The sequence below is a fragment of the Kocuria rosea subsp. polaris genome, assembly GCF_001483755.1.
Lineage (GTDB): Bacteria > Actinomycetota > Actinomycetes > Actinomycetales > Micrococcaceae > Kocuria > Kocuria cellulosilytica.
The window spans coordinates 57,268-114,389 of sequence record NZ_LQBK01000039.1; the positions used below are offsets into that span (position 1 = coordinate 57,268).

The window sequence follows — 57,122 nt, forward strand, 5'->3', positions numbered from 1 at the left end:
CCACGTCCCTGCCGCGCACGCTCGCGCGGGTGCTGCTCGGGCTCGTCCTGCTCGGCGCCGGGATCAGCCACCTCACGGTGGCCCGCCAGGAGTTCACCGCCCAGGTCCCCGAGTGGATGCCCGTGCCCGACGACGCCGTGGTGCTCGGCTCGGGGGTGGTCGAGATCGTCCTCGGCGCCGCGCTGGTGGCCCTGCCCCGCCGGCGGGTGCTGCTCGGGTGGCTCGCGGCGGCGTTCTTCGTGGCCGTGTTCCCGGGCAATGTCTCGCAGTACCTCACGCGCACCGACGCCTTCGGCCTGGACACCGACCGCGCCCGGGCCGTGCGGCTGCTGTTCCAGCCGCTGCTCGTGCTGTGGGCCCTGTGGTCGACCGGGGCGTGGCGGGCGTGGCGCCGCTCCCGCCGGGATCAGTCCCGGCGGTCGGCGTAGCGGTCGGCGTAGCGCTCCCGCACGCGCCGGTAGACGGTGAACGTGCCGAGATAGGCGAGGGCCGCGAGCACCACGACGGGCAGCCACTCCTGGGCGTCCACCGTGGTGAGCAGCGCTCCGGCGGACGTCACCACCAGGGCCAGGACGAGCAGGCTCGCGACGATCGACTTCACGGGCGTCCTTCCGGGGCGCGGGGGCGTTCGGGACAGCTCCAGCGTAGCGGCCCGGCGGAGGGCGTTCGCCGGCGCCACCGCGACAACGGCGCCGCGGTGGCGAGGGCCCCGTGGCAGTGGTCCGGCGGGCGCGGCCCGGGAACTCAGCAGGCCTCGGCGAACGCCCGGTCGGTCGCCTCCGCCGAGGGCTCCGCGGGGACGTCGCCCAGGTGCAGCAGGTCCACCACGTCCGCCTCCTCGAGGCCGGTCTCGCGGGCCAGGAGGGTGATCGGCACGCCGTGGCGCACGGCCAGGCGCAGCTCGTCGCGCAGCGTCTCCACAGCCTGGTCGAGCCGCCACCGCTCCGCCTCGAGGCCGGACTCGAACGCGCAGAGGCGCTGCGCCTGCTCCTCGGCGTCGCCGGCGGCGAGGGGTCCGGCGTCCGCCAGGGCCTGGTCGAAGGCCCACTCGGCGGTCTCGACCCGCCCGGCCGCGGCGAGGACCCGCCGCGTGAAGAACGGGCGGAACAGCATCGCCTCGCCGTCGGGGACGATCGAGGGCACCGTGCCCTCGGGCGCCGGGGTCTCCTGCAGGAAGCCGCAGGCGCAGGCGTGCATCCACCGGCCGTCGACCGCCGCCTGGGCCACGGCGTGGTTGACGCGGTCCTCCACCTCGGCGAACTCGAGGGTGCGCACCGGCATGGGCCGCCCGCAGTGCACGGGGGCGGCGGGATCCGCCCCGGGGTCGTTCCGGACCGCCCGGAGGGAGGAGGACTCTGCCGTCTCGACGGTGGACCGGTGGTGCAGCTGCTGCTTCATCTGGCGACCTTCCTCACGTGTCCTGCTTCGTTCCACTGCGACTCCGTGCGCCTCGTCACGCCGTCGCACGGTTCCCATCGAACAGCAGTATTACTAGATTGTCTATTTACCAGTTCTGCTGATTTGTAGATCGCCTACACTGGAGCCATGAGCGCACACCCCCAGACCTCGTCCGGCTACTGGTACGCCGCCGAGGGCGACCGCCCGCCGGCGGTGCAGGTGCTCGAGGCGCTCCGGGCCTACCGGGCGGCCGAGTCCGCCATGCGGCTGCGGACCCGCGACTCCATGGGCATGGGGGAGAAGGACGTGCTGGCCCTGCGCTACCTGCTCGAGGCGGGCCGCGCCGGCACCCCGATGGGCCCGCGGGACCTGGCGCGCAAGCTGGGCATCTCCTCGGCCTCCACCACCACGCTGCTGGACCGGCTGTCCCGCAGCGGCCACGTGGCGCGGCGTCCCCACCCCACGGACCGGCGGGCGCTGGTGATCGTGGCCACCGAGGAGGCCGACTGCGAGGTCCGCTCCACGCTCGGGGCCATGCACGAGCGCATGCTGAGCGCCGCGCGGGAGCTGACCGCCGAGGAGGCCGCGACCGTGACCGCCTTCCTGCAGAAGATGGCGGCGGCGGTCGAGGCCGTCGACGAGGCCCGGCTCCAGGAGCGCGTCGAGGACTGCCGGCACCCCGCCCCGGGCCACGGGGGCGCCTGAGCCGCGCGCCCGGTGCACCGGGGCCGCAGCGGAAGGCCGCTCCCGGCGGCAGCCCGCGGCAGGCGGATCCCGGCAGACAGACCCCCGGCAGAGGATGCCGGGGCACGGGAGGAGATCCCGATGGGACTCGACGACAAGATCCGCAACGCGGCCGACAAGGCGGTCGGCTCGGCCAAGGAGGCGGTCGGTGACGCCACCGACAACCGCGACCTCCGGGCCGAGGGCAGGGTGCAGAAGACGGCCGGGAGCACGCGGCAGGCCGGCGAGCACCTCAAGGACGCCGCCCGCGACGTCGGCGACGGCCTGAAGAGCTGAGCAGGCGGGTGCGCCCCCGCCCGGGAGCGGGCGGGGGCGCACCCGGGCACCGCTCCGCACGGTGCGGAGTGCACGGTGTACTGCGCACCGTGCGGAGCGGACCCGTCAGTGGGTCGGGAAGCCCAGGTTGATCTGGGACTCCGAGGGCTCGGGCCAGCGGGTGGTGACGAGCTTGCGGCGGGTGTAGAAGTTGAAGGACTCCGGGCCGTACATGTGGGTGTCCCCGAACAGGGAGTTCTTCCAGCCGCCGAAGGAGAACGCCCCGATCGGCACCGGGATCGGGACGTTGACCCCGACCATGCCGACCTCGATCTCGAACTCGAACTGCCGCGCCGTCTTGCCGTCGCGGGTGAACACCGCCACCCCGTTGGCGAACTGGTTGGTGTTGATCAGCCGCACGGCCTCCTCGTAGGTGTCCACCCGCACCACGGACAGCACGGGGCCGAAGATCTCCTCGTCGTAGACCTTCATCCCGGGCTTGACGTGGTCGAGCAGCGAGACGCCGGTGAAGAACCCCTCGCCCTCGAACTGCTGGGTCGTGCCGTCGACGACGACGCTCGCGCCCTCGGCGGAGGCTCCCGTCACGTAGCCGTTGACCCGTTCCAGGGCCTGGGGCGTGATCAGCGGGCCCATCTCCGAGGCCGGGTCGGTGCCGTCGCCGATGGTCAGGCCCGCGATCCGCTCCTTGAGCCGGTCGATCAGCGGATCGGCCACGTCCCCGACGGTGACCAGCACCGAGACGGCCATGCAGCGCTCCCCGGCGGAGCCGTAGGCGGCCGAGATCGCCGCGTCCGCGGCCCCGTCCAGGTCCGCGTCCGGCATGACCACCATGTGGTTCTTCGCCCCGCCCAGGGCCTGGACGCGCTTGCCGTTGGCGGCGGAGGTCTCGTAGATGTACTTGGCGATCGGGGTGGAGCCCACGAAGGACACGGCCTTGACCAGCGGGTTGGTCAGCAGCTCGTCCACGGCCACCTTGTCCCCGTGCACCACGTTGAGCACCCCCGGCGGCAGGCCGGCCTCGGCGAAGGCCTCCGCGATCCACACCGCCGCCGAGGGGTCCCGCTCGGAGGGCTTGAGGATCACGGTGTTGCCGGCGGCGATCGCGGTGGTGATCATCCACAGCGGGACCATGGCGGGGAAGTTGAACGGGGTGATGCACGCGACCACGCCCACCGGCTGGCGGGTCTGGTGGACGTCCACCCCGGTGGCGGCCTGCTCCAGGAACTCGCCCTTCATGTGGTGCATCAGCCCCGCGCAGAACTGCACGTTCTCCAGCCCGCGGGCGACCTCCCCGGCCGCGTCCGAGAGGACCTTGCCGTGCTCGGCGGTGATGATCGCGGCCAGCTCCGGGGTGCGCTCCCGGATGATGTTCTCGACCTTGAACATGATCGCCGAGCGCTTCGACATCCCGGTGGCCCGCCAGGCCGGCAGGGCGAGCTCGGCGGCCTCCACGGCGGTGGCGACCTCCTCGGCGGAGGCCAGCAGCACCTGCTTGGCCACTTGCCCGGTCGCGGGGTTGTAGACGTCCGCGGTGCGCTCGGAGCCGCCGCGGCGGGCCCCGTCGATGAAGTGCTCGATGACCTCGCCGGAGCCCCGGGGGTCCTGGGCGCCCCGCTCGGCGTCCTGCTGCGCGCGGGTCTCGGCGTCCTGCTTGGTGTTCTGCATGGTGTCCTCCTCGGTCGTGGTGGTCTCGGCGCCGCTCAGGCCCGGTCCGGGTCCCAGCCCGGGATCTTCCCGTCCGGCGCGGCGTACTTGGTGATGAGGGAGCAGTCCTTGTCCCCGAGGCCCTCGTCGATGAGCTGCTGCAGCCTCTCGGCCACGAGCTCCGCCGCGGGCAGCCGCACGCCGGTCTGCTCGCCCGCCATGAGCGCCAGCCCGGCGTCCTTGGCGGCGAGGACGGCGCTGAAGGTGGCCTCGAAGTTCTTGTTGGCCGCCGCGGAGTCCACGATCCCGGGCACGGGGTACCAGGTCTGCAGCGCCCAGGAGTTGCCGGAGGACACCGAGGCGATGTCCCAGAACACCTGGGGGTCCAGGCCCAGCCGGTCGGCGAGCACGGAGCCCTCCGCGCAGGCCTCGAGGCAGATGAACAGCATCATGTTGTTGACGATCTTGGCGGCCTGGCCCGTGCCGGCGTGGCCCGTGGCCACGATCTTGCGGGCCATGGGCTCGATGAACGTCCGGGCCTGCTCGACGACGTCGGGCTTCCCGCCGACCATGAAGGTCAGGGTGGCCGCCGCCGCGCCGCTGATCCCGCCGGAGACCGGCGCGTCCACGAAGCGGAAGCCGGCCTCCTCGGCCGCCCCGTGCAGGTGCTCCGCGGTCTCCACGTCGATCGTGGAGCTGTCGATGAGCAGCGCGTCCTTCGGCGCGAGCGCGATGACGCCGCTGTCGCCGAGGTAGACGGCACGGGCGTGCTCGCCCTTGGGGAGCATCGTGAACACCACCTCGGCGCCCTGCAGCGCCTCCTCCAGGGTGTCGAAGGTCTGCACCCCGTGGTCGCGGGCGGCCGCCATGGCGGCGGCGCTGACGTCGTGGCCGCGGACGTCGTGGCCCGCCTTGACGAGGTTGCCGGACATCGGGTTGCCCATGTGGCCGAGGCCGATCCAGGTGATGGTGGTCATCGGGGAGTCCCTTCTGCGGGGTCGAGAACTGCGGGGTGTCGAGCGGTGAGGTCCCGGGCGGCGGGGTGCCGGACGGCGGGGGTCGTGCGCAGCGCGCCCAGCGGCGGACCGGGGGGCCGGTCCGCCGCTGGGCGCGCTCGGGTGCTGGTGCCGGTGCGGATCAGGAGGTCCGGTCCCGGGCGGCCTTCTCCTCGGAGAGCCGGCGCCGGTCCTCGGCGTCGACGTCCTGGAGGGAGATGCCCTTGGTCTCGCGCAGCGTCCACACCGCGAACAGGGTGATGAGGCAGGCGATGGCGATGTAGATCGCGATCGGCACCCAGGAGTTGAACTCGCGCAGCAGGGCGGTCGCGATGATCGGGGCCAGGGATCCGGCCACGATGGAGGTCACCTGGTAGCCCAGGGAGACGCCCGAGTAGCGCATCCGGGTGGGGAACATCTCGGCCATGATCGCCGGCTGCCCGGCGTACATGAGCGCGTGGATCATCAGGCCGAGGGTGATGGCCGCCAGGATGATGAAGCTGTTGTCGGTGTCGAACATCGGGAAGGCGATGAACGCCCAGAAGATGCCCAGCGCGGCGCCCGCGGCGTACATCGGGCGGCGGCCCACCCGGTCGGTGGCCCGGCCGACCAGCGGCACGCAGATCGCGTGGATGACGTGGGCGATCAGCAGCAGGAGCAGGATCCGGCTGGTGTCCACGTCCCGCTGGGTGGACAGGTAGGTGATCGAGAAGGTCACCACCACGTAGTAGAGAATGTTCTCCGCGAAGCGCAGGCCCATGGCGCCGAAGACGCCGCGGGGGTACCGGCGGAAGACCTCGCCCACGCCGTAGGCCGCGGACTTCTCCTCGCGGACCTCCTGCTGGGCCTCCTTGAAGATCGCGGCGTCCGTGACGTGGGTGCGGATGTAGTAGCCGATGGCCACGATGACGATCGAGAGCCAGAAGCCCACGCGCCAGCCCCAGGCGAGGAAGGCCTCCTCGGAGAGGGTGAAGGACAGGGTGAGCAGCACGACGGTGGCCAACAGGTTGCCCAGCGGCACGGCCGCCTGCGGCCAGCTGGACCAGAAGCCGCGCTCCTTGTTGGGGGAGTGCTCGGCCACGAGCAGCACGGCGCCGCCCCACTCGCCGCCCACCGCGAAGCCCTGCACGAAGCGCAGCACCACCAGCATGGCGGGGGCCCAGTAGCCGACCTGCTCGAAGCCGGGCAGGCAGCCCATGAGGAAGGTGGCCGCGCCGACCATGACGATCGAGATCTGCAGCAGGTGCTTGCGCCCGTACTTGTCGCCGAAGTGGCCGAAGACGATGCCGCCCAGCGGGCGGGCGATGAAGCCGACCGCGTAGATCAGGAACGCCTTGAGGATGCCGTCCAGCGGGTTGCCGGTGTCCACGAAGAAGAGCTGGCCGAAGACCAGGGTGGACGCGGTGGCGAACAGGAAGAACTCGTACCACTCCACGACCGTGCCGGCCATCGAGGCCGCGACGACCTTCTTCAGCCCGCCCCGGTTCTCGGGGGAGTCGTTCGGGTCCGCCGAGGCGGCGACCCTGTCCTCAGTGCTCATGGGGTTCTCCTCTTGCTGGGGAAACGGTGACGGTGGTCACAATGTTTGCCTACAGTGTGCGGATCTGTGGCCCCCTTCACAATGACCATGCGCTCGCCGTGCCTGTGCAAAAATGCACATACCGTCCGGTCGTGTGCACTGTCCGGTGCGGGTCCCGCCATCCGGAGGAGTTGCCCCTTGTCGCACGGTGCCGACGACCTCCTGCTCCTGCTTGCCGTGGTCCGCCACGGCTCCTACGCGGGCGCCGCCGCCGACCTCGGGCTCAGCCACACGACCGTGTCGCGGCGCATGGCGGCCCTCGAGCGGACCGTGGGCGCCCGGCTGCTCGTGCGCTCGGGGGACATGTGGGAGCCCAGCGAGCTGGGCCGGAAGTTCGTGTCCGCCGGCGAGGAGATCGAGTCCGCGATGGGCTCGCTGCCGCTGGGCCCGGGCGGACGCGGCAACTCGGTCAGCGGCGTGGTGCGGGCGCTCGCCCCGGACGGCTTCGGCGGCGTGGTCATGGGCGCGGCCATGCGGCGGCTGATCGAGGAGCACCCCGGGGTGCGGCTGGAGATGATCAACGCGGCCCGGCGGGCGCAGACCAACCCGGTGGGCATCGACCTCGAGGTGGTCGTGGGGCGCCCGGAGGTCTCCCGCAAGGAGGCCTTCCACCTGGCCGACTACTCCCTGGGGGTCTACGCCTCGCGGGGCTACCTCGCCGCCCACCCGCCCCTGCGCACGCCCGAGCAGGTGCAGGAGCACCCGCTCATCTACTTCGTGGAGTCGATGCAGGACGTCGCCGAGCTGGACATCCCGCGCCGGCGGTTCCCGCGGATGCGCCAGGGCGTGGGGGCCACGTCCTCCGTGGTGCACGTGGAGCTCACCCGCGCCGGCGCGGGCATCGGCCTGCTGCCCTGCTACCTCGCCGAGCGGGCCGGGGACCTGGTGCGGCTCTTCCCCGAGGAGCTCTGGTTCCCCGTGGAGTACTGGGTGGTCTCGCGCGCCGACCTGCTCCGCCGGCCCGCCGTGCAGGCCGTCATGACCGCGATCCGCGCGGCGGTGGCCGACATGAAGGACGAGCTGGTCGCCGCTCCGCCGTCGGGCTGACGGGCCGGGCCTACCGGGAGCGCAGGACGTCGAAGACCGAGGAGTCGTCGTGCCGGCCGTGGCCCTCGCGGCGGCCGCGCACGTAGAGCTGCTCGGCCGCCGAGGCCAGCGGCACCGGCTGGGCGACCGCCCGGGCGGCGTCGGTGACCAGGCCCATGTCCTTGACGAAGATGTCCAGGGCGGAACGGACCTCCGCCTCCTCGCCCTGCAGCATCCGCGGCCCGCGGTCCTCGAACATGAAGGACGTGGCGGCCCCCGTGGAGAGGACCTCCAGGCACTGCGCCGCGTCCAGGCCCATGGAGTCGGCCAGGGCCAGGGCCTCGCCCGCCACGGCGATGTGCACCCCGCACAGCAGCTGGTTGACCACCTTGAAGCGCTGCCCGTCGCCCACCCGGGGCCCCACGAGCGGCGCGTTGGCGGCCATCGCGTCCAGCAGCGGCCGGACCGCGGCGACGTCCTCCTCGGCGCCGCCGACCATCACGAGCAGGTCCCCGGTGGCCGCGCGCGCCGTCCCGCCGGACACCGGCGCGTCCACGATCCGCACGCCGCGGGACTCGAGGCCCTGCGCGCAGGACTCCACGGCCTGGGGCCCGACGGTCGCCATCACGAGCAGCACCGTGTCCGGGCCGAGGGCCTCGGCGACGCCGCGCTCGCCGAACAGCACGTCGTGCAGCTGCGCCCCGGTCGCGACCATGACGACGACGACGTCCGCGCCGGCCGCCGCCTCGCGGGGGTCGGCCAGCAACTCGAGGGCGTCGCCCACCTGCTCCTGGGCGCGGGGCGAGACGTCGAAGCCGCGGACGGGGAAGCCGGCGCGGGCCAGGGTGAGGGCCATGGGGGCGCCCATGGCGCCGAGGCCGAGGAAGCCGACGGACAGGGGTGAGCTCATGAGGGGTCCTCCTGGGAAGCGGGTGTGCTGGACGGGGTGCCCCGGCCGGCCGAGCGGGCGCGCTCGGCGGCCCCGTCGAGGACCTCCACCACGTCGGCGAGGGCGCTCTCCCCGCCCACGTTGCCGGGGAAGACCACATAGGGTCCGCCCTGGGTGGTCTCCGGGGCGTCGGTGGGCTGGAACAGGGAGATCTGGCCGGGGAAGAACTGTCCGGTGACGGTGGCCCGGCGGATCCCGAGGCCCCGGTGGGCCACCTCGTGGGAGGTGATCCCGCCCTTGGCCACGACCCACGCCGGGCGGGACTGCGCCACGCCGTGCACGACCGCCACGAGCGCGTCCGAGACCGAGCGCGCGATGGCCAGCGACTCGTCGGGGTCCTCCGTGCGCACGAGCTCCCGGCTGGTCCACACCACCGCGTCGCGGCCCGCCAGCGCGTCGGTGATCCGCGCGACGGCGTCGGCCACGTAGCCGGGGCGGGAGGCGTCGTCGAGCAGGGTGGGCACGTCCAGCTCCACCTCGTACAGGTCGCGGCGGGTGCGCAGCTCGGCGAGCTGGCGGTTGGTGAGCCCCACGTGGGAGCCCACGGCCACGAGCCCGTGCGGCAGGCGGTCCGGGCCCACCGTGATGTCCTCGGGGCCCAGTTCCCGCGAGTCCGTGAGCCCGGCCAGCGGGCGCACGAAGGACGGCCCGCACCGGGTGACGAAGGTCCGCCCCTCGGACTCGAGCACCGCGAGCGCCTCCGCCACGGTGTCGAGGTCCGCGTACTCCGTGGCGTTGACCACCACCCAGGCCCGGTCCCGGGCCCGGCGCAGGATCTCCGCGACGGCCGGCACGCCCCCCGAGCGGATCTCGTCGAGGCCGATCGACAGGATCGAGTCCCGGTCCAGTGCCCCGCCGGAGCGCTCCACGAGGAAGTCCTTGAGGTCGGAGGCGGAGTAGCCGAAGGTCGCGTCCGCGGCGAAGTCGGTCTCGCCCACGGGCATCGGCTTCCCCTGCATGACCGCATAGTGGACGTCGCCCTCGGTGTACCGGCCGGCCTCGAGCATGGCCGGGGCGAAGAGGAACCCGTCCACGGCCGTCCCGTGCTGGGCGAGCACGTCCGCCAGGGCGGTGGGCTCGGCGATGACGTGCCCGCGCAGGGTCGAGTCGCTGCGGGAGACCAGGTGGGGCAGCGGCAGGCCCTCGGCGGCGAGACTCTGCAGGACCGACGAGACGAGGTCCGTGTTGAGCGCCACGGCCTCCGCCTCGGGCCGGGCCCGGCTGTTGGTGAGCACGAAGCACGTGCGCCCGGGGTGGCGGACGACGTCCAGGACCGGACCGGGATCGAGTTCGAGGACGACGTCGACGTCGTGGACGCACTGGGACCCGGTGGGGTCGTCGTCGAGCACGAGCAGGGTGCGCGCGGTGGTCATGCGGGGACTTCCTTTCGGGAAGAGGCCAGGGCGGGCGGCAGATCCTCGTCGATCTCCGGGCCGACGCTCCACCTGTAAGATGTCAGACATTCTACGTGGCACGGCACACGTCGTCCACGCCGCCGGGGGAGGCGCCCGCCGCCGGAGCATCGGACCTCCGATGATCGCCGGTGGGTAGACTTCCCTGTCAGGGCGGGAGCCGGCACCGGAGCCGCCGCCCGCCGTCCGCCGCACCGAGGAGGAGCGCCATGGCACGACCGTCCCTGGTCGACCAGGTCGCCGACGCCCTCCTCGACCGGATCATCGCCGGGGACTTCCCTCCGGGGGCGGCGGTCCCCGGGGAGATCGAGCTCAGCGCGCAGCACCAGGTCAGCCGCATGACCGTGCGGGAGGCGATCAGGACCCTGGGCGCCCAGCGCATCCTGCGCGTGGAGCGCGGCCGGGGCACCTTCGTGAACCCCGTGTCCCGGTGGGCGTCCCTCGAGGCCGTCATCCGGGCCGTCTCCGAGGGACAGGACGACGCGGCGGCCGCCGTGCAGCTCATCGAGCTGCGCCGCTTCCTGGAGTCCGGGGCCTGCGAGCTGGCCGCCGGGCGGCTCTCCGCCGAGGAGCTGGACGAACTGGCCCGGGACGCCGACGCCATGGCCGACGCCCACCGCGCCCAGGACGTGGCGGCCTTCGTGGCCGCCGACCTGCGCTTCCACGAGCGGATCCTGCAGGCCTCCGGCAACGTGTTCGTCGCGGTCCTGTTCGAACCGCTGCACCGCGTGCTGGCGGAGCGGCGCGCCCAGACCTCCCGGGTGCCCGAGATCCAGGCCCACGCCGTCGCCGAGCACCGCAGGATCGTCGCCGCCCTGGCCTCCGCCGACCCCGCCCGGGCTCGCCAGGCCATGGACCAGCACCTGCAGCAGACGCTCGCCGACCTGAAGACCTACGTGCTGGGGGACCGCTTCCCGGCCGACCGCTGAACGACTCCTGACGAAGGACTCCGCCCATGCGCGCCAACATGCTCGACGTCGTCACCACCGCCCTCGACGCCCGCACCGCCGTGCCGGCGCTGAGCACCTACGACTTCGCCACGGCCCAGGCCGTGGTGGAGGCCAGCGAGCGCGCGGGCCGCCCCGTGATCCTCCTGGTCCCGTCGAAGGCGGCCGCAGGGACCGGCGGGCGACGCTTCGTCACCGCGCTGCGCCACCTGGCCGACGACGCCGCCACCCCCGTGTGCGTGCAGCTGGACCACGCCGTGGACCTGGGGCTGATCGAGCAGGCCGCGGCGGCCGGTGCCGACGCCGTCCTGGCCGACGGCTCGGCCCTGCCCGCCGCGGAGAACGCCGAGCTCGTCGCTCGGGCCCGCGATGTCGTGGGCCCCGGCGTGGTGCTCGAGGGGGAGCTCGGCAGCCTCCCCGGCACCAAGGACACGGCCCGGACCACCGGGCCCGGCGGCATGACCGACCCCGACGAGGTCCCCGGGTTCCTGGCCGCGTCCCGGGCGGACCTGCTGGCCGTGGCCGTGGGCAACGTGCACGGGCACTACCAGGGCATCCCGCGGCTGCACTGGGGCCGCCTGGAACAGATCTGCGAGGCCGCCGGCCGGACCCCGCTGGTGCTGCACGGCGCCTCCGGGATCCCCGAGACCATGCTGGTCCGCGCGCCCCTGGCGGGCATCGGCAAGGTCAACATCAACACCGAGCTGCGCGCCGCGATCTTCGCGACCCTCGCGGACCGGTGCGAGGAGCGCAGGAGCCAGGGCCTGGACCTGTGGGTGCTCCTGGAGGACTGGACCGGGTCGGTGGGCGAGTTCACCACGCTGGCCCACGGGCTGACCACCGCCGAGGCGTGCCCCCGGAATACCTGAGCACCGGTTCGTCGTTCCCGCATGCCGTGCCCCGGGACCGGTCCGCCGGCTGCCCGGTGGCACCGGCAGCACGCACCAGCACCGCATCACGAGCAGAGGAGTTCCTCATGGAGTACACCCGACTCGGCAGTTCCGGCCTGTACGTCTCCCGGCTGGCCCTCGGCACCATCCCCTTCGGCTCCGGCGGAGGCTTCGAGAAGATCGCGGGGCTCGGCCCGGACGAGGCGAAGCGGCAGATCGACGAGGCCCTGGACCGCGGCGTGAACTTCATCGACACCGCCAACCTGTACTCGGCCGGGGACGCCGAGCGCGTCCTGGGCGAGGTGCTCGGGGACAAGCGGGACGACGTCGTCCTCACCTCGAAGGCGCGCACCCCCACCGGGGACGGCCCCAACGACGGCGGCGCGAGCCGGATCCACGTGACCCGGGCCGTCGAGGACAGCCTCCGGCGGCTGCGGACCGACCACCTCGACCTGCTCTACCTGCACCAGTGGGACGGGCAGACCCCGATCACCGAGACCATCGCCACTGCCGACGAGCTGATCCGGGCCGGGAAGATCCGGTACTGGGGCGTCTCCAACTACAACGGCTGGCAGCTGGCCAAGACGGTCTACGAGGCGCGGCTGGCCGGGCTCGAGGCCCCGGTGGCGCACCAGGCCTACTACACCCCGGAGGCCCGGGAGATCGAGTACGAGATCGTCCCGGCCGCCCGCGACCTCGGGCTCGCGACCTTCGGCTGGAGCCCGCTGGGGGAGGGGCTGCTCAACGGGAAGGTCCGCCGCGGGACCGAGACCCCGTCCGACACCCGCCAGGGCACCGGCTGGCCGGAGCCGCACGTGGTGGACCGGGACCGCGCCTACGGCCTGATCGAGCTCTTCGACGAGATCGCCGGGGAGCTGGGCTGGACGATCCCCCAGGTGGTGATCTCCTGGATCCTGGACCGGCCGGGCATCGACGGGACCGTGATCGCCGCCCGCAGGTTCGAGCACCTGCAGGAGGACCTCGACGCCGCCGAGCTCACGCTGCCGCAGGAGGCCCGGGACCGGATCACGTCCGCGTCCCAGCTGCCCGCCTACTACCCGCTGTGGCACCGGCTGCTCAACGGCCAGGACCGCCCCGAGCCCGCGGAGGCGGAGTTCTACGCCGAGCAGCGCGGCCACGTCCTCGGGGAGGACCGCGCCGAGGGGTAGGGCTCAGCCGATGAGCATGCCCGCGATCGCGGCGCTCATGAGGTTGGCGAGCGTCCCGCCGAGCACGGCTCGCAGGCCGAGCTGGGCGATGTCCCGGCGGCGGCTCGGGGCGATGCCGCCGAGCCCGCCGAGGAGGATCGCCAGGGACCCGAAGTTCGCGAACCCGGTCAGGGCGAACGTCACGATGGCCTGCGTCTTCGCGGAGTAGTCCTCGATCTGCGGGGCGAAGCCGGCGAACGCCACGAACTCGTTGAGCACCAGCTTCTGCCCGAGGAAGCTGCCGGCGTCGAGCGCCTCGGCCCAGGGCACCCCGACGGCGAACATCACCGGCGCGAAGACGTAGCCGAAGAGCTGCTCGAGGGTGAGGTCGCCCAGCCCGAACAGACCGCCGATCGAGCCCAGGATGACGTTGATGAGCGCGATGAGCGAGATGAAGGCGATGAGCATCGCGCCGACGTTGAGGGCCAGGCTCAGGCCGTCCGAGGCGCCGCGGGCGGCGGCGTCGATGACGTTGGCCGGCGGCTCCTCCTCCTCGACGGGGTCCCCGGCCGCGTCCGTGGCGGAGACCCCCTCCGGGTCGGCGGACCGGGCGACGTCGCCGGGCCGGGCGGCGTCGCCCTCGCTCCGGCCCGCGGCCTGGGCGTCCTGCCGCCGGGCGATCTCGAGCGCCGCGTGCGAGGTCGCCCCGCGCCGGGCACCGCGGGCCAGCCACCGCCGCGCGCCGCCGCGCTCCTCCCGCGCCGGCTCGCCCTGCGCCGGGCCGTCGGTGCCCTCGGCAGCGCCCACGCCGGTGCCGTCGGTGCTCTCGGCAGCGCCCGCGCCGGTGCCGTCGTCGGTGCCCGCCGGCCCGCCGGCAGCGCCCGGGGCCCGTGCGGCGCCGGCCGCCGGCGCCTCCGCGCGTGTTCCTTCCCGTGCTTCCTCCAGGGCCCCGGAGGGGACGAGGAGCTTGGCCATGAGCAGCGCGGCCGGGGCCGCCATGAACGAGGCCGCGATGAGGTACTCGAGCGGCGCCCCGAGCAGGGAGTAGCCCACGAGCACCGAGCCGGCCACGGTCGCCAGCCCGCCGCACATCACGGCGAAGAGCTCGGAGCGCGTCATCCCCGCCACGTAGGGCCGGATGACCAGCGGCGCCTCGGTCTGCCCCACGAAGATGTTGGCGGCCGCGTTCATCGACTCCGGGGTCGTGGTGCCGAGCAGCTTCGCCAGCCCGCCGCCGATGATCTTCACGACCCACTGCAGGATGCCCAGGTAGTACAGCACCGAGGTCAGGGCCGCGAAGAACACGATGACCGGCAGCACCTGGAAGGCGAAGACCGCCCCCTCCTCGGGCAGGATCGGGCCGAAGAGGAAGTCGATGCCCGCGGCGGAGGAGTCGATGACGGCCTGCACCGCCTGGGTGATGGTCTGGAGCACGGCGCGGCCGGCCGGGACGTAGAGCACCAGCACGCCGAAGGTCACCTGCAGGGCCAGCGCCAGGGCGACGGTCCGGATCCGGATCCTGCGGCGGTCCACCGAGAACAGGACCGCGATGGCGAGGAGCGCGATCATCCCGCCGATGCCCCACAGCACGTCCAGCATGTGAATTGTCCTTCCGTCGGGCGTGCCCAGGATGCCGGTGACGACGTCGGTGCGGGCTCCGCCTCGTGCTGACGGCGACGCCGGCGTGGTACGGGGTACTCTAACCGCAGCGCTGCGCGGTCCCCTGTTTCTTTTTTCCGGGACTGCCTCGACCGACTCGGAGGGTGCGAGCGATGGCCGATCCGGAAGCCCGGCCCTTCTACCTCGACTGCGACACCGGCATCGACGACGCCCTCGCCCTGACCTACCTGGTGGCCACGCCCTCGGTGGACCTGCGCGGCATCGGCACCGTCAGCGGCAACACCGACGCCGTGACCGCCGCCCGCAACACCCTGGACCTGCTGGCCCTGCTGGCCCTGCTGGACCGCCCCGGCACACCGGTCGCGGTCGGCGCCCAGCACCCCCTCGCCGGCCGGTCCGGCGGAGGAGCCCCGGAGGTGCACGGCACCCGCGGCATCGGGGACGTGCAGCTGCCGAGGGCGGCCGCCGCACCGGTGGCCGAACCGGCGGAGGCGATGCTCATCCGGCTCGCCCACGAGCACCCGGGCGAGCTCCACGTGCTGGCCACCGGCCCGCTGACCAACCTCGCCCGGGCCCTCCGGCAGGAGCCCGCCCTGCCCGAGCTGGTCGCCGGCGTCACCGTCATGGGCGGCGCCGCCCTGGCCCCCGGCAACCGCACGCCGGTGGCCGAGGCCAACATCCTGCACGACCCCGAAGCGGCCGCCGAGGTGCTCGCCGCCCCGTGGGAGGTGACCCTGGTGCCGCTGGACGTCACCATGGAGCACCCCCTGGACGAGGACCAGCGGCAGCAGATCGCGGCCGTCGACCATCCGGTGATGCCGGCGCTCGCCGCGATGCTCGAGCACTACGCCGGCTTCTACACCGAGGTCTTCGGCCGCCCGGTCTCCGCCCTGCACGACCCGCTGGCCGCCGCGGTGGCGGCCGGCACCGTCCGGACCGGCCTCGCCCCGACGGTCCGGGTCGAGGTCGACACGACCGGCGGCCCCGGGCGCGGCCAGACGATCTGCGACCTGCGCGGCCGCTACGCCGGTCACCCCGCCGCGGCCGGCGCCCGGTGCCGGGTGGTGCTCGAGCTGGCCGAGGACTTCGCGCCGCACCTCCTGGCCGCGTTCCGCCGGCTCGGCGCGTCCGCACCGGCGGAGCCGCCGGAGCCCGAGCCTCCGGCGCTCACCGTGGTGGGCAGCATCAACATCGACCTGACGGCGGTGTGCGAGCGGCTGCCGGCCCCGGGAGAAACGGTCGGCGGCGCGGCTCTGCAGCGGGAGCCGGGCGGCAAGGGCGCCAACCAGGCGGTGGCCGCGGCCCGGCTCGCCGGCCGCGCCCGGATGATCGGCGCCGTCGGCGAGGACCCGGACGGCAGCGCCGTCCTGCGCAGCATGGCGGCCGCCGGGGTCGACACCACCGGTGTCGCCCGGGTGCCGGCGCCGACCGGCACCGCCCTCATCGCCGTGGACCGGGACGGGGAGAACCAGATCGTGGTCTGTTCCGGCGCCAACGCCGAGGTGTCCCTCGAGGACGTGACCTTCGCGCCGGAGGAGGCGGTGCTCTGCCAGCTGGAGATCGAGCTCGACACCGTGCGCGAGACCGCCCGGCGGACCCCGGGCTTCTTCGCCCTGAACGCCGCCCCGGCCCTGCCCCTCCCGGCGGAGCTGGTGGACCGGTGCGACCTGATCATCGTCAACGAGTCCGAGTACGCCCTCATCCCCGAGCTGGCCGAGGCCAAGCTGGTGGCGGTGACCTACGGCGCCGAGGGCTCGGCCATCCTCGAGCGCGGGCGGCAGGTCGCGTCCGCCCCCGCGGAGCAGGTCGACGTGGTCAGCACGGTCGGTGCCGGGGACGCGTTCTGCGCCGCGCTGGTGCTCGCCCTCGTCTCCGGGGCCGACTCCGCGACGGCGCTGCGGGCCGCCAACGCGGTGGGCGCCCACGCCGCGGGCGACCCCTCCTCGCAGCCGGAGCTCTTCCCGCTGGCGCACTACCTGCCGACCCCGGACGGCGACGGCCGACCGCCCGCGGCCGGGAAAGCACCCGGCGCCGACCGGGCCTGACCTCTTTCTGCGCAGTCCGCCCCAGGGGAAGGGCTGTCGGCCGGCGGCTCAGAGAGCTCTCCCGTGCCACCCGGCGCCGGGAACTAGCCTGGGCCCATGACCTCGAACCCTCCGCGGCGACCGGCCCCCTGGCAGTCCCCGGGATCGGCCGGACACGGTCCCCCGGGCCCCGGTCGCCCCGTCCCGTACCCGGGTTCCCCGCGCGGCCCCGTTCCGCCCGCGGACGGCCCGACGACGACGCCGCTCACCCACGCGGAGTTCTACCGCACGCCGCGGAACCGCTGGTGGAAGGGCCTGCTCAGCATCCTGGCCGTCGTCGCGGCGATCGCCGTGTTCTCGATCGTGCTGTCCTTCGCCGGTGTGGCGATCGACCTCCTGCTGGGCACCACCACCACCGAGGAGCTGGCGAGCGGCCGGATCACCCTCACCCCGGCGCTGCTGCTGGCCACCAACCTGTCCCTGATCGCCTCGGCCGCCGTCGCGGTGCTCCTGCACCGGTACCTGCACCGGCAGCCGGTGGGCACCCTCCACTCGGTGGCCGGGCGTCTCCGGTGGGACTGGCTGGGGCGGGCGTCCGTCGTCGTCGTCCCGCTGTTCGTGGCCTACGTGGTGGTCATCGTCCTCGTGGAGACACCGGGGCCGATCGTCCTGGACGCGACCACCTGGGCCTTCCTCGCGATCGTCCTGCTGACCACCCCGCTGCAGGCGGCGTCCGAGGAGTACATGTTCCGCGGCGTGATCCAGCGCGCCGCGGGCTCGTGGGCCCCCGGGGCCGTGCCGTCCTTCGTGCTGGGCACCCTGGTGAGCTCGGTGCTGTTCGCCCTCGCCCACTTCGCCACGGACGGGTGGCTCATCGCCTACTACGTGGTCTTCGGCATCGCGATGTCGTTGCTGACCCAGTTCACCGGCGGGCTCGAGGCGGCCGTGCTCGTGCACGCGGCCAACAACGTGCTGCTGTTCCTGGTCTCCACGTTCACCGGGCAGATGAGCGAGGGCATGGACCGCTCGGCCGGGGTGGGCGGCCCGTTCATGCTGGCGCCGATGGTCGTCATCGTGGCCATCGCGGCGGTCCTGATCGCCCTCGGCCGGCGGGCGGGGCTGCAGCACCGGGCCGTGCCGCCGCCGGCCGCCTGAAGGCGACTGCCTGAGGCCGGGCGCGTGACCCGGTCCGCACCGCGGACCGAGTCACGGACGGCGCTCCCGCCCGGCGGGGCGCTCGATCACAGCCGGCCGCTGTTGATCCGCCGGAGGCGCCGGGTCAGGAAGAAGCCGTCCAGCAGGGACCAGAGGCCGAGCCCGCCGAGCGTGAGCGTCATGGCGAGGCCCTTCTTCCAGTCCCCGAGGTAGTAGCGGTGCAGGCCCAGCCAGCCGAAGAACATCCACAGGAGCCAGGCGTCGGTCGGGTTCCGGTGGCCGCGCTGCCTGCGGGAGCTTCTCGTCCCCGCACGGGGCGCACCGATGACGGTGGTGTCATGGATCACCTCGGGTCCTCGTTCCGGTGGTCGGTGGGCAGCTCCTGGCCGGGGCACGTGGACAGGACGCCGGCCATGGCTGCCTTCTCCGCAGTGGTCACCTGCAGCCCGTACTCGGCCTTCACCGCGATCTGGGTGGCCACGTACTCGCAGCGGAAGGACTCCTCGGGCGGGAGCCACTCGTCGGCCGGGGAGTCGGACTTCGAGGCGTTGACGGGGCCGGCCACGGCCAGCAGGTTCAGCGGGTCGTTGTAGAACGCCACCCGCTCGGCCTGGGAGAGGTCGCGCGCTCCGGAGGCCCACGCGTTGCCGGCGGCCACCACGTGGTCGATCTGCACGTCCGAGGACGTGGTGACCCCGCGGGTGAAGCGGACCAGCTCGCCGGTGTAGGGGTCGTCCAGTGTCCCCGAGGCCACCGTGCAGCCGTCCTCGGTCGTCATGTCGGTCAGGTCCCGGGCGAGGATCTCGTCGCGGGTGCTCGCGCAGTCGTCGTCGGCGTCGATCCAGTCGCCGAACCGGGCGGAGCGGTCGTAGCCGGCCATGGAGCCGGTGTCGGCCACCTCCAGGCTGTGGAGGGCCACCAGGGCTTCCGACGCCGGGTCCCACCCGTCGGTGGGCTCCGGCGAGGCGGTGACCCCGGTGACCTCCGTGCCCGCGGTCCCGGTGGGGGACGGGGAGGGCGCCGGGGTGGCGGCGACGGCCTCGGGCGGCAGCGGGGACGACTCGGCGACCAGGGCGGTCGGTGCCGCCGTGACCACGACGGCGAGGACGCCGGCCACCATGGTCAGGTGCGCCGGCACGGCCAGGAGCCACCGGCCGGCCCGGAAGCCGGGGTGGGCGGTGAAGGCGGTGCGCCCGGGATCAGGGGATGGATGACGGGCGGGGTTCATGCTGCTCCTGGGGAACGAGAAGGGTCCGGGGCGTCCCGGCCGGTGCCGGTCCTGGGGCCCGGTCCAGGCGCCGCCGGCGTCGGGGCCACCCGGTGGTCCGCGCGGGTCACCGGCCGAGGTCCTCGGCCGCGGCGTCCCAGGCGGCGTGGGCGTCCCGGGTCTTCGTGGGGCGGTAGGTGCTGCGCAGCCGGTCGAACGCGGCATTGCGCTGCTGGGCCAGGAAGGCCGCGGCGCCCTCGGTGGCGGCGTCCTGGCGGACCCGGTCCCGGGCGTCCGTGATGGTCTCCATGATCCGCTCCGCGGCCTCGGTGCCGCCCTGGAGGTAGGCGTCGCGGACCTCCCGGTCCTGGTGGTAGAGGTACTGCTCGCTGGTCTGGCCCCGGGCGGAGTCGAACGGGTTCTCGGCCAGGTCGGAGACCATGGCGGCCATCCAGTCCAGGCGGGCGTCGGCCTTCTGGCGCCAGGCGGGCGTCACGGCCAGCGGCCGGACGGCCCAGACGTCCGCGCCGTGCTCGCGGAACCGGTCGACGCTCCAGTCCGCCCGCGGCACCACGGCCAGCGTCCTGGGCAGGGACGCGAGCTCGCTGACCGCCGTGTGGGTGGTCCTGGGCCGGAGGTGCCACTGGAGCCAGGCGGTGCGCATGTCCTCCGCGCCGGCTCGCCGGGCCGCCGCCACGGCCCTGTGCTCGGCCCGCGGCGACGGGGAGTGCTCCGAGCCGGTGAACATCGTCCGCACCGAGGTCGTCACGGCGCTGCCCAGCACGTAGACGAGCCGCAGGCCCAGCACGATGAGGCCCAGGGCGGCGAAGAACAGGCCCACGGGCTGGACGAGCTGCAGGAGCTCCGGAAGGAGCGCGGGCAGCGGGGTGGTGGCGGTCATCTGGATCCCCCGGAAACGTGTTGTTGCTTAAGCAATTAGATTACTCGTACTGCTTCTCGGGACGACCACCGCGCGGCGTGCGGGCGGCCCAGTGTTCCGACTGCCGGACCGGGGTCTCCGGCCGGTGATCGACGGCCCTCCTGCAAGAGACCAGGTCAGGGACGGTTCGCCTTGCGCCCGGAGATCGCCGGGGCACCGGGACGCGTCCTGTCCCCTCTTCGGGGCCCGCTGTTGTGTGACGGAAAAGGGCGCCGCTGGAGCCGTCCGGCCCGCCGCGCCGGGAGGAGCGCCCGTCGAATCCCTGGACCGTTCCGCCGCTCCGGCGGGGCTGCCGGTCGCACGGCTCCTCGATCACCGGCCGACCGGGCGGTACGGTGAACGGCGTCACACCCGTGCACCGATACCGGAGGTCGTCGTGAAGATTCGTGGAGCCGTCCTGGAGACCATGGAGGCCTCCGCCCCGTACGCCGAGTCGCAGCCGTTGCGCGTCGAGGAGCTCGAGCTCGGCGAGCCCGGCCCCACCGAGCTGCGGGTGCGGATCACGGCCGCCGGGGTGTGCCACTCCGACCTCTCCGTGGTCAACGGCAACCGTCCGCGGCCCCTGCCGATGCTGCTGGGGCACGAGGCGGCCGGCGTCGTCGAGCACGTGGGCGCCGAGGTCACCGACCTGGAGGTCGGCCAGCACGTGGTGATGGCGTTCCTGCCGCGCTGCGGCGAGTGCGCGGCCTGCAAGACGGAGGGGCTGCTGCCGTGCACGGTCGGCTCGAAGGCCAACGCCTCCGGCACCCTCATCGAGGGCTCGATGCACCTGCGCTCCGAGGCCCGCGGCAACGTCTACCACCACCTGGGGGTCTCCGGGTTCGCCACGCACGCCGTGGTGGACCGGCGCTCCGTGGTGCCCGTGGGCGAGGACGTCCCGGCCCCCATCGCGGCCGTCATGGGCTGCGCGGTGCTCACCGGGGGAGGGGCCGTGATCAACGCGGCCCAGGCCACCTCCGACGACGTCGTGGCCGTGGTCGGCCTCGGCGGCGTGGGGCTCGCCGCGGTGCTGGTCGCCAAGGCCGTGGGCTGCCGCCGGGTGATCGCCGTGGACGCGCTGCCGGAGAAGCTGGGCATGGCCCAGGAGTTCGGCGCGGACGAGGCGCTCACCCCGGAGGAGCTCGTGGCGCTCGAGGACAAGCCCCGCGTGGTGATCGAGGCCGCCGGGCACCCGCGCGCGTTCGAGACCGCGTTCAACGCCACCGCTGTGGGCGGGGTGACCGTCACCGTGGGCCTGCCGGCGCCCGGTGCCATGTCCCAGATCGAGCCGCTGAAGATCACCGCCGAGGCCCGCCAGATCATCGGCAGCTACCTCGGCTCCGCCGTGCCGGCGGTGGACATCCCCAAGTACGAGCAGATGTGGCGCGACGGCGTGCTGCCGCTGGAGAAGCTGATCACCTCCCACATCACGCTGGACCAGATCAACGAGGCGATGGACGAGCTGGACGCGGGGCGGGCGGTGCGGCAGGTCATCGAGTTCTAAGCCCCGCCGTCCGCGGCTCTAACTGAGAGGCGCTACCGTGCTCGCGGCCGAGAACACCGGGGACGGCATCGGACGGCGCAATTTCCAAATAATCGACATGGGTTTGGACCCTTCGTGCGACACATAATCGACGGGGCCCAAAAAGACGTACGGCGAGGTGCCGGCCTCCTGAGTCGGGGACTCACGGACAAACAGCATGATGTGGCTGTTTTGTACGGTGTGGTGCTGATAACGCTGTCCCGCTGTGGATTCCGGAGTCGTCTGGTTCTGCGACTCCCAGTGGAAGAGCGTCTCCGAGATCGCGTAGTCCTTGTACATAGTGTTGGGCGAGAAGTCTTTCTCCGACTTGTGGAGCGTGACGAGAAGCGCCTCGCAGCGTGATGACGGAATCCAGGACACGCCTTCGCGCACTGTGCCGGGAGTGCGCTGTCCTTCTTCTCCCATGCCCAGACCGGCCAAAAGTTCCTCCCGGGTGTAGTGCGCATGTGTCTGCAGGGGAATGTCGGCGTAGTCCTGTCCCAGTGAACGCGGCAGGTTGCGTGCGCCGTCGGCGGTGACGTCGATGAGCTGCGTCAGCTCGTTCCGCAGGATGGCGTGCGACCGGAGCAGCTGGAGGCCGCTTTCTAAATCGCCCGGCCCGCCGCTTTTCGGACCCTGTGGCCAGAAGGAGTAGTAGAGCATGCGCGCTATTCGCTGCTCTCTGAGCGGCAGATACAACACCGGCGGGGCATCCGGGCGAAGCAAATCCTCGTAGCACCGTAGTCTGGCGGGGTCATCCACGTTCAAAAACGCCTTGGCGCGCTGTAGCAAAACGAGGACCTCCGTCTCCTGATCCTCGGCGGGCCACAGAACATCGGGGACCAGTCCACCGGCACGACGCAAGGTGTTCCAGGTCGTCGGCCGACCCTCAAACTTGTTCCGTCGGTAGATGTCCGATGCTTCTGAGAGGGAATCTGTCAGGTACTGACGCAGGGTGTACGACTCGGGCGACGGCTGCTGCGCCGCCAAATCCCTAATCTCGTCGACCACTTGCCGGGTCGTCAGGCGCAGTTGACGCTTCACGTTGTCGAGTACCACGGACTGGGCGACAGTATCGAAGACGACCTGCGTTCCAGAGGGGAGGAAGGAAAAACCCTCCTCCAGGTCCTTGGCCAGGCGCGTCCGGCTCGATCCCGTCACGGCACGGTATTTCAGGTCAAACCGGAACTCTCGGTGCTGGAACCCGATGAAATCCAGAACGGTGAGTACGGGTTTATCGGGAGCTAGCCGCAGGCCGCGTCCCAGTTGTTGCAGAAACAGCGTGGAGGACTGCGTCGGCCGGAGCATGAGAATGGTGTCGACCTGCGGAATATCAAGGCCTTCGTTGAACAGATCGACGGCAAAGACGGCACGCAGTTCTCCGAGCTGCAGCGCCTTGAGGGCAGTCCGCCGCTCGTCGCTGGAACTCTCCCCGGACAGTGCCGCGGACGGCAGCCCGGCCGCCGTGAACTTCCGTGCCATATATTCCGCATGTTTAACGGAGACGCAGAAGCCAATGGCTTTCATGCGGTGCGGATCGAGCACCTTGTCGTTGAGAGCCTGCAACACCTTGGCCGTGCGTGCGTCATTACCCGTGTAGACGGCATCCAGTTCTTTGTCCTCGTACCGACCCCGCCGGAACTGAAGTGAAGACAGGTCGACGCCATCTGAGACGCCGAAATAGTGGAACGGCGTCAGCAACTGCTGATCGAGGGCATCCCACAGGCGCAGTTCGCTCGCAATGCGGCCTCCAAAAAACTTCTCTGCGACGTTGACGCCGTCGCCGCGCTCCGGAGTGGCGGTGAGACCGAGGAGTTCCTGAGGCTGGAAGTGCTCAATGATCTTGCGGTAGGTCGGGGCATCGGCATGGTGGAACTCGTCGATGACTACCATGTCAAACGACTCAGGGGCGAAGCGGTCCAGGCTCTTGGCGTTAAGAGATTGAATCGACGCAAAAACGTGTTTGCCTCTGACCGGCTGATAGCCATCGACCATGAGCTCACCGAAGGCGCCGTCACGGAGAACTGTGGCATAGGTCTGGCGTGCCTGCTCGAGAATTTCTCGGCGGTGGGCCACAAAAAGCAGTGATAGCTCACCAGGGGTTCCGGCCTGCAGCCTGCGATAGTCCAAAGCCGCGAGGATGGTTTTTCCAGTGCCCGTCGCGGCGACCACGAGATTCCGGTGGCGGTCGTGAATAACACGCTCGGCCTCCAGCTCCTGGAGCATTTGAGCTTGGTAGGGATAGGGCTGGACATCCAGGTGTGCAATGGACACGTCCGAAGACACCCGTCCGCCTCCTTCGGAGAGCGCCCTCGCCAGACGCTCGCCGTCATCATCCGGGTTGTAGGACTCAAAGCTCTCGGATGCCCAGTAGCTCTCGAAGGTCGCCTCGAACTTCTGGAGGAGCGCCGGCGTCGCGACGGACGACAGGCGCACGTTCCACTCGAGGCCGTCGAGCATGGCGGCGTGCGACAGGTTCGAACTACCGACATAGGCCGTGCTGAAGCCGGTCTTGCGGTGAAACATCCACGCCTTTGCGTGCAGTCGCGTATTGCGGGTCTCGTAGCTAACTCGAACTTCCGCGCCGTACTTGCGCGCCAGTGCGTTGATCGCCTTGGCATCACTGGCACCCATGTAGACAGTGGTCAGGACGCGGAACGGAATGCCCCGGTCCTTCAGTGACTGGAGCTCCTTGTCCATGACGTGCAAGCCAGACCATTTGACGAAAGCAATGAGAAGATCCACACGATCAGCGCTTTCGAGCTCTTTGGCGATCTCTCGACCGACCTGCGGCTCATGCGGTGTATTGGTTAGCAGAGCTGCGTCAGATAGCGGAGTTGCTGGCTTTCGTACCGCAGCACCGGTCGCCGGCGCGAGCGACATGAGTTGTCGAGGACCTTCGCTGATGCGCGCCGGATCCTGCATTTCGTCGTTAAGGGCCGCCAGGATGCGATTGGCTTCGTGTACACGGGTGGCAGCGGGTATGGACTCTAAGTGGAACAGAATGCGGTCGCGGAGATAGCGCGCGAGAACGTGAGGGGTGTCGGCCGGGTCCACGGTATCCAGAGCGGCACTGCCCTCCGGCCACTCCGTAAGTTCCGTCGCCAATGCTGAGTCTTCGAGGAGCTCATACAAGCCAGGGGAAAGACGGACGGCGTTGGCATTGTGCAATTGACCCATAGGGGCAGCTTAGGGTTGCCGACATCCCGGAACGGTGAGTGCCGGGTCAGCAGACGTGACGCGTCGCGCCGAGGATTGGGACAGCCTGCCGGGGTGTACGGCCTAAAGCTACGGCAGGGTAGGTGAGGATGTGGGAGTCCTGTAAAGCAGCACCGGCATGTGCGCAGAAGTATCAGTCCGCGCCGGATTAATCGGCTAGTGGCCCGCGTCACACCTCCGTAGCGTTGAGGGCATCGCGCACCGGCTGCCCGCTCTTCTGCTCGCCAGGTGCCTTCCACTTGGTGTCCACGAAGGAGTACCCGCATGTTCGGCATGCCCCGCCGCCTGCTCTTCGGCTATCTCGCCCTCGCCGTCTTCATGACCGGTGATGGTTTTGAGCTCACGTTCCTGTCCCGCTTCCTCGTCGAGAACGGCTTCACGCCCACCCAGGCCGGCCTCGTCTTCACCGTCTACGGCCTGGTGGTCGCCATCTCGGCGTGGACCACCGGGGTGCTCGCCGAGGTCGTGGGCGCCAAGCGCCTCATGGTCCTCGGCGGCGTCCTCTGGATGGTGCTGCACGTCCTGTTCCTCACCGTGGGGCTGGAGAGCGTGCTCGGCACCATCCTCATCTACAGCCTGCGCGGGGTCGCCTACCCGCTGTTCATGTACTCGTTCGTGGTGCTCATCGCGCAGTCGGTGCACCCCAGTCGCCTGGCCTCGGCCATGGGCTGGTTCTGGGCGTCCTTCTCGCTGGGCATCGGGGTGATGGGCGCCTACGTGCCCAGCCTCCTGGTCCCCGTCATCGGCGAGTACGCCACCCTGTGGGCGTCCCTGCCCTTCGTGGCGGCCGGCACCCTGATGTGCGCCTTCCTGGTCCCCGGCGCCCCGCCCGAGACCGACCGCTCCCAGAAGCTGCACGGCGCCGAACGCACCCGCGAGCTGCTGCGCGGGGTGACCATCCTGGTGGAGAACCGGCAGATCGCGCTTTCCGTGGTCATCCGGGTGCTGTGCAACCTCACCCTCTACGCCTTCCCGATGATGATGCCGCTGTACCTGACCACCGGCGAGATCGGCGGGCAGTCCTGGTTCACCCTGCCCGAGTGGATGATGCTGTGGGCGATCATGAACACCATCACCATCGGCGCCAACATCGTCTGGGGCCGGCTCGGGGACCGCTACGGCTGGATGCGCCAGATGCGCTGGTTCGGCTTCGGCGGCATGGCCCTCGCGGTCCTGGCCTTCGCCTACGTCCCGGTGTGGTTCGGCCCCAGCTTCCCGGCGATGGTCGGGGCCGCCGTGCTCTTCGCCCTGTCCGTCACCGCGTTCGTCCCGATGGGCGCGATCTTCCCGGCCCTGGCCCCCGAGCACCGCGGCGCGGCGATCTCCGCCCACAACCTCGCCTCCGGGCTGACCACGTTCCTCGGCCCCGGGATCGCCACCCTGCTGCTGCCCGTCCTCGGCCCGGTCGGGGTGTGCTGGGTCTTCGCGGCCCTGATGCTCCTCGGCACCGCCACCACCTTCTTCATCCACCCGCCCCAGCCCGGCATCACCACCGAGACCGGCCGGATGCTCCCGCGCCGCGATCGCCTCGCCGTCGCCGCCTGAAAGGACCTGAGATCATGAACCCCACCACGCTCACCGCCACCCCGACCGTCATCGACGCCACCGAAGCAGACCAGGAGAGCACCATGGACGCCGTCGTCCTCGAACGCCAGCACGAGATCCAGGTTCGGCCCGTCCCCTGCCTGCGCCCGGTGGGCCCCGGCGAGGTGCGCATCGGCGTGCACACCGTGGGCATCTGCGGCAGCGACGTCCACTACTTCACGCACGGTCGGATCGGGCCCTACGTCGTCGAGCACCCCATGGTCCTCGGGCACGAGGCCTCCGGCACGGTGCTGGAGGTGGGCGAGGGCGTGGACCACCTGGCCGTGGGGGACCGGGTCTGCATGGAGCCGGGCATCCCCAACCCGCGCTCGCGGGCCGCGCGCCTGGGCATGTACAACGTGGACCCGGACGTGCAGTTCTGGGCCACGCCCCCGGTGGACGGCTGCCTGCAGCCCGAGATCGTGCACCCCGCCGACTTCACCTACAAGCTGCCCGAGCAGCTCTCGCTGGAGGAGGGCGCCCTGATCGAGCCCTTCGCCGTGGCGGTGCACGCGGTGACCAAGGCCGGCCTGGCGCCGGGCGACGTCGTCGTGGTGGTGGGCGCCGGCACCATCGGCGTGCTCACCGCCATCGCGGCCGCCGCGAGCGGGGCGTCCCGGGTGTACATCTCGGACGTGGCGCCGGAGAAGTTCGCCAAGATCGAGGCCTATCCCACGATCCACCCCGTGGACGTCTCCCGTCAGGACCTGGGCGAGGCGGTGCGGGAGGCCACCGGCGGCTGGGGCGCGGACGTGGTCTTCGAGGCCAGCGGCAGCCCGCACGTCTTCGGCGACCTGTGGGAGCTCCCCGCACCCGGCGGGACCGTGGTCCTGGTGGGCATCCCCGTGGATCCGGTGCCGCTGGACGTCGCCGCGGCCCAGGCCCGGGAGCTGCGGATCGAGACCGTGTTCCGGTACGCCAACTCCTACCAGCGGGCCATCGAGCTCGCCGCGTCCCCCGCCGTGGACCTGGCGGCGCTGATCAGCGCCACCTATCCGTTCGCCGACGCCGTGGCCGCGTTCGAGCGCGGCGCCGAGGGCCGGTCCACCGACACCAAGATCCAGATCCGCGTGGCCGGAGCCTGAGCGTGGACGCCACCGCACGGAGCACGACGACGGAGGACGTCACCTCCCCGGTCCGGGAGCTCGTCATCCCGGATCCGCAGAGCTCCGTGCGGTGGCACCAGCACGACTGGCCCCACCCCCTGGCCCGCTGGCACTACCACCCCGAGGTGGAGGTGCACCTGATCCGGGAGTCCTCCGGGACGGTGATGGCCGGGGACTGGGCCGGGCCCTTCGGTCCCGGCCACCTCAGCATCATGGGCTCCTTCCTGCCGCACAACTGGATCTCCCACCGCGACGACCGCGCCGTGGTCCGGAACCGGGACGCCGTGCTCCAGTTCGACCAGGAGCGGTTCTTCGCCGCGGCCGGGACGCTGCCCGAGCTCGAGGCCCTGCGGCCGCTGCTGGAGGCCGCGGCCCGGGGCATCGAGTTCACCGGCCGCACCGCAGCCCAGGGCGCGGCGGCGATGGAGGCGGTCAGCGGGACGTTCGGTCTCCGCCGGCTGGCGGCCGTGGCCGAGCTGCTGGGCCTCCTCGCCGAGTCCCCGGAGTCCGAGCGCCGCTATCTGGACAGTCGCGGCGGCACCTACCGCCTGGACGCGTCCGAGGCCGAGGTCTTCAACCAGGCGCTGAGCTACATCACCGAGCACCTGGACGGCCGGATGCTCGTGCCGGAGGTCGCCGAGGCCGTGGGCCTGAGCCGGGACGCGTTCTCGAGGCTGTTCGCCAAGGCCACCGGCGTGGGCTTCAACCGCACGGTCACCCGGATGCGGCTCACCGAGGCCTGCCGGCTGCTGCGCGGCACCGACCTGCCCGTCTCGGACATCTGCTACCGGGTGGGCTTCACCAACCTCTCCAACTTCAACCGGCACTTCCGGGCCACCACGGGCACCACGCCGTCCCGCTACCGGCGGATCGACCAGCCCTGAGGCCCGGCCGGAGAGTCCCGGCAGGGCGTGCGTCAGAGCGCCTGCAGCAGGACCAGCACGGCGCCCAGCGCGGAGGCGCCGAGGCCCACCCGCCGGACGATGCGCCGGTTGATCCGCGCGTTGACCACTCCGGACACCGCGAAGCCCAGGACCATGGCCGGCAGCAGAGCGGCCGCGAAGAGCACGGTCCGGCGGTCGATCGATCCCACCACGGTCAGCGCCACGAGGGCCATCACGGCGCCGACCAGGAAGAAGGCGCTCATGGTGCCGCGCATCCGGGCGCGCGAGGACCCGTGCCACACGAGCGCCATGGGCGGGCCGCCGATGGACGTGGCCGTCCCCAGCAGACCGGAGGCCGCCCCGGCGACGACGACGGCCGCGGGCCGGGGCCGCGGCCGCCAGCCGCACACGCTGAGCAGCACGGCCAGCAGCACGGTGCTCGCCAGGACGAGGGACAGGGTCCGGGCGGACAGGGCGGCCACCAGCAGGGCGCCCGCCACGGTGCCGGGGATCTGCCCCGCCACGGCCCAGCCCGCGTCCTTGACGTCCACGGCGGCGCGGTCCCGCAGCACGCCGAGCGCGGTGAGCCCGGTGACCACCAGGAGGAGGGAACCGGGCAGCAGGGTGGGGTCGAACAGGGCGATCACGGGGGCCGAGAGCAGGGCCACGCCGAAGCCGATCGCGCCCTGCAGACAGGACGCGATGCTCACCACGAGCGCGACGACGGCGAGCTCCAGGCCGGTCATGACGCACCTCCCGGTCGCGAGCAGGGGACGGGTGCATTGTTCCACCTCCGCAGGCCGCCCGGAGATGGTGCGCCTGGCGGAGGCGGCGCACGTCGTGCCGGTCCTCGTCCGGATCACCTGGGGGCCGACTGTTCCCTCACCTGCGCCGCACCGATAGCCTCGAGATGGGCGGTGCCGCTCCAGGATCGCCCGTCCTGGTGACCGGCCGGTGACGGCACGGTCACCCGAATCTGGGAGGCCAGCATGACTGATGCACAGCAGGATCCGAACCAGCAGGAAGGTCCCGCCGACGGCGGAGCCTTCGGCTCTCCGGGCGTCTCCGACGGTGGCGCGGACGGTGGCGCGGACAGCGGCGCCGAGGGCCCGGCCGACGGCGGAGCGGCCGGCACCCCGGGCGTCCACGACGGCGGTGCCGACGGCGGCGCTGACGGTGGTGCCGAGGGCCCGGCCGACGGAGGAGCCAGCGGCACTCCGGGCGTGCAGGACGGTGGCGCCGATGGTGGTGCCGAAGGTCCGGCCGACGGCGGAGCCGCCGGCACTCCGGGCGTGCAGGACGGTGGCGCCGATGGCGGTGCCGAGGGCCCGGCCGACGGCGGAGCCGCCGGCACTCCGGGCGTGCAGGACGGTGGCGCGGACGGCGGTGCCGATGGTGGCGCGGACGGCGGCGCCGACGGAGAAGCCGGAGCACGAGGCCTCTGAGCGTGGAAGCCGTCCGCACTGACGGGCAGGACCCCGGCGCCCGGAGCGGCGCCGGGGTCCTGGAGACCCGCCTGATCGACGTCGGCCGCGAGCGGTTCGCCCGTGACGTCTGGGGCCGGGCCCCGCTGCTCACCCGCCGGGCGGGCGGCTTCGCCGACCTGTTCTCCGCCGACGCCGTCGACGAGCTGATCTCCCGCCGCGGGCTGCGCACGCCATTCCTGCGCGTGGCCAAGGACGGGTCGACGTTCCCTGACTCGTCCTTCACCTCGCCCGCCGGGGTCGGCGCCACCGTTCCCGACCAGCTCGACGACACCGCGCTGTGGCGCCGGTTCGCCGACGGCGCCACGCTGGTGCTGCAGGCCCTGCACCGCACGTGGGAGCCGGTCGGGGCCTTCACCGCCGCGCTGAGCAGCGAGCTGGGGCATCCGGTGCAGGCCAACGCCTACATCACCCCGCCGCAGAACCGCGGGTTCGACGACCACTACGACGTCCACGACGTCTTCGTCCTGCAGATCGAGGGGACGAAGCGCTGGGTCCTGCACGAGCCGGTGCACCCGGATCCGCTGCGGGACCAGCCCTGGACCGACCACCGCTCCGCCGTGGCCGAGGCCGCGGGAGGCGAGGCACACCTCGACGTCGTGCTCGAACCCGGCGACGCCCTCTACCTGCCGCGCGGCTGGCTGCACGCCGCCCAGGCCCAGGGGGCGGTCTCCGTCCACCTCACGCTCGGGATCCACACCTGGACCCGCCACGGCCTGGCCGAGCAGCTCGCCCAGGAGGCGCTGGCACTGCTGGCCGAGGACCCCGCGATGCGCCGGTCCCTGCCCCTGGGCGTCGACGGGCCGGGCGGGGAGCTCGACGCCGTCCGGGAGCGCCTGGTCGCCGCGCTCGCCGAGGCCGATCCCGCCCCCCGGTTCCACCGCACCCGGCGAGGACAGGGGCGCCCGGCGCCACTGGGGCCGCTGGCCCAGCTCGCGGCGGTCCAGGGCCTGGGCCTCGGGTCCCCCGTCCGGCTGCGCGGTGCCCTGGAGGCACGGCTGGAGGGTTCGCGCCTGAGCACGCGCGTGGGGTGGCTCGACTTCCCGGAGGCCGATCTGCCCTCCGTCTCGTGCCTGCTCGACGGCGAGGTCCACTCCGCCGGTGAGCTCGGCGTCGAGCTCGCCGAACGACTGCTGCGCGCGGGAGTCCTCGTTCCCGCCGCCCCGTGACGGCGCCGTGACTGCTGCGGAGCGCTTCTTCTGCGCCGAGGCCGCCCGGGTGCGCGGCGACCCGATGGCGGGCACGGCCCCGCGCGGCCTGGCCTGGGTCCTCATCGAGCACCGGGGCGGCTGGCCGGTCAACGGGTTCGACGGTCTCGAGCTCGAGCCGGAGACCAAGGCCCGCGTGTTCTCCGCCGCGCAGGCGGCACAGGCCCGGATCCTCCTGATCCGGCGCCACGGCCGCCGCCGGCACGAGGAGGGCCCCACCCGGTGGGCCGTGCTGCGCCACGACGGCTCCGGCGCCAGCCGTCAGCACTGGGGAACGTGGCGCCGCGACGAGGACCTGACGGAGATCGCCGCAGCGCTGGACTGCCCCGGCGAGACCGGCGGTCCGCCGGTCCTCCTGGTCTGCGCGCACAGTCAGCACGACCCCTGCTGCGCCGTGCGCGGTCGCCCCGTGGGGGAGGCCCTGAGCGAGCGCTGGCCGGAGCTGGTCTGGGAGTGCTCGCACGTCGGCGGTGACCGGTTCGCCGCCAACGTCGTCGTCGTCCCCGACGGCGTCTACTACGGAGGGCTCGACGCGGAGTCCTCCGTGACCACGGTCGAGGAGCACCTCGCCGACCGGATCTCCGCGGAGCACCTGCGCGGGTACACCGACCTCTTCCCGCCGCAGCAGGCCGCCGTCGCCGCCGCGCTCGAACGCTTCGGCCCGGCCGGCCGGCACGACTACACGGTGGCCGAGACCCTCCGCGACGGCGATCGCTGGCGGATCCGTCTCACCGGCCGCCCGCCCCGGCCGGACCGCATCGACGTCGAACTGCAGGCCGGATCCGCCCCGCCGCACCAGCTGACCTGCCGCGGCGCGGCGACGAGCTCGGCCAGGGTCTACGAGCTCACCTCGATCCGCGCGGTCTGACGGACGGGGCGAGCGAGGGCATGGCACTCTGCCCGTGCCCGTGCCCGTGCCCGTGGCCGGGGGCGGTGGCCGTGCCGGTGCCGGTGCCCGTGGCCGGGGACGATGCGGACCGCGGTGTCGTGGGACGTCCCCGGTGACCGGCCTTCACCCGGCGGCGCCACCGCGCTAGGCTCGAACTCCCACCCTCGGCGACCGTTCCCGCTGATCCGCCCAGGCTCGCACCGGTGGAGCGGCCGGCACGTCGTCACCCCTGTGGCCCCGCCGATGTCAGGAGATCCCGATGGCCCCCGAGTCCTTCAACGACCTGCTCACCCGCCAAGTGGGCCACGAGTTCGCCGCCTCCCACCAGTACATCGCCGTGGCGGTCTGGTTCGACGGCCAGGACCTTCCCCAGCTGGCCCGGCACTTCTACCGGCAGTCCCTGGAGGAGCGCAACCACGCCATGATGATCGTCCAGTACATCCTGGACCGGGACCTGCCCCTGACCGTCCCGGGGGTCGGGGAGGTGCGCAACGACTTCGCCGACGTCCGTGAGCCCCTGGCCCTGGCGCTGTCCCAGGAGCAGGAGGTCACCGAGCAGATCAAGGCGCTGTTCGCCGCCGCCCGGGCCGAGGGGGACGCGCTGGGGGAGCAGTTCATGCTCTGGTTCCTGAAGGAGCAGGTCGAGGAGGTCGCCTCCATGACCACCCTGGTGAACGTCGCGCGCCGGGCCGAGAACCTCTTCGACCTCGAGAACTTCGTGGCCCGGGAGCACGTCGGCGATGGCGGGCACGGCCACGGCTCGGGCGCCCCGGAGGCCGCCGGCGGGGCCGTCTGAGCCGGCAGCAGCCCCCGCGCCCTGTTTCCCGGGCTCTCTCCTGCTCTCCTGCCCTCCCGCTCTCCCTCGCTGATTCCTCCGCCGAGCCCCCACGCCCCACTCGCCCGATGCGGCGAGTCCCCAGTCCTGTCGCGTTTCCCCACGATCAAACCTGGGGATACGCGACAGGACTGGGGACTCGACGAAAGGGGCGCTCGGTCTCTGGGGGCTCGGCGGGGGTGCTGGCCCGGAGCCTGGGAACTCGGCGGGGGTGCTGGCCCGGAGCCTGGGGACTCGGCGGAAAGGCCGCCCGGTCTCTGGGGGCTCGGCGGGAGCGCTGGCCCGGAGCGTGGGGACTCGGCGGGAGGGCAGGTCAGTCGGTGGCGCGGGTGAGGTCGGCGTCCTCGTAGCGGACCATCGTGGAACCCGTCACCAGGCGGTGGCCGAGCCACAGGGCCAGGAACAGGGGCAGGCCGATGTAGGCCGACAGGGCCGCGAGGAGGTCGATGTCCCCGATGACGGCCTGGTAGTTCTGCCCCAGGATCACCACGGCGCACAGGACCAGGGCGATCATGGGCCCGAGCGGGAAGAACTTCGCGCGGTACGGGAGGTCGGCGAGGTCGTGGCCCTGGGCGGTGTAGGCCTTGCGGAAGCGGTAGTGGCTCCAGGCGATGCCCATCCACACGATGAACCCCGCCAGCCCGGAGGCGCTGACCAGCCACACGTAGGCCGCGCCGTCGCCGATCAGGGTGGTGAGGAAGCAGGCGGCCCCCACCACGGTGGTGGCCAGCAGCGCGTTCATGGGCACGCCGCGGCGGTTGACCTTCGCCAGGAACTTCGGGGCCTTGCCGCCCTCGGCCAGCGCCCAGAGCATGCGGGTGGAGGCGTAGAGCCCCGAGTTGCCGGCCGAGAGGATCGCGGTGAGGATCACCGCGTTCATCACCGAGGCCGCCGCCAGCACCCCGGCGTTCTCGAAGACCAGGGTGAAGGGGGAGATCGAGATGTCCTCCACGCCGCTGCCCAGCAGGTAGGGGCTGGTGTAGGGAATGAGGAACCCCACGATGGTGATGGCCCCGACGTAGAAGAGCAGGATCCGCACGAACACGGTGCGGATGGCCCGGGGCACGTTCTTCTCCGGGTTCTCGGCCTCGCCGGCGGCGACACCGACGAGCTCGGTGCCCTGGAAGGAGAAGCCGGCCACCATGAAGATCGCGAGGATCCCGGCCCCGCCTCCGACGAACGGGGCGTCCCCGGTGGTCCAGTTCTCGAAGCCGGGGGAGGAGCCGCCGAGGATGCCCACGATCATGAGCACGCCCAGGACGAGGAAGATCACGATGGTGGCGACCTTGATGAGGGAGAACCAGAACTCGCTCTCACCGTAGGCGCGGGTGGACAGGGCGTTGAGGCCGAAGAGGATCGCCAGGAACAGCGCCGACCAGATCCAGGACGGCACGTCGGGCAGCCAGTAGCGCATGATCAGGGCGGCGGCCACGAGCTCGGCGGCCACGGTGATCGCCCAGTTGTACCAGTAGTTCCAGCCGATGGCGAAGCCGAAGGAGGGGCTCACGAAGCGGGTGGAGTACTCCTCGAAGGCGCCCGAGACGGGCAGGTAGGTGGCCATCTCGCCCAGGGACTGCATGAGCAGGAAGACCATGAAGCCGATGGCCACGTAGGCCAGCAGCGCCCCGCCCGGCCCGGCGGTGGCGATGGTGTTGCCCGAGGCCACGAACAGGCCGGTGCCGATGGCCCCGCCCATCGCGATCATGGTCAGGTGGCGGGGCTTGAGGCTGCGGCGCAGCCGTGCGTGCGTCTCTGCGGGAGTCGGTGCTCCCGGTCTGTTCGGGGCGGTCGTCTGGGGCGGTGCGATGGTGTCCACGGGAACCTTTCCTCGGAGGTGGCGGGTCTGCACGCCGGGGGGAGGCCGGGGCGGTGTCCGACCGCCCCGGCCCGGGTCAGTCGTTGATGTAGAGCAGGCGCTTGTTGACGAACTCGTCCATGCCGAGCGGGCCGAGCTCGCGGCCGTAGCCGGAGCGCTTGACCCCGCCGAAGGGCATCCCGGCGCCCTCGGCCTCGGCGGCGTTGACGTTGGCCATCCCGCACTCCAGCTGCTCGGCGACCCGCCGGGCGCGCGCGGGGTCGGTGCTGAAGACCGCCCCGCCGAGGCCGTAGGGGGTGTCGTTGGCCAGGGTCAGCGCCTCGTCGTCGTCGGCCACCCGGTAGACCACCGCGACGGGGCCGAAGAGCTCCTGGTGGTGGGCGGCCATGCCCGGGGTGACGCCGGTGAGCACGGCCGGGGCCAGGTAGGCCCCGGGACCCGCGGCGAGGGTCCCGCCGGTGTGCAGGGTCGCCCCGGCCTCCACGGCCTCGCGGAGCCGGCCGGCCAGGTGCTCGGCGGCGGCGCGGGAGGCCATCGGGGCGTAGGTGCCGTCGGCCTCGACGGCGGGGTCGCCGGGCACCAGCGCGGCGGCCAGGCGGGTCAGCTCGGCCACGAACTCGTCGAAGATCCCGGCGGTGACGATCATGCGTTTGTTGGAGTTGCAGGCCTGGCCGGTGTTGCCCATCCGGGTCGCGAAGGCCGCACGGGCGGAGGCGGCGACGTCGTCGGTGTCGAGCACCACGTAGGGGTCGGACCCGCCCAGCTCCAGCACGGCCTTCTTCAGGTGCCGCCCGGCGAGCGACCCGACCGCCGCCCCGGCCCGCTCGGAGCCGGTCAGGGACACGCCCTGGACGCGGGGGTCGGCGATGACGTCCTCGATCTGGGCGTGGGAGGCGAAGAGGTTCGTGTACACCCCGGCGGGCACGCCGGCGTCGTCCATCAGCTGCTGGAGGGCCACGGCCGAGCGCGGGCAGGACTCGGCGTGCTTGAGCAGGATCGTGTTGCCCAGCACGAGATTGGGGGCGGCGAAGCGGGCCACCTGGTAGTACGGGTAGTTCCACGGCATGATCCCCAGCAGCACCCCGACCGGGCGCCGCTGGATCACGGCCCGCCCCGACCCGTGCGGGGTGGGCAGGGCCTGGTCGGCGGCGAGGGCCGGGCCGTGCTCGGCGAAGTAGCCGAAGATCTCGGCGCAGAACTGCGCCTCCTCGCGGGCCTCGGAGACCGGCTTGCCCATCTCCTGGGTGGCGATGACGGCCAGCTCGTCGGCGCGCTCGGCGAACAGCTCCCCGACCCGGGCGGCCACGGCGGCCCGCTCCTCGATCGGACGGGAGCGCCAGTCTCGGAAGGCGGCGTCAGCGGCGGCGAGCGCCTCCTGGACCTCGGTGTCCGTGGCGGTGGGGACCTCGGTCACGAGCTGACCGGTGGCGGGGTCGATGCTGCGGTAGGCGGGCCGGTCGGTGCCGGCGCGGGCGCGCAGGGCGGAAGTGGCGGTCACGGTGGGTCTCCTTCGGGCAGGGGCGGGTGCGGGCGCGGGGTCGAGCAGGGACGGGCGCAGGCACGGGTGGGAGGCTCCTGGTGCGGAGCAGGGGAGAGCACGGGCTGCGGGTGCGCAGGCTCGCCGGACGGACGAGGGCGTGCTCGGCCGGCGGGGGCAGGGAACTGCCCCCGCGGGCACGGTGTCGCGGAGCGGGCGGGTGCCCGCCGGGGTCAGCCGACCGGGGCGAGCTCGGACCGCAGGGCGGCCAGGAACGCGTCGACGTCCTCCTCGGTGGTGTCGAAGCTGCACACCCAGCGGACCTCGCCCGTGGCGGGGTCCCAGTCGTAGAACCGGAACCGCCGGCGCAGCCGGTCCGCGAGGCCGGCGGGGAGGGTCGCGAAGACGGAGTTCACCTGGGTCTCCTGCGTGAAGGCGATGCCGCGCAGCGACCCGTCGGCGATGCCCGCCTCGATGCCGTCGCGCAGGCGCCGGGCCATCGCGTTCGCGTGGCCCGCGGTGCGCAGGTACAGGTCCCCGTCCAGCAGCGCGAGCAGCTGGGCGGAGACGAACCGCATCTTCGAGGCCAGCTGCATCTGGTTCTTCCGCAGGTAGACCAGGCCCTGGGACGCGGCCTCGTTCAGGACCACCAGGGCCTCGGCACCCAGCGCCCCGTTCTTCGTGCCGCCCAGGGAGAGCACGTCGACGCCCACGTCGGTGGTGAACGCGCGCAGGGGCAGCCCCAGGGCGGCCGCCGCGTTCGAGAGCCGGGCCCCGTCCAGGAAGACGGACATGCCGTGGGCGTGCGCGTAGTCCGTGACGGCCCGGATCTCCTCCGGCGTGTAGAGGGTGCCGAGCTCGGTGGACTGGGTGATGTAGACGACGAGCGGCTGGGCGCGGTGCTCGTCCCCCCAGCCCCAGGCCTCCGCCGCCATCAGCTCGGGCGTGAGCTTGCCGTTCCCCGTGGGGACGGGGAGGAGCTTGATGCCGGCGGACTTCTCGGGCGCACCGCCCTCGTCGACGTGGATGTGCGCCGTGTCCGCGCAGATCACCGCGCCCCAGCGCGGGAGCATCGACTGCAGCCCGACCACGTTGGCGCCCGTGCCGTTGAACATCGGCCACACCGAGGCGCCCTCGCCGAAGTGCTGCCCGATCACGTCCTGCAGCCGTGCCGTGTACTCGTCACCGCCGTAGGCGACCTGGTGGCCGCCGTTGGCCTCGGCCAGCGCCTCCAGCACCTCCGGGTGGACCCCGGAGTAGTTGTCCGAGGCGAATCCCCGCAGCCGGTCGTCATGGATCTTCTTCATTCAGTTCCTCACCTGTTCCTGGATCTCGATGATCGAGTCGTTGAGCTCCGGGGCCTCTGCGGCCCACAGCCCGGCGTAGGCGGCCGCGAGGCGGTCCTCCAGGCCGGCCAGGGCCTTCACCCGGAAGATCACCGCGGCGGCGCGCAGCGGCTCGCCGGCCTCGCGGGCGGCCTTCGCCCAGCCCTGCGCCACCGCCCGGGTCCACGCCTCGCTCGCGGCCTTCACGGCGGCGTAGTTGGCGCCGCCGGCCAGCGGGCGCTCGACCGCGGTCGAGGACACGATCGCCAGCCGGCCGGCCGGGGAGGCCCGCAGGTCGTCGTCGACGGCGCGGCTCAGGTGCCGCAGCGCGGTGAAGGAGGACTCCAGCGCGCGGTAGTCCTCCTCCGTCTGCCCGGCGAGCCCGCCGCCGCCGCGCCAGCCGCCGACGAGGTGGAGCAGCCCGTCGAGCGACGAGCCGCGGTCGTGCAGCCGGACGAGGAGCTCGCGCACGGCGCGCTCGTCCGCGAGGTCCACCGTCTCCGTGTCCGCCCCCAGCGCTGCGAGGGGAGCGAGCTTGTCCGGGTGGCGCCCCGTGGCGACGACGTGCGCCCCGGCCGAGGTCAGGGCACGCGTCGCCGCCAGGCCGGACGCACTGGTGGCGCCCGCGATCAGCACGGTGCGGCCGGTCAGGTCGGTCATCGCTCAGACGTCCGTGGCGCGGATGCCGGTGGTCGAGGCGATGACGCCCTTCAGCTTCTTGTCGAGCGCCTCGAAGAACATCGACAGCGGGAACTCGTCGTCCAGCACCAGGTCCGTGTAGCCCTTGGGCGGGCCGGCCAGCACCTCGCGGGGGAGACCCTCCGCCCACGTCGACGCGGGGTTCGGGGGCACGACGGAGGCGATCAGCTCGTACGCCTTCATCCAGTGCACGGTCTTCGGCCGGTCGATCGACTCCCAGTACAGCTGGTCGATCGCCTCGCCGAGCTCGACGACCGCGTCGGCGACCCGCTCCCAGTCGAAACTGAGCTCGACGTCGCGCCACTGCAGGACGTGCTTGCGGTGGAGCCAGGCGAACAGCAGCTGACCGCCCAGCCCGTCGTAGTTGCGCACCCGCGACCCGGTGAGGGCGAACCGGAAGATCCGGTCGAAGATCACCGCGTACTGCACGAGCTTCCCGTGCCGGCGGGTCTGCTCCTCCGTCTCGGTGAGCTCCTCGCCGGCCGCGCTGCGCGCCGTGAGCGCCCGCTCGATCGTGACCGACTCCCGGAACGCGGTCAGGTCGCAGCGCAGCTCCTCCAGGGAGTACAGGAAGAACGGCATCCGCTGCTTGATCATGAAGGGGTCGAACGGCAGGTCCCCGCGCATGTGCGTGCGGTCGTGGATGATGTCCCACATCACGAACGTCTTCTCGGCGAGGTCCTGGTCGGCGAGCAGCGCCGCGGCGTCCTCGGGCAGGTCCAGCCTGGTGATGCCGGCGGCCGCGGTGACCACGCGGCGGTAGCGCGCCGCCTCGCGGTCCTGGAAGATCGCGCCCCAGGTGAAGGCCGGGATCTCCCGCACGGCGACCGTCTCGGGGAACAGCACCGCCGAGTTCGAGTCGTAGCCCGGGGTGAAGTCGATCAGCCGCAGGGACACGAACGCCTTGTTGCCGTAGTCCCCGGCCTCGAGCTCGGCGATGAACTCCGGCCAGATCGCCTCCACGAGCAGGGCCTCGACGTGCCGGTTCGCCGAGCCGTTCTGGGTGTACATCGGGAACACGACGAGGTGCCGGATGCCGTCGACGCGGTGGCGCTGCGGGTGGAACTCGACGAGGGAGTCGAGGAAGTCCGGCTCCCCGAAGCCGCCGTCCGCCCAGCGCGCGAAGTCGCCGGGCAGCGCCGCCAGGTACGCCGCGTCGTGCGGGAACAGAGGGGCGAGCTCGGCGATCGACTCCACGATCACCCCGACCTGCTCGCGCGCCGCTGCGTGGTCGGCGGGATCGGGGATCGACCCGTCCTTGACCTGCAGGGCCTGCAGGGCGGTGGCCGCCGACCTCAGCCGGAGCCAGGCGGGGCTCGACTCCACGGTGCGGGCGTCCTCGACGACCTCAGGCTCGCCGATGATGGCCTGAACCGCCTGCAGAGACGTGGACATTGAAACCCTCCTGTCGTGAAGTCAACGGAAATTTTCCGGTGATGCCGGTCACACACAGGAATATTCACATGAGCTCAGGGGGGTGTCAACACCCTCGGCACGATCGGCTGATAGCGTTCAGCCCATGGACGATCCCATGGACGTGCGACTGGCCACCGAGGTGTCCCACGACCCTCGTGCCACCCTGGCCCAGCTGTCCGAACGCGTGGGCCTCTCGGTCTCGGCCGTGCAGGCGCGCCTGCGCAAGCTCGAGAGCAGCGGCGTGATCACCGGCTACCAGGCGATCCTCGACCCCGAGGCCATCGGCAAGCCGCTCGCGGCCTTCATCGAGCTCACCCCGCTCGATCCCCGCCAGCCCGACAACGCCCCCGAGCTCCTGCAGTCGATCACGGCGATCGAGGCCTGCCACTCGGTGGCCGGGGACGCCGCCTACATGCTGTTCGTCCGGGTCGCCTCGCCGAAGGCGCTCGAGGCGCTCGTCAACGAGGTGCGCCACGTGGCCTCCGTCAACACCCGCACCACCGTGGTGCTGCAGTCCTTCTACGAGCACCGGCCGATGCTCCCCGCCGCGGGGTCCTGACGCCGCAGGCGCGACCGCTGCGCGGGCGGGCATGGCAGAGCGGCGGCCGTCCGGCTCTCGCGTCGTCGAAGGACGCCAGGGCCGGACGGCCGCCGCTCTGTTCGAGCCTGTCCGCTGCTCCCGGTCTCAGCCGGCGTGCGCCAGGGAGTCGGCGCTCTGTGCGGCCGGCTCCGCGGCGGACTCGTCCACCACGGTGTTGCGCAGCACGCCCAGGCCGGTCACCTCGACCTCGACCTCGTCGCCCGCGTTCAGCAGTCCGTCCTCACCCCAGAACAGACCGACTCCGCCGGGGGTGCCCGTGACGATGACGTCGCCGGGGCGCAGGCGGGTGAACCCGGTGACGTAGCTGATCAGCGTGGGGATGTCGAAGTACAGGTCGGCGACCGAGGCGTGCTGGCGGACCTCGCCGTTGACGCGGGTCTCGAGCGTCAGCTCGCGGACGTCGCCCACGTCCGAGGCCGGGACCAGGTAGGGGCCGAACGCGCCGGTGGCCGGGAAGTTCTTCCCGGGGATCCACTGGCTGGCGGCCTTCTGCCAGTCGCGCACCGAGAAGTCGTTGTAGTTGGCGTACCCGGCGACGTGGTCGAAGGCGTCCTCCGGGGCCACGTGCCACGCCTCCTTCCCGATCACCAGGGCCATCTCGCCCTCGTAGTCGAACTTCCCGGTGGAGGCGGGCTTGACCGCCGGCGCGAGGTGGCCCATCTGCGTGTCCGGGAACCGGGTGAAGACCGTCGGTGCCGTCTGGCCCGTCTTGCCGGACTCCTCCTGATGGGTCCGGTAGTTGACGCCGATGCAGATGATCTTCCCGGGCTCGGTCAGGCAGGGCAGGAACGTGACGTCCTCCTCGGCGTGCGTGGGGGCGCCCTCCAGATCGGCGGGGGTGAGCCGGCCGAAGAGTCCCTCGACCACTGCCGCGTGGAGCGAGGGGGCCAGGGCCTTGCCGGAGGGGCCGAGGTCGTGCACGGCGCCTCGGGCGGCCACGCCCCAGGTGGCGCTGCCGTTCGGGGCCGAAAAGCTGACGTAGTTCACAGAGTTCTCCCATCGAGTCGGGTGGCGTGCGTCCTCGCACCGTCCTCGGGAAGGGCGTGGTGCCGCGCGGTGACGTGGGTCTCACGCTAACCAGGCCGGCGCATATTTGGCAAGCAGAAAATATTCTCAGTTCGATTGTGCGCGAAAGCTGGAAAAATGTCGTCCGGTGGGACATGCTGTGTGATGACGATCTCAGTAGCCCCGCGCCACTCCGTTCCCGCTCGACGCCGGGACGGGTTCGACTCTTTGGAAAGGACGAGCGCTGATGAGCACTTCCAAGCCGGCCCAGCACATGATTCTGACGACCTTCATGCTCCCTGCGGGGTACCACAAGGACAGCTGGCGCATGGACGGCAGCAGGGCGGAGGAGCTGGGCAACCTCGACTTCGTCCTCGAACTCACCCAGATGGCCGAGGCGGCGAAGCTGGACGCCGTCTTCTTCGGGGACGTGGTGCACGCCAACACGCTGCTGCGCGGGGACATCAAGATGAACGGCTTCTACGAGCCGGTCACGGTGCTGTCGGCGCTCGCCGCGCGGACGAAGCACATCGGTCTGGTGGGCACGATCTCCACCTCGTTCTCGGAGCCCTACAACGTGGCCCGGCAGCTCTGCGGCCTCGACCACATGTCGGGCGGCCGTGCCGGCTGGAACATCGTGACCTCCTCCGACGGCTTCCAGAACTACGGGATCGAGGAGGCGCCGGATCCCGCGACCCGCTACCGCCGGGCCACCGAGTTCGTCGACGTGGTGCAACGCCTCTGGGACTCCTGGGACGACGGTGCGGTGATCGTGGACCGCGGCTCCGGGGAGTACCTCGACCGGCACCGCCTGCACCCGATCGACCACGAAGGGGAGTTCTTCCGCGTCCAGGGGCCGCTGAACATGCCCACCAGCCCGCAGCGGCACCCCGTGCTCGCGCAGGCAGGGTCTTCCGGCCCCGGCATGGACCTGGGCTCCTCGGTCGGCGACATGATCTACACCGCGCAGCCCGACAAGGGGCGCTCGATCGAGTTCTACGCCGCGTTCAAGCAGATGGCCAAGGACAAGGGGCGCAACCCGGACCACGTCAAGATCGTCCCGGGCATCCTGCCGATCATCGGTGACACCGAGGCGGAGGCCCGCGAGCTCGCCGACGAGCTGGGCCGCCACGTGCACCTGGAGAACGGACGGGCGCAGGTCGGTGCCGACCTGCGCATGGACCTGTCCGAGCTGGACTACGACGAGCGCATCCCGGCGGAGTGGTTCCGCGACGACGACGCCTACGGCAGCCGCTACAAGATCTACCGGACGAAGTCCGTGGAGATGGGGATGACCCTGCGCGAGCTGATCGTGGACCTCGCCCGTTCCACCGGCCACCAGTGGATGGCGGGGACTCCCTCCCAGGTCGCCGACCGGATGGTCGACTGGTTCGAGTCCAAGGCCTGTGACGGCTTCAACCTGAACTCGCCCTTCAACCCGGGCGGCTTCCGGCTGATCTGCGACAAGCTCGTCCCCGAGCTGCAGGACCGCGGGTACTTCCGTGCCGAGTACGAGGGCGCCACGTTCCGGGAGAACCTGGGCCTGCCCGAGGTCTCCACGTCGCTCCTGCCGGCCTGAGGGCTGCTGCCCGGCCGGTGCGGCGCAGCCGCACCACGCACCCGGACCTGCCCGCTGCGGAGCCCGGCCGACGCAGTCCCGGCCCGTCCACCAAGCTGAGAGAGGTATGACAATGACTGAACTGTCCGTGGGGCGCGGCCTCGACGTCGAGACCGCGCGGGAGGACTTCCTGCGCCGGGCCGAGAGCATCGTCGGGGCCGAGCACGTGATCCGCCCGGAGGTCGAGGAGGGCTACCGCGACCCCTATCCGCTGCAGCCCGGCCGGTCGCCCTGGCCCGGGGTGCGCCCCGCGAACACTGCAGAGGTGCAGGCCCTGGTCCGGCTCGCCAACGAGACCGGAACCCCGCTGTGGACGTTCTCCTGTGGCAAGAACCTCGGGTACGGCGGGCCGGAACCGCGGGACCGGAGCACGGTCGCCCTCGATCTGGGGCGCATGAACCGCATTCTCGAGGTGGACGACCGGCTGTGCTACGCCGTCATCGAGCCCGGGGTGACGTTCTTCGACCTGTTCGAGCACATCCAGGAGCGCGGACTGAAGGTCTGGCTCTCCGTCCCGGCGCTGGGCTGGGGCTCCGTCCTGGGCAATGCGCTCGACCGCGGCTACGGCATGACCCCGCTGGGGGACCACGCCAAGCAGATCTGCGGCATGGAGGTCGTGCTGCCGGACGGCGAACTCCTGCGGACCGGGATGGGCGCGATGGACGGGACCGATCTGGGACCGATCTTCCAGGGCGGCTTCGGGCCCACGCTCGACGGGCTGTTCACCCAGTCCAACCTGGGGGTCGTGACGAGCATCGGGCTCTGGCTGATGCCGTGGCCGGAGGTCTATGTCAACGGTGACGTCACCGTCGAGCGGGAGGAGGACCTGCCGAAGCTCATCGACGTCCTCACCCAGCTGCGGCGCGAGGACGTCATCCAGAACAACGCGCTGTGCGGCAACGTGGTGCGGGCGGTGACCATGAACGGCCCGCGGTCCCGGTGGTACCAGGGGGAGGGGTCCATCCCGCCCGAGCGCCTCGAGGAGATCCGCCAGGAGCTGGGCATCGGCCAGTGGAACGCGAAGTTCGGCATCTACGGGGACAAGGGCCTGGCCGAGCGCCGCCTGGAGATCATCCGGGAGCGGTTCGCGGACCTGGAGGGCTTCACGGTCAACGCACGGCTCTACGAAGGGTCCGAGGGCGCGCGCGTCGCCTACGCGGACATCGCCGACCAGGACCGCACCCAGATGGCCGGCGTGCCCACGCTCAAGCCCCTGGGCACGATCAACTACATGGCCGAGAACGGCGGGCACATCGATGCCGCCCCGATCCTGCCGGCCCGCGGGGAAGAGGTCTGGGACTTCTACCAGGAGGTCAAGGACCTGTACACCGAGTACGGCTTCGACCTGTACATCGGCTACCACCTGTATCCCCGGCACATGGTGCACGTCACCATGATCTACTTCGAGAACGACAACGAGGAGATGCTCGGCCGCGCCCGGGAGCTGTACGGCCGGCTGCTGGACGCCGCCCGTCGCCGCGGGTACGCGCCCTACCGCAGCCATGTGGACTACATGGACCGCATCGCCGAGGGGTTCGACTTCAACCACCATGCCGTCCGGCGCTTCCAGGAGCGGCTGAAGGACGCCGTGGATCCCGCCGGCATCCTGGCCCCGGGCAAGCAGGGGGTCTGGCCCGCGCGGTACCGCGACGGCGGCTGAGGCCGCCGGGCCTGCCGGCGGACGGTCCTCAAACCGACGCCGGCAGGCCCACCTCCACGCCGAGCGTGGCGATCGCCTCCAAGGTGCCCCGGTAGTGGTCGGCCAGCAGGCTCGAGGCGGCCTCCGCGTCACGGGCCAGGGCGGCGTCGAGAATGGCCTGGTGCTCGGCGGACAGGTCCCGCCCGGTCCAGTTCGTCGCAGAGGTCGCCCAGCAGTTGTAGAGCTGCGCCAGGTCGGACAGCGTGTTCGTCAGGTCGACCAGCGCCGGGATGCCGCAGGCGGCGAGCAGCTGGGCGTGGAACGCCTGGTGTGCGGCGGCCCACTCGGCGGTCAGCCGGTTGTCCTCGTCCCGGCTGGGTGTGCGCTCCATCGTGTGGTGCGCGGCCATGAGCTCGCCCTCCCACGCCAGGTCGCCGCGCTCGATGGCCAGGGTGACCCCGAACTGCTCGTTGACGCACCGCAGCTCGGTGATGTCCCGCAGCTCGTCCAGGGACAGGGTGGGCACGAAGAAGCCGCGGTTGGGGCGCAGGACCACCAGCCGCTCGCCCGCCAGGCGCGTGAGCGCCTCCCGGACGACCGTGGAGGACGTGTTGAACTGCTCCGAGATCTGGTTCAGCTGCAGGCGGTCGCCCGGCGCCCACTGTCCGCTGAGCATGTTGATGCGCAGCTCGTCGCGGATGTGCTTGGAGAGCGTTTCTGCGTCTGTCCGTTTGGCCATGCGATCAGTCTACGTTCTGCGTCGATCATGTACACCGTGGGTGAGAAACGATCCGTCAGCTGGATCTTCAGGTTTTGCATTCTTCCGCTGGAACATCTCTTGTGAGCTTCTCGCGACTATTGCGTGCATCACAACCTCATCGTAGACTCGGCGCAGAGAAAATATTTTGTAGATCAAAATGCACCACAGCGAACCATGGGAGACGAGATGACTGCCAGGACTGGAGTCCAGTACAAGGCCGGCCTGAACGACGGCCGCGAGGTGTGGCTGGGCGACGAACAGATCGACATCACCACCCACCCCGCGCTGGCGCGGTCCATCGAGGGGATGGCCGGCTACTTCGACTACCAGCACGACCATGCCGAGGACGTCCTCATGCCGGCCCCGGACGGGGGGCAGATGAACGTCTCCCACCTGCTGCCGCGCAGCGCGGAGGACATCGAGCGCCGGCACGTGGCCTTCGACCGTCTCGCCCGCTACTCCGTCGGCATGCTGGGACGCACCCCGGACTACGTGAACGTGGTGCTGGCCGGCCACGTCGCTCGTCGCGACATCTTCGAGCAGTACGGCGACCCCGTCTTCCACGACCGCCTGGCGGCCTACCAGCGCGAGGTCATCGACGGCGACCTGGCGCTGACCCACACCATCGTGCACGCGGCCATCGACAAGTCGACCGGCGAGTTCGAGGGCGTCAACGAGGACCTGACTCTGCGCGTGGTCGACCGGACCGTCGACGGCCTCGTGGTGCGCGGCGCCAAGATGCTCGCGACCCTCGGCCCGATCGCCGACGAGCTCTACGTGTACCCAGCCACCCCGATCCGCCCGGGGGACGAGGCCCACGCCGTCTCCTTCGCGATCCCGGTCAGCACCCCCGGGGTGGTCTCGGTGTGCCGGGATCCCTACGTGGTCGACATGGAGGTCGTGGACCGGCCGTTCTCGGCCCGTTTCGACGAGCAGGACGCCGTCGTCATCTTCGAGGACGTCCTGGTGCCCTGGCACCGGGTCTTCATCGACGGCAACCTCGACGTCTACAACCGGCTCAACGGGGGCACCGCCACCGGCAACACCCAGCAGCAGACCGCCGTCCGGGCCTGCGTGAAGCTGGAGTTCGCCTACGACCTGTGCGTGCAGATGGCCAAGGCCACCGGCACGGACAGCAAGCCCGAGACGGCCGCGCTGCTGGGCGAGATCTACTCCTACCTGCGCATCGCCCGGGCCGTGGTCCACTCCGCCGAGGTGAAGTCCTCGGACTGGGGCGGGGGTGCCTGGTTCTGCCACGACGACATCTCGTCCCTGCGCACCATGATGCCGATCTGGATGGCGCGGGTGAACGACATCATCAAGACCCTGGGCTCGCACAACCTGCTGGCCACGCCGACCGCGGCGGCCTTCGACCACCCCCGGCTGGGGCCGCTGGTGGAGAAGTACCTGCCGGGAGCCCAGGGCATCTCCGCCCAGGAGCGGGCGCGGATCTTCCGCACCGCGTGGGACTTCGCCGGGTCCGCGCTGGGATCGCGCAACGAGCTGTACGAGCGCTTCTACCTCGGCTCGGTGGGGCGGGCTCGGGGGCTCGACCACCGCAAGGCCCAGGCCAAGGGGGAGACCGGTGCGTACCGCGCGCTGTTCGAGGAAGCCGGCATCCCCGAGGCCGGCTCGGCCGTGCCGCAGCCGGTCGCCGTCGCCAACTGAACCCAGCGGACCGGACCGGTGGGCCACGGGGCGCCACCGGCCACGAGAGGAATGAGGAAGCAGATATGTCCTGGGGACTGATCAGCGAGATGGGGCACGTGGGCATCCAGACCACCGACCTCGACGCCTCCGTCTGGGATGCGACGCAGCTGCTCGGGCTGCGCGTCACCGAGCGGGCGGGCGATGCCGTGTACCTGGCCGCCGGTGAGGTGCACCACGAACTCGTCTACCGGGAGTCGGACGTCAACGGCGTGGACTCCCTCGGGCTGGTGGCCCGCGACGGCGACGCCCTGAAGACCATCCGCCGCCGGGTCCAGGACGAGAACCTCGAGGTCCTGTCCGAGCTTCCCCGCACCGCCGGGGTGGAGGACGGCTTCAGCTTCGTCGGCCCCGAGGGGTACGTCTTCGAGATCACCGTCGGCCGGCAGACGGATGTGGCCGCGCAGAAGGGGTTCGGGCCGGACCGCTACGGTCACATCAACTTCCACCCCCGCAGCTCGCGCTCCATGATGCAGTTCCTGCAGCGCGTCCTGGACTTCCGCCTCTCCGACGTGATCGGTGACGACTACGCCTACTTCATGCGGTGCAATCCGGACCACCACGGGATTGCCCTGCTCCCCGGCAAGGGCACGTTCCACCACCACGCGTGGCAGACGCAGTCCGTGGCGGACCTGGCCAAGCTGGGGGACCGGCTGAACAAGGTCGGCCGGGACCTCATCTGGGGCCCCGTGCGCCATGGTGCAGGTCACAACATCGCCGCATACTATGTCGAGCATTCGGGGGCGGTCGTGGAGCTGTACACGGATCTGGAGCAGATCTACGACGACAACCGGGAGCCGATCGTCTGGGGCGCCGAGGACAACTGGTGGAACATGTGGAGCGACTACCGTCCGCTGGACTTCCGCGACTTCGGCATTCCTCCTGTGGTGCGCCGCCTCACCTCGGCCTGACCCGTCCTGACAACGGTGCTCCCGACGACGTGAAGCACCCCTCATATCAGCCAGCCGTCATCGTCCCTGCCGGACCTCCCGGTCCGACGGTTGCGGCGTGCAAGCCCCGGTGTCCCTGGCACCCGGAAGTTGGAGCACCATGGATCAGCAGAACCCGCCCTCCCGGGCCGGCGGCCATCCGTCGACCCCGAACGACACCCTGAACACGAAGGACCTCCGGCGAGTGCTCGGGTCCAGCATGCTGGGCTCGATCATCGAGTACTACGACTTCATCCTGTACGCGACGGCGGCCGCCATCGTCTTCGACAAGGTCTTCTTCGCGAACCTCGACCCGGCCCTGGCGCTCTTCGCCTCCTTCGGCACCCTGGCCGCCGGCTACCTGGCGCGGCCCCTGGGTGGTCTGGTCTTCGGCCACTTCGGCGACCGGGTGGGCCGCAAGCAGATGCTCGTGGTGTCGATGATGATGATGGGCGTCGCCACGATCGCCATCGGCCTGCTGCCCACCCCGGACGTGATCGGCTGGGTCTCTCCGGTGATCCTGGTGCTCCTGCGCATGGTGCAGGGGATCTCCGTCGGCGGCGAGTGGGGCGGTGCCACGCTCATGGCCCTGGAGCACGCCCCCGCCTCCCGCCGTGGGTTCGCCGCGGCCTTCGCCAACGCCGGCGGCCCGGTGGGCGGTCTGCTGGCCACGCTGGTGGTCTCCGCGACGTCGGCCCTGACCGGTGACCAGTTCCTCGAGTGGGGCTGGCGCGTGCCGTTCCTGCTGAGCGCCGTGCTCATCGTCATCGGCATGGTGATCCGCCTCAAGGTGGCCGAGTCGCCGGTGTTCCAGCAGCTGGCCGCCGAGGCCGAGCAGGTCAAGGAGACCCGGAAGACCCCGCTGGGCGAGATCCTGGCCCGCCACTCCAAGACCGTGGGCCTGACCCTGGTCGCCAGCCTCGGCTTCTACGCCTGCCAGGGCATCCTGACCTCCTGGGGCGTGGCGCAGGCCGTCAACAACGGCATCGCCCGCGAGTGGGTGCTCAACTGGAAGGGCGTCGCGGCGATCGTCACCGTGGCCGTCTCCTTCCTGGCCGCCCGGATGAGCGACCGCATCGGCCGCCGGACCGTGCTCACGATCGGTGCCGTGGCCGGGATCGTCCTCGCCTGGCCGATCCTGGTGATGCTCACGAGCGGCAGCCCCTGGCTGTTCGTCGCGGCGATCCTCATCGGCAACGGTCTGGTCCAGGGCATCCTCGCCGGGCCGATCGGGGCCTTCATCTCCGAGCTGTTCCCGCCGCGGGTGCGCTACACCGGCGCCTCGCTGTCCTACCAGCTGGCCTCCACGCTCGGGGCGGGCTTCACGCCCATGATCGTCACGGGCCTGATGATCGCCGGCGGTCTGCCGCTGGTCGGCGTCTTCTGGATCGCCGTGCTCGTGGCCGGCCTGGTCTGCATCCGGCGCGTCCCCGAGGGCGCGGAGGGGATGCAGAGCACCCACCTGGAGCGCGCCCGCTTCAAGGCCACCAAGCGCATCGCCACCCGCCGCGCCCCTCGGGAGACCGTGGGCGCGGGTCACGGGACGCGCGGGGACGAGGCCTGAGGTGGGCGGCGACGGACAGCTCACGGCACAGGGCACTCTCACGGACCGTCTGCTCCACCACGCCCACCGGGTCCGGTTCGAGGACTTCGGCGCCGCCGTGCTGGAACGGGCCCGGCACCGGATGCTCGACGCCCTCGGCAACATCGCTGCCGGCCACCGTGCCCAGGGCATGGAGCAGCTGGTCGAGACCGTCGTCGGCTGGGGCGGGCGCCAGGACGCGCCCGTCCTGGGGGACGGGCGCAGGATCCCGGCACACCACGCCGCGATGCTCAACGCGGCCCTCATGCGCTCGTTCGACTTCGAGCCCGTCGGCGCCGAGGGGCCGGGGCGGCGACAGGTCGCGGCGCACATCACCGGAACGACCGTGCCCGTCGCCCTGGCGGTCGGGGAGCGCGAACGGGCCGACGGCCGGCAGCTCCTGACGGCCCTGCTGGCGGGCGAGGACATCGCCGCCCGGCTCGCGTTCGGCTCGGGCTTCGACGTCTACTCCGGCCAGGACAACACGGGCACCGTCAACGGCGTGGGGGCCACGGTGGTCGCCTGCCTGCTCATGGGACTGGACGAGACCCGCACCCGGCACGCGGTCGGCATCGCGGTCAACCAGCTCGCGGGCACCGTGGCCGGCATCTTCGACGGGGCCGGCGTCTTCAAGCTGCCCATGGCCTTCGCGGCACGGAACGCGATCACCGCGGCCGAGATGGCCGCGGCGGGCGTGACCGGGCCGGAGGACCCGCTGGGCGGCCGGTTCGGGTTCCTGCAGACCTACTGCGCGGACCCCGATCCGGAGGTGATGGTCGAGCGCCTGGGGGAGGAGTTCTACGCGGACGCCGTGATCAAGCCCTGGTCGTGCTGCCGCGCCGCGCACCCCTCGCTGGACGCCTGCGTGCGGCTGCTCGAGGAGGACGGGGTCGACCCGGCACGGATCGAGCAGGTGGTGGTCCACGTGACCCCCCGGACGGCCGGCGGCTTCGTGGGTCGGCCCTTCGACCCGGGGGAGTGCCCCGAGGTCTCCGCCGCCTTCAGCATCCAGTACACGGCGGCGGCCGCACTGGTCTTCGGCACGGTCCGCCCGGAGCACCTCGGGCCGCAGGCCATGGCCGACCCCCGGGTCCAGGCCCTCCTGGACGTCACCGAGATCCGCGGCACTCTCGACGATCGTGAGGTGCTGACGGCGGAGGTCGAGGTCCGTCTCTCCGACGGCAGCGTCCGCCGGCAGCGGGTGGACGCCCCGCGCGGCGACGTCCACCACGCGCCGCTGTCCGAGGAGCAGATCCTGGAGAAGTACCGGCTCAACACGGCCTTCTCCCGCCGGGTCACGGCCGCGCGCGCCGATCGGGCGGCGGCCACGGTGGCACGTCTCGAGGACCTCGAGGACGTGGGCGCGCTGACGAGCTGCTTCGTGCCGGAGCGCTGAGGGCGCCGGGCCGGCGCTCTCGTGCCGGCTCGAGCACAAAGGTTCGAGCGCAGAGGTTCGAGCGCAGAGGGAGGGGGTGGGACCGTCAGGTCCCACCCCCTCCCTCTGCGCGGTGCTCCGTCAGGAGCGCAGCGCGACCAGGTGCCCCTCGTCCGGGGCCCGGAGGTCCGGAGCGCCTCCGCCGAACTCGAGGCGCCGGGGATCCGCCGGGTCGAAGCCGGGGACCGGGCGGCCGCCGGCCCGGGGCCGCCCGTCGCGGACGAAGCCGAGGAACCACTCCTGCAGCGCGCCCGCCGTGCCGTCGAAGACGGCGGGGTCGAGGCCGTGCAGCATCGGGGCGTCCTCCCAGCAGCGGCGGTCGCCGAAGAGGAAGGGCAGCGGCATGCAGTGCGGGCTGCCGGCACCGGGCAGCGGGCTCTGCACGGAGAACCCGGCGAGGTGGACCCCCAGACCGGCCCGGGTCGCGGCGTGCGCGAGCTCGAGGTGGGCCAGCCGGAACTGGTGGAGCGTCATCGCCTCGACCATGCGCTCCTTGCCGGAGGCACCGGGCCGCTTGCGGTCGATCCAGGCCGCCGCGGCCGCGGGGTCCGCGAAGTGCGACCGGAGGTGGCCGTCCACGGCGCCCGGTGGGAACGCCTCGTCCGGGGCGGCGCGGAGGAAGGCCGAGGCCTCCTCGGAGGTGGACAGCAGCAGCAGCGACTCGACGTGCAGGCGCGCCGACGAGGTGCCGTAGTCGTGCAGGTCCTCGGCGACGGGTCCGCCGGCCGCGGGCATCAGGGCCATGCCCCGGCCGGCGAAGGCGCGGGCCAGGTCCCCCTGGGCGTCCAGGACGGCCTCGAGCGGCGCCCGGGCCAGTCCGCCGACGCCGGCCAGGGCGGCGGCGGCCGGACGCCACCTCTCCTCCAGCGCCTCCGGGGTCAGCGGGGGCTCCCAGGGAAGGCTGACGAGCGCCAGGCGTCGGAACAGCCCGGAGGCCCCGGGGTGCGCGGCCAGCGCGAAGCCGTACCAGGCGCCGGCGGAGTCACCGGCGAGGGTGATGTTCTCCGGGTCCCCGCCGAAGGCACCGATCTCGTCCTTGACCCAGCGCAGCGCCTGCAGCAGGTCCCGCAGGGGTCGCTGGGACTCGTGCGCGTCCCCGCGCGGGCCGAGGTGGCCCAGGACGCCGAGCCGGTAGTTCACGGTCACCAGGACGACAGGCCCGTTCTGCACCAGAGCAGGGGAGGTGAACCAGCGGGCGTTGCCCGTGCCGGAGAGGAAGCCGCCGCCGGGGACGAACACCACCACGGGCAGCCCCTCGGCGCCGGGCGGGGCCTGGACCCGGACCTGGAACGCGGTCTCGCTCTGCGGGACCTCGCCGTTGGCACCGCCCAGCAGGGCGTTCAGGGCGCCGGGCCGCTGCGGGAAGGCCGATGGCCGCTCCGGGCCGGCCGGTGCGCCGTCCCCCCGGCCCACGAGGACGGCCTCGGCGAACCGGTCGCCGGGCTCCGCCGGCTCGGCGTAGCGCAGGACGACGTCGACACCGGCGTCCGGCCCGCTCACCGCAGGAACTCGTAGTCGTCCGCCTCGACGGCCTGGGTGATCCGCCAGTACTCGGTGGTCCGGAAGGGCCACACCTGGGAGACGCGGTTGAAGCGGTTCTTGTACCAGGTCCGCACGTAGGGCTGTCCCCAGGTCATGCGGGAGTTCTCGGCGTCCACCCAGGCGATGTGCCGGTCCAGGGCCTCCTGCGTGAGGACCAGGGCCCGCGCGTCGCGCTCGAGGAGCTGGCGGACGGCCTCCACCGTGTACTCGGCGGCCCGCTCGATCATGAAGTGCAGGCCGCCTGCCACGACGCCTCCGGTGTTGGGCCCCATCAGCATGAAGAAGTTGGGGAAGTTCGGCACGGTGATGCCGGCGAAGCCCTTGGCGTCGCCGCCCCAGTAGTCGTGGATCTCGACGCCGTCCCGGCCCACGATCTCGATCGGGTCCAGGTAGTCGGAAGGACGGAAGCCGGTGGCGTAGATGACCACGTCCACGTCGAGCTCCCGCCCGTCCGCGGTCACCAGGCCGGTGGGCGTGAAGGACTCCAGCCCCTCGGAGATCACCTCGGTCTGCGGGGACCTCAGGGCCGCGGCCCAGACGCCGTTGTCCCTCAGCATGCGCTTGGCCGACGGCGGGTACTGGGGGATCGCCTTCTCCAGCAGGTCCGGGCGGCCCTCGTACTGCTCCTCCATGCGCTGGATGATCGCCCGGCGGAACTCCTCGTTGGCGCGGGAGACGCTCAGCGGAGCACCTTCCCAGCCCTCCTCGGCGGTGGCGATGTGCAGCCGCCCGTCGATGCCGCCGGCGGTGACCCACAGCCGGAACAGCTGCCCGTAGCCGGGGACCATGGTGTGCAGCCAGTCGGCGGTCTCGGACATCGGGTCGTGGTAGGTGGGGGCGGGCAGCATCCACGGGGCGCTGCGCTGGAACAGGTACAGCTGCTCCACCTCGCCCACAATGGCCGGCACGATCTGGTAGGCGCTGGCGCCCGTGCCGATCACCGCGACGCGCTTGCCGGTGAGGTCCACACCGTGGTCCCACTCCTGGGAGTGCATCTGCGCGCCGCGGAAGGAGTCCTGTCCCGGCCACTCCGGGATGTGCGGGTGGTCCAGCTGGCCCACCCCGGTGATGACGGCGTTGTAGCGGCGGACCTGCTCCTCGCCGTCGCGGGTGCGGGTGGTGGCCACCCAGGTGGCGGAGTCCTCGTCCCAGACGGCCCGCACCAGCGAGGTGTCCAGCTCGATCTGCTCGGCGAACCCGGCCCGCTCGGCGACGGTCTCCAGGTAGTCGAGGACCTCGTGGCCCTGCGCGAACTGGTGCGGCCAGTCCACCCGCTGGGCGAAGGAGAAGCTGTAGCCGTAGGTGGGGGTGTCCAGGCGCACCCCGGGGTAGTGGTTCTTCCACCACGTGCCGCCCACGCGGTGCGAGGCCTCGATCCAGGTGTAGGGCAGGCCCGCCTCCTGGAGCCGGTAGGCGGCGGCGATGCCGGAGATCCCGGCCCCCACGATCAGCGTCTCGAAGGGCTCGGCCCCCGGATCCGCCCGGTAGTCCTCGTACTGCCAGTCCGGGGAGCCGTTGCGGTCCGGTGCCAGGCCGAACTCGTGCTTCATCTGGCCCATCCAGCCGGCATCGTGCTCCGTGCGCCCTCCGGTGAACCAGTTCAGGAGGGCGTCCGTCTGCTCGGGGGTGAGCGGCTCCAGCGTTCTGACGTCCTCGTCGCGCAGCCTCCGCAGCCCCTCGAACGCCAGCTCCTGGGCCTGCTCGACCTGCTCGGAGGTCAGGCCGCCGTGCGGCTGCAGGGCCGTGCCCATGGGCGGGAGTGGCGGGGACAGCTCCGGGGGGAGGATCGAGGTGTCCCGCAGCGCGGTGGCCAGGGCGGCCAGCAGCACGGGTGCCTCCGCGCCGGCGACCATCCGCCGGAGCGTCTCGTCGTCCTCGGTGATCTGCGGGTACTCGTCGGTCCAGTACAGGTCGCCGTGCGTCGGCTGGGTGGCCGGCGGGGTGCTGAGTGCGGTCATCGGTCCTCCTGGGAAGGGCATCGGGGCCTGGCGGGTCCGGTCAGGCGGTCGGTTGGCGGGCGGCGCGGACACGGTCGTCGACGTGGGTGCGCAGCACCTCGACGACCCGTGCCTGCTCGGCCGGGGTGAAGACGGCGGCCACATAGCGGTCCGGGCGGACCACCACGAACACCGGTTCCCCGGGGAGTCCGGCGGTCAGGGTCTCGTGGTCCTCGCGGACGCGGACCACGTCGGCTCCGTTCCCGCGTGCTGCGGTCTCGTCGGTGCTCGGCCCGTCCAGGCGCACCAGGGTCGCTCCGATCCGGGTGAAGTACGGGTCCAGGCCGTCGGGGTCGGCGCCGAGGCCGATCACCGACCAGCCGCGGCCGAGGTGGGCGTCGAGGCCGGCGCGGCGGCCGGACGGATCGGTGACGGTGGGCTGGCTCAGCGACCTCCCTGTCGTGATCCCGGGGATCTCGGCGGCGGTGCCGCCGGTCGGCACGGCGACGCCGTCGGAGTAGTCCGGCGGGGTGACGAAGCGCATGCCGGCCAGGTAGGCGTGCACCGGGGGGACCCTGCGCAGCAGCTGGAGGGCGGCGTCGCGCAGCCGGGTGCTGAGCGGGTTGGTGGCCATGACCACGGCGCCGATCCGGCGGGAGAGCATCATCATCTTCGCGCCGTGGGCCCGGCGCTCGGTCTCGTAGGTGTCCAGGAGGCGGTCGGTGGCTCCGCCCCGGACGGCGTCGACGAGCTTCCAGGCGATGTTCGAGGCGTCGCGGACGCCCGCGTTGAGGCCCTGCCCGGCGAAGGGCGGCATCAGGTGCGCGGCGTCCCCGGCGAGGAAGACCCGGCCGTCCCGGTAGGACCGGGCGACCCGCTGATGGGCGACGTACACGGCGGCGCGCCGGATGTCGGCGGGGTCCAGCTCGGCGCGGAACGGTCGCAGCAGCTCCCGGATCTGCGCCGGGGACGTCATCTCGTCCGCGTCCTCGTGGTCGAAGAGCATGAACTCCAGCCGGAGACGTCCTCCGGCGCCCGGGACCAGCACATAGGGGCGCCGTCCGTCGCAGTGGAACTCCGCGTACGGGTCCCGTGGCCGGGTCTCGTTGAGCAGGTCGATGACGATCCAGCGCTGGGGCTGGGTGGAGCCGACCAGGTCGATCCCCACGGCGGACCGGGTGAAGCTGCGCCCGCCGTCGGCGCCGATCAGCCAGCTGGACGTGAGGGTCCGGGGTCCGTCCGGGGTGCTCATCCGGAGGCTGACTCCCTCGGCGTCCTGGGAGAGCTCCGTGGCCTCGGTGCCGAGCAGCACCTCCAGGCCCGGGTGTGTCATGGCCCGGTCGAAGAGCAGCTGCTCGAGGATCGGCTGGTCGAACTGGGTCTTGGCCGGGTGGCCGAGCCGGGACGGAACCGGCCGTGCCTCTGCGAGCAGGCGGTCGTTGAGCCCGAAGTAGCGGCTGCCCGTGTCCAGCAGGGACTCCGCCTTGAGGTCGTCGGCGACCCCGATCTGCTCGAGGACCCGGAACGACTCGTCCTGCAGGCTGATGGCCCGGGGCAGGTCGCCGGGGGCGGTGGACCTCTCCACGACCGTGGTGCGGACGCCGGCCTCGGCCAGCAGCAGGGCGGCGGTCAGGCCGACCGGCCCCGCCCCCACCACGATGACCTCACACGCCGGGTCGAATCGGTTCTCCACTGTGCCTCCTTGCCGTCGACGGCCCGCCGCTGTCCGGGGCCGGACGTGTGTCCGCTGCCGCTCCCCGAGCTCCGGCAGGGCGGAGAGGGGTAATGCACATCACATCTGAGATCACAATAACGAGCTGTCATGCAAAGGTCAACAGAGAATGTATTCTTTGCCGCGACCTTCGGGCTTTCTCGTCACCGCGTGGGACAGGCCTCTGGTGGCCGGCCCGGCGTCCGCGGGCAACACCCTGCGGGAGCCGTTCGCCGGGAGCGGCGCTCACTGTCCGACCGGAATGGACTCGCCGTCCGCCGGCACCAGCAGTTCCCCGGCGAACGTGGTCGAGGCGCGCAGCCAGGTCTCGAGGGGCGCGTGGGCCGGGACGAGGTGGTGCAGGGCCAGAGTGCGGACCCGTGCTGCCGCCGCGATGCGCCCGGCGTCCTCCGGGGTGGTGTGCGCCCGCCGGTGGTGTCCCATGCTGGCGTCCAGGTCCTGCCGCGTGGGAGCGCGGTAGCTGCCGGCCACGGACTCCAGGTCGATGGCCTCGTGGAGCAGGAGATCGCACCCCGCGGCCAGGCGGACCAGGTTCCCACTGGGCGCGGTGTCCCCGGACACGGTGACGGAGCCGTGGGCCGAGTCGAAGCGGAAGGCGAAGGCGGGTGCCATCGGCCGGTGCTGGACCAGGGTGGCGGTGACCGTCACCCGGTCGTCGCGGAAGATCTCCAGCGGCTCCATGTCAGGATGGTTCGCCTCGTCGGGATGGAAGCCCGTGCGGGGCGGGATGACGATGTCCTCGCCGCGGAAGACGCGGGAGAGATCCGGCGCGCGGGAGTCCCGTCGACGGTCGTTGAGGTCGGTGGCGTGGGCGCGGAGCAGCAGCTCGACCAGGTCTGCCGTCCCCGGTGTCGGCGCGTCGGGGAAGACGGGGTCGGGCTCCTCCCCGGAACCGGACGCCGGCGGGAGCACTCCGCGCCGGCCCGGTCCCAGCACGGGGACGGTCCGCTCCGGGTGGCCCCGGAGGGCGAGCCCGCCCAGGACCATGACGGAGTTGAGGTCGATCGTGTGGTCCGAGTGGTGGTGGGTGATGAAGATCCCCCGGAGGTCCGTGAAGGACAGCCCCGCCTCGGCCATGCGCAGCCCCACGCCGTGCCCGCAGTCCACCAGGTAGACGGCCGGACCGACCACGACGGCCGTGGCGATGCCGCTGCGGTGGCGCGCGTCCCGTCCCGGCCGCAGCAGCGGGCCACCGGCGGTGCCGAGGGTGATGACGCGCATGCCGTGCGCCGGATCGT

Annotated in this window: 48 protein-coding genes and 1 pseudogene (2 of these 49 only partly in view); 25 read left to right on the plus strand and 24 right to left on the minus strand. The window is 72.0% G+C overall.

What is annotated here, in order from left to right:
• On the plus strand, positions 1-428 hold the 3' portion of the coding sequence (locus AVL61_RS14825) for a DoxX family protein (RefSeq protein WP_058875093.1). 31 nt of this gene lie to the left of the window's left edge; only the last 428 of its 459 coding nucleotides appear in the window; its start codon lies off the left edge, out of view; its stop codon occupies positions 426-428.
• Here the strand turns inward: AVL61_RS14825 and AVL61_RS14830 are convergent.
• Both AVL61_RS14830 and AVL61_RS14835 read right to left on the minus strand, forming a co-directional pair.
• Positions 407-601 (minus strand): hypothetical protein, encoded by a 195-nt coding sequence (locus AVL61_RS14830; RefSeq protein ID WP_058875094.1) that lies wholly within the window; start codon positions 599-601, stop codon positions 407-409. The genes AVL61_RS14825 and AVL61_RS14830 overlap by 22 nt on opposite strands.
• Before the next feature lie 143 nt (positions 602-744).
• A complete protein-coding gene (locus AVL61_RS14835; RefSeq protein WP_058875095.1) occupies positions 745-1,398 on the minus strand; it encodes a hypothetical protein in 654 nt (217 codons plus the stop codon).
• Between the two features lie 147 nt (positions 1,399-1,545).
• Here AVL61_RS14835 and AVL61_RS14840 point away from each other — a divergent pair, with 147 nt between their 5' ends.
• Both AVL61_RS14840 and AVL61_RS14845 read left to right on the plus strand, forming a co-directional pair.
• A complete protein-coding gene (locus tag AVL61_RS14840) occupies positions 1,546-2,103 on the plus strand; it encodes a MarR family winged helix-turn-helix transcriptional regulator (protein WP_058875096.1) in 558 nt (185 codons plus the stop codon).
• Positions 2,104-2,223: 120 nt separating this feature from the next.
• A complete protein-coding gene (locus AVL61_RS14845; protein WP_058875097.1) occupies positions 2,224-2,418 on the plus strand; it encodes a CsbD family protein in 195 nt (64 codons plus the stop codon).
• Between the two features lie 105 nt (positions 2,419-2,523).
• Here AVL61_RS14845 and AVL61_RS14850 read toward each other — a convergent pair whose 3' ends face one another.
• The 3 genes from AVL61_RS14850 to AVL61_RS14860 form a co-directional block, all read right to left on the minus strand.
• Positions 2,524-4,083: a CoA-acylating methylmalonate-semialdehyde dehydrogenase gene (locus tag AVL61_RS14850; RefSeq protein WP_058875098.1), complete on the minus strand. Its 1,560-nt coding sequence runs from the start codon at positions 4,081-4,083 to the stop codon at positions 2,524-2,526.
• 35 nt (positions 4,084-4,118) lie between these two features.
• Complete coding sequence (mmsB, locus tag AVL61_RS14855; RefSeq protein WP_058875099.1) at positions 4,119-5,039, minus strand: 3-hydroxyisobutyrate dehydrogenase; 921 nt, start codon at positions 5,037-5,039, stop codon at positions 4,119-4,121.
• A gap of 160 nt (positions 5,040-5,199) precedes the next feature.
• The gene (locus AVL61_RS14860) at positions 5,200-6,597 is read right to left on the minus strand and encodes an MFS transporter (protein ID WP_058875100.1); all 1,398 of its coding nucleotides are present in this window, start codon (positions 6,595-6,597) and stop codon (positions 5,200-5,202) included.
• A gap of 177 nt (positions 6,598-6,774) precedes the next feature.
• Here AVL61_RS14860 and AVL61_RS14865 point away from each other — a divergent pair, with 177 nt between their 5' ends.
• Positions 6,775-7,683 carry a LysR family transcriptional regulator gene (locus tag AVL61_RS14865; RefSeq protein ID WP_058875101.1) on the plus strand — a complete coding sequence of 303 codons (909 nt, stop codon included), beginning with the start codon at positions 6,775-6,777 and terminating at the stop codon, positions 7,681-7,683.
• Between the two features lie 10 nt (positions 7,684-7,693).
• Here the strand turns inward: AVL61_RS14865 and AVL61_RS14870 are convergent, their stop codons facing one another.
• Both AVL61_RS14870 and AVL61_RS14875 read right to left on the minus strand, forming a co-directional pair.
• Positions 7,694-8,572 (minus strand): NAD(P)-dependent oxidoreductase, encoded by an 879-nt coding sequence (locus tag AVL61_RS14870; RefSeq protein ID WP_058875102.1) that lies wholly within the window; start codon positions 8,570-8,572, stop codon positions 7,694-7,696.
• Complete coding sequence (locus tag AVL61_RS14875; RefSeq protein ID WP_058875103.1) at positions 8,569-9,984, minus strand: four-carbon acid sugar kinase family protein; 1,416 nt, start codon at positions 9,982-9,984, stop codon at positions 8,569-8,571. Before AVL61_RS14875 ends, AVL61_RS14870 begins: the two co-directional genes overlap by 4 nt.
• A gap of 248 nt (positions 9,985-10,232) precedes the next feature.
• Here AVL61_RS14875 and AVL61_RS14880 point away from each other — a divergent pair, with 248 nt between their 5' ends.
• From AVL61_RS14880 to AVL61_RS14890, 3 genes are all read left to right on the plus strand, one after another.
• Entirely contained in the window at positions 10,233-10,952 is a 720-nt protein-coding gene (locus AVL61_RS14880; RefSeq protein ID WP_058875104.1) for a FadR/GntR family transcriptional regulator, read from the plus strand.
• Positions 10,953-10,978: 26 nt separating this feature from the next.
• Entirely contained in the window at positions 10,979-11,839 is an 861-nt protein-coding gene (locus AVL61_RS14885; protein ID WP_058875105.1) for a class II fructose-bisphosphate aldolase, read from the plus strand.
• A gap of 107 nt (positions 11,840-11,946) precedes the next feature.
• On the plus strand, positions 11,947-13,029 hold the full coding sequence (locus tag AVL61_RS14890) for an aldo/keto reductase (RefSeq protein WP_058875106.1): 1,083 nt from the start codon (positions 11,947-11,949) through the stop codon (positions 13,027-13,029).
• Positions 13,030-13,032: 3 nt separating this feature from the next.
• Here AVL61_RS14890 and AVL61_RS14895 read toward each other — a convergent pair whose 3' ends face one another.
• Complete coding sequence (locus tag AVL61_RS14895; protein WP_082697204.1) at positions 13,033-14,607, minus strand: NupC/NupG family nucleoside CNT transporter; 1,575 nt, start codon at positions 14,605-14,607, stop codon at positions 13,033-13,035.
• 173 nt (positions 14,608-14,780) lie between these two features.
• Here AVL61_RS14895 and AVL61_RS18055 point away from each other — a divergent pair.
• From AVL61_RS18055 to AVL61_RS14910, 3 genes and pseudogenes are all read left to right on the plus strand, one after another.
• A pseudogene (locus AVL61_RS18055) lies at positions 14,781-15,689 on the plus strand (nucleoside hydrolase); the annotation flags it as partial.
• 111 nt (positions 15,690-15,800) lie between these two features.
• A complete protein-coding gene (locus AVL61_RS18260; protein WP_231738439.1) occupies positions 15,801-16,673 on the plus strand; it encodes a ribokinase in 873 nt (290 codons plus the stop codon).
• A 96-nt stretch (positions 16,674-16,769) separates the two neighbouring features.
• Positions 16,770-17,807 carry a CPBP family intramembrane glutamic endopeptidase gene (locus AVL61_RS14910; protein WP_058875108.1) on the plus strand — a complete coding sequence of 346 codons (1,038 nt, stop codon included), beginning with the start codon at positions 16,770-16,772 and terminating at the stop codon, positions 17,805-17,807.
• Between the two features lie 86 nt (positions 17,808-17,893).
• Here AVL61_RS14910 and AVL61_RS18265 read toward each other — a convergent pair whose 3' ends face one another.
• The 3 genes from AVL61_RS18265 to AVL61_RS14925 all read right to left on the minus strand — a co-directional run bounded on the left by AVL61_RS18265 (position 17,894) and on the right by AVL61_RS14925 (position 19,915).
• The gene (locus tag AVL61_RS18265; RefSeq protein WP_197412725.1) at positions 17,894-18,154 is read right to left on the minus strand and encodes an NINE protein; all 261 of its coding nucleotides are present in this window, start codon (positions 18,152-18,154) and stop codon (positions 17,894-17,896) included.
• Positions 18,151-19,035 carry an HNH endonuclease family protein gene (locus AVL61_RS14920; protein ID WP_058875109.1) on the minus strand — a complete coding sequence of 295 codons (885 nt, stop codon included), beginning with the start codon at positions 19,033-19,035 and terminating at the stop codon, positions 18,151-18,153. Before AVL61_RS14920 ends, AVL61_RS18265 begins: the two co-directional genes overlap by 4 nt.
• 106 nt (positions 19,036-19,141) lie before the next feature.
• Positions 19,142-19,915 (minus strand): hypothetical protein, encoded by a 774-nt coding sequence (locus AVL61_RS14925; protein ID WP_058875110.1) that lies wholly within the window; start codon positions 19,913-19,915, stop codon positions 19,142-19,144.
• A 415-nt stretch (positions 19,916-20,330) separates the two neighbouring features.
• On the opposite strand from AVL61_RS14925, the gene AVL61_RS14930 reads away from it, so the two are divergent.
• Complete coding sequence (locus AVL61_RS14930) at positions 20,331-21,437, plus strand: zinc-binding dehydrogenase (RefSeq protein WP_197412726.1); 1,107 nt, start codon at positions 20,331-20,333, stop codon at positions 21,435-21,437.
• An 18-nt stretch (positions 21,438-21,455) separates the two neighbouring features.
• Here AVL61_RS14930 and AVL61_RS14935 read toward each other — a convergent pair whose 3' ends face one another.
• A complete protein-coding gene (locus AVL61_RS14935) occupies positions 21,456-24,635 on the minus strand; it encodes a DEAD/DEAH box helicase (RefSeq protein ID WP_058875112.1) in 3,180 nt (1,059 codons plus the stop codon).
• Positions 24,636-24,938: 303 nt separating this feature from the next.
• Between AVL61_RS14935 and AVL61_RS14940 the strand changes: the two genes are divergently transcribed.
• From AVL61_RS14940 to AVL61_RS14950, 3 genes are read left to right on the plus strand one after another with little or no spacing between them, the layout of a single operon-like run.
• Positions 24,939-26,219 carry an MFS transporter gene (locus AVL61_RS14940; RefSeq protein ID WP_058875113.1) on the plus strand — a complete coding sequence of 427 codons (1,281 nt, stop codon included), beginning with the start codon at positions 24,939-24,941 and terminating at the stop codon, positions 26,217-26,219.
• A gap of 14 nt (positions 26,220-26,233) precedes the next feature.
• Positions 26,234-27,343 carry an NAD(P)-dependent alcohol dehydrogenase gene (locus AVL61_RS14945; protein ID WP_157571458.1) on the plus strand — a complete coding sequence of 370 codons (1,110 nt, stop codon included), beginning with the start codon at positions 26,234-26,236 and terminating at the stop codon, positions 27,341-27,343.
• Between the two features lie 2 nt (positions 27,344-27,345).
• Complete coding sequence (locus AVL61_RS14950) at positions 27,346-28,248, plus strand: AraC family transcriptional regulator (protein WP_058875114.1); 903 nt, start codon at positions 27,346-27,348, stop codon at positions 28,246-28,248.
• Positions 28,249-28,280: 32 nt separating this feature from the next.
• On the opposite strand, the gene AVL61_RS14955 is transcribed toward AVL61_RS14950, so the two are convergent.
• A complete protein-coding gene (locus tag AVL61_RS14955) occupies positions 28,281-28,994 on the minus strand; it encodes a sulfite exporter TauE/SafE family protein (protein WP_058875115.1) in 714 nt (237 codons plus the stop codon).
• A gap of 243 nt (positions 28,995-29,237) precedes the next feature.
• On the opposite strand from AVL61_RS14955, the gene AVL61_RS14960 reads away from it, so the two are divergent.
• From AVL61_RS14960 to AVL61_RS14975, 4 genes are all read left to right on the plus strand, one after another.
• Complete coding sequence (locus AVL61_RS14960) at positions 29,238-29,693, plus strand: BatC protein (protein WP_082697208.1); 456 nt, start codon at positions 29,238-29,240, stop codon at positions 29,691-29,693.
• A gap of 2 nt (positions 29,694-29,695) precedes the next feature.
• Positions 29,696-30,901: a cupin domain-containing protein gene (locus tag AVL61_RS14965; RefSeq protein ID WP_058875117.1), complete on the plus strand. Its 1,206-nt coding sequence runs from the start codon at positions 29,696-29,698 to the stop codon at positions 30,899-30,901.
• A 64-nt stretch (positions 30,902-30,965) separates the two neighbouring features.
• On the plus strand, positions 30,966-31,808 hold the full coding sequence (locus tag AVL61_RS14970; protein WP_082697220.1) for a sucrase ferredoxin: 843 nt from the start codon (positions 30,966-30,968) through the stop codon (positions 31,806-31,808).
• 280 nt (positions 31,809-32,088) lie between these two features.
• Complete coding sequence (locus tag AVL61_RS14975) at positions 32,089-32,625, plus strand: ferritin (RefSeq protein WP_058875119.1); 537 nt, start codon at positions 32,089-32,091, stop codon at positions 32,623-32,625.
• Between the two features lie 352 nt (positions 32,626-32,977).
• On the opposite strand, the gene AVL61_RS14980 is transcribed toward AVL61_RS14975, so the two are convergent.
• The 5 genes from AVL61_RS14980 to AVL61_RS15000 form a co-directional block, all read right to left on the minus strand.
• The gene (locus AVL61_RS14980) at positions 32,978-34,480 is read right to left on the minus strand and encodes an amino acid permease (protein ID WP_058875120.1); all 1,503 of its coding nucleotides are present in this window, start codon (positions 34,478-34,480) and stop codon (positions 32,978-32,980) included.
• Positions 34,481-34,556: 76 nt separating this feature from the next.
• A complete protein-coding gene (locus AVL61_RS14985; RefSeq protein WP_082697209.1) occupies positions 34,557-35,978 on the minus strand; it encodes an NAD-dependent succinate-semialdehyde dehydrogenase in 1,422 nt (473 codons plus the stop codon).
• Positions 35,979-36,190: 212 nt separating this feature from the next.
• Positions 36,191-37,264: a threonine aldolase family protein gene (locus AVL61_RS14990; RefSeq protein ID WP_058875121.1), complete on the minus strand. Its 1,074-nt coding sequence runs from the start codon at positions 37,262-37,264 to the stop codon at positions 36,191-36,193.
• Positions 37,265-37,942: an SDR family NAD(P)-dependent oxidoreductase gene (locus AVL61_RS14995; protein ID WP_058875122.1), complete on the minus strand. Its 678-nt coding sequence runs from the start codon at positions 37,940-37,942 to the stop codon at positions 37,265-37,267.
• A gap of 3 nt (positions 37,943-37,945) precedes the next feature.
• Positions 37,946-39,376, minus strand: coding sequence for a DUF6421 family protein (locus AVL61_RS15000; RefSeq protein ID WP_058875123.1), 1,431 nt, complete (start codon positions 39,374-39,376; stop codon positions 37,946-37,948).
• A gap of 124 nt (positions 39,377-39,500) precedes the next feature.
• Here AVL61_RS15000 and AVL61_RS15005 point away from each other — a divergent pair, with 124 nt between their 5' ends.
• The gene (locus AVL61_RS15005; RefSeq protein WP_058875124.1) at positions 39,501-39,956 is read left to right on the plus strand and encodes an Lrp/AsnC family transcriptional regulator; all 456 of its coding nucleotides are present in this window, start codon (positions 39,501-39,503) and stop codon (positions 39,954-39,956) included.
• A gap of 126 nt (positions 39,957-40,082) precedes the next feature.
• Here the strand turns inward: AVL61_RS15005 and AVL61_RS15010 are convergent, their stop codons facing one another.
• A complete protein-coding gene (locus AVL61_RS15010) occupies positions 40,083-40,985 on the minus strand; it encodes a fumarylacetoacetate hydrolase family protein (RefSeq protein WP_058875125.1) in 903 nt (300 codons plus the stop codon).
• A gap of 265 nt (positions 40,986-41,250) precedes the next feature.
• On the opposite strand from AVL61_RS15010, the gene AVL61_RS15015 reads away from it, so the two are divergent.
• Positions 41,251-42,582, plus strand: a complete 1,332-nt coding sequence (locus tag AVL61_RS15015) for an LLM class flavin-dependent oxidoreductase (RefSeq protein ID WP_058875126.1) — start codon at positions 41,251-41,253, stop codon at positions 42,580-42,582.
• Between the two features lie 112 nt (positions 42,583-42,694).
• On the plus strand, positions 42,695-44,281 hold the full coding sequence (locus AVL61_RS15020; RefSeq protein ID WP_058875127.1) for an FAD-binding oxidoreductase: 1,587 nt from the start codon (positions 42,695-42,697) through the stop codon (positions 44,279-44,281).
• A gap of 28 nt (positions 44,282-44,309) precedes the next feature.
• On the opposite strand, the gene AVL61_RS15025 is transcribed toward AVL61_RS15020, so the two are convergent.
• Entirely contained in the window at positions 44,310-44,999 is a 690-nt protein-coding gene (locus AVL61_RS15025) for a GntR family transcriptional regulator (RefSeq protein ID WP_058875128.1), read from the minus strand.
• 207 nt (positions 45,000-45,206) lie between these two features.
• On the opposite strand from AVL61_RS15025, the gene AVL61_RS15030 reads away from it, so the two are divergent.
• The 4 genes from AVL61_RS15030 (at position 45,207) to AVL61_RS15045 (ending at position 50,634) form a co-directional block, all read left to right on the plus strand.
• Entirely contained in the window at positions 45,207-46,688 is a 1,482-nt protein-coding gene (locus AVL61_RS15030; protein WP_058875129.1) for a 4-hydroxyphenylacetate 3-hydroxylase N-terminal domain-containing protein, read from the plus strand.
• 65 nt (positions 46,689-46,753) lie between these two features.
• Positions 46,754-47,638, plus strand: coding sequence for a VOC family protein (locus tag AVL61_RS15035; protein ID WP_058875130.1), 885 nt, complete (start codon positions 46,754-46,756; stop codon positions 47,636-47,638).
• A 139-nt stretch (positions 47,639-47,777) separates the two neighbouring features.
• Positions 47,778-49,220 (plus strand): MFS transporter, encoded by a 1,443-nt coding sequence (locus tag AVL61_RS15040; protein WP_058875131.1) that lies wholly within the window; start codon positions 47,778-47,780, stop codon positions 49,218-49,220.
• A 1-nt stretch (position 49,221) separates the two neighbouring features.
• A complete protein-coding gene (locus tag AVL61_RS15045) occupies positions 49,222-50,634 on the plus strand; it encodes an MmgE/PrpD family protein (protein WP_058875132.1) in 1,413 nt (470 codons plus the stop codon).
• 120 nt (positions 50,635-50,754) lie between these two features.
• Here the strand turns inward: AVL61_RS15045 and AVL61_RS18270 are convergent, their stop codons facing one another.
• The 4 genes from AVL61_RS18270 to AVL61_RS15065 all read right to left on the minus strand — a co-directional run.
• Positions 50,755-52,173, minus strand: coding sequence for a carboxylesterase family protein (locus AVL61_RS18270; protein ID WP_058875133.1), 1,419 nt, complete (start codon positions 52,171-52,173; stop codon positions 50,755-50,757).
• Positions 52,170-54,173 carry a flavin-containing monooxygenase gene (locus AVL61_RS15055; protein ID WP_058875134.1) on the minus strand — a complete coding sequence of 668 codons (2,004 nt, stop codon included), beginning with the start codon at positions 54,171-54,173 and terminating at the stop codon, positions 52,170-52,172. Before AVL61_RS15055 ends, AVL61_RS18270 begins: the two co-directional genes overlap by 4 nt.
• 40 nt (positions 54,174-54,213) lie before the next feature.
• Positions 54,214-55,845, minus strand: a complete 1,632-nt coding sequence (locus AVL61_RS15060; RefSeq protein ID WP_058875135.1) for a bifunctional 3-(3-hydroxy-phenyl)propionate/3-hydroxycinnamic acid hydroxylase — start codon at positions 55,843-55,845, stop codon at positions 54,214-54,216.
• A gap of 264 nt (positions 55,846-56,109) precedes the next feature.
• Positions 56,110-57,122, minus strand: the 3' portion of a protein-coding gene (locus tag AVL61_RS15065; RefSeq protein WP_231738438.1) for an MBL fold metallo-hydrolase. 7 nt of this gene lie beyond the right edge of the window; the window shows 1,013 of its 1,020 coding nt (coding positions 8-1,020); its start codon lies beyond the right edge, outside the window — the gene reads right to left on this strand; its stop codon occupies positions 56,110-56,112.

Coding starts and splice junctions, on each gene's coding strand:
- AVL61_RS14975 (WP_058875119.1), top strand. CDS start 32,089: ATGGCCCCCGAGTCCTTCAACGACCTGCTCACCCGCCAAGTGGGCCAC.
- AVL61_RS14990 (WP_058875121.1), bottom strand. CDS start 37,264: ATGAAGAAGATCCATGACGACCGGCTGCGGGGATTCGCCTCGGACAAC.
- AVL61_RS14880 (WP_058875104.1), top strand. CDS start 10,233: ATGGCACGACCGTCCCTGGTCGACCAGGTCGCCGACGCCCTCCTCGAC.
- AVL61_RS14895 (WP_082697204.1), bottom strand. CDS start 14,607: ATGCTGGACGTGCTGTGGGGCATCGGCGGGATGATCGCGCTCCTCGCC.
- AVL61_RS14910 (WP_058875108.1), top strand. CDS start 16,770: ATGACCTCGAACCCTCCGCGGCGACCGGCCCCCTGGCAGTCCCCGGGA.
- AVL61_RS14885 (WP_058875105.1), top strand. CDS start 10,979: ATGCGCGCCAACATGCTCGACGTCGTCACCACCGCCCTCGACGCCCGC.
- AVL61_RS14920 (WP_058875109.1), bottom strand. CDS start 19,035: ATGAACCCCGCCCGTCATCCATCCCCTGATCCCGGGCGCACCGCCTTC.
- AVL61_RS14970 (WP_082697220.1), top strand. CDS start 30,966: ATGGCGGGCACGGCCCCGCGCGGCCTGGCCTGGGTCCTCATCGAGCAC.
- AVL61_RS14860 (WP_058875100.1), bottom strand. CDS start 6,597: ATGAGCACTGAGGACAGGGTCGCCGCCTCGGCGGACCCGAACGACTCC.
- AVL61_RS14935 (WP_058875112.1), bottom strand. CDS start 24,635: ATGGGTCAATTGCACAATGCCAACGCCGTCCGTCTTTCCCCTGGCTTG.
- AVL61_RS15015 (WP_058875126.1), top strand. CDS start 41,251: ATGAGCACTTCCAAGCCGGCCCAGCACATGATTCTGACGACCTTCATG.
- AVL61_RS14870 (WP_058875102.1), bottom strand. CDS start 8,572: ATGAGCTCACCCCTGTCCGTCGGCTTCCTCGGCCTCGGCGCCATGGGC.
- AVL61_RS15020 (WP_058875127.1), top strand. CDS start 42,695: ATGACTGAACTGTCCGTGGGGCGCGGCCTCGACGTCGAGACCGCGCGG.
- AVL61_RS15000 (WP_058875123.1), bottom strand. CDS start 39,376: ATGTCCACGTCTCTGCAGGCGGTTCAGGCCATCATCGGCGAGCCTGAG.
- mmsB (WP_058875099.1), bottom strand. CDS start 5,039: ATGACCACCATCACCTGGATCGGCCTCGGCCACATGGGCAACCCGATG.
- AVL61_RS15035 (WP_058875130.1), top strand. CDS start 46,754: ATGTCCTGGGGACTGATCAGCGAGATGGGGCACGTGGGCATCCAGACC.
- AVL61_RS15055 (WP_058875134.1), bottom strand. CDS start 54,173: ATGACCGCACTCAGCACCCCGCCGGCCACCCAGCCGACGCACGGCGAC.
- AVL61_RS14940 (WP_058875113.1), top strand. CDS start 24,939: ATGTTCGGCATGCCCCGCCGCCTGCTCTTCGGCTATCTCGCCCTCGCC.
- AVL61_RS15025 (WP_058875128.1), bottom strand. CDS start 44,999: ATGGCCAAACGGACAGACGCAGAAACGCTCTCCAAGCACATCCGCGAC.
- AVL61_RS14850 (WP_058875098.1), bottom strand. CDS start 4,083: ATGCAGAACACCAAGCAGGACGCCGAGACCCGCGCGCAGCAGGACGCC.
- AVL61_RS15005 (WP_058875124.1), top strand. CDS start 39,501: ATGGACGATCCCATGGACGTGCGACTGGCCACCGAGGTGTCCCACGAC.
- AVL61_RS14835 (WP_058875095.1), bottom strand. CDS start 1,398: ATGAAGCAGCAGCTGCACCACCGGTCCACCGTCGAGACGGCAGAGTCC.
- AVL61_RS14925 (WP_058875110.1), bottom strand. CDS start 19,915: ATGACCGCCACCACCCCGCTGCCCGCGCTCCTTCCGGAGCTCCTGCAG.
- AVL61_RS15040 (WP_058875131.1), top strand. CDS start 47,778: ATGGATCAGCAGAACCCGCCCTCCCGGGCCGGCGGCCATCCGTCGACC.
- AVL61_RS14995 (WP_058875122.1), bottom strand. CDS start 37,942: ATGACCGACCTGACCGGCCGCACCGTGCTGATCGCGGGCGCCACCAGT.
- AVL61_RS15030 (WP_058875129.1), top strand. CDS start 45,207: ATGACTGCCAGGACTGGAGTCCAGTACAAGGCCGGCCTGAACGACGGC.
- AVL61_RS14875 (WP_058875103.1), bottom strand. CDS start 9,984: ATGACCACCGCGCGCACCCTGCTCGTGCTCGACGACGACCCCACCGGG.
- AVL61_RS14840 (WP_058875096.1), top strand. CDS start 1,546: ATGAGCGCACACCCCCAGACCTCGTCCGGCTACTGGTACGCCGCCGAG.
- AVL61_RS14955 (WP_058875115.1), bottom strand. CDS start 28,994: ATGACCGGCCTGGAGCTCGCCGTCGTCGCGCTCGTGGTGAGCATCGCG.
- AVL61_RS14845 (WP_058875097.1), top strand. CDS start 2,224: ATGGGACTCGACGACAAGATCCGCAACGCGGCCGACAAGGCGGTCGGC.
- AVL61_RS14945 (WP_157571458.1), top strand. CDS start 26,234: ATGAACCCCACCACGCTCACCGCCACCCCGACCGTCATCGACGCCACC.
- AVL61_RS14890 (WP_058875106.1), top strand. CDS start 11,947: ATGGAGTACACCCGACTCGGCAGTTCCGGCCTGTACGTCTCCCGGCTG.
- AVL61_RS14960 (WP_082697208.1), top strand. CDS start 29,238: ATGACTGATGCACAGCAGGATCCGAACCAGCAGGAAGGTCCCGCCGAC.